We start from the raw sequence: 57671 nt of genomic DNA, 5'->3' as shown, positions 1-57671 counted from the left end.
AGCAATACATCGGTGATGGCAAAAGTGCCCCGGTTGACTACAAGTTCCATATGTTTAATAAGCGCGATGGCAACTTTGAGTATGTGCTTCAGGTCATTTACAACCGCTGTCAGCCTCAGCTCTCAATGAATTTTTATGTGAACAACCTGAGTGAGGCGTTCCATAAAATTCGCGATACCGGGCTGGACGTTTCGACGGTGATGCCATCGTTACAACAGGCCCTGGCGTTAAGCAAAACGCTGGCCAGCGACTTCGACTATGTCCGTGTTGACTGGTATATCCATGATGAACACATTTATTTTGGCGAGCTGACGTTCACGCCAGGCGCAGGCATGGTGACGGGTCTGGATCGCGGGCTGGATAAGATGATGGGTGAAATGTGGATTCAGGATCGTCGCGGAACGCAGAGGCCGGACGTAGAAATACAGGACGTTGCCATTCCTGTTATGTTGAAGAAAATTTGACGCTACACAGCAATATAAAAAACCCCGCTTTGCGGGGTTTTTTATGAGTTTATCAGGGCATTTGCCAGTTAGCGGGCGCTCGACTCATCACGTCGATAAAGACATCTTTAGAGACGCTAAAGAAATGGTGCACGTTTTCCATACTCAACGTGATGCCCATCAAGCCGGTCACGAACCAGCACGACATCCCAACGCCTACGCTGCCACAGAGAAACGCCATGACGTGATGACTGTCCTGGCGGAGACGGGTTTTTAGCGTGCTGGCAAAGAACATCATTATCGCGCTAAGCAATTCCCAGCGCATAACAAGAAAACTGGTGGTTAAAGTCGCCATCAATTTTGACCTCAAAATCGGAGATTACGCCTGACTGTCTGCGAACATCACGTCGGCGGAAAAGTCTGTCAGGTCGGGCTCTTTCGTCGGCAACAAGTGTCATAATGTGATGTGGGTCACACTATATCATCCGATTTCTGATTTTTGTACAAAATTTGTCTGATCTGGCAGCAGAAAAAGAGGGCGCTTACGACAAGGTTGGGGCACTAAATGCGGCGTGCGCCTGGGCAGGCGCACGGAGCGCGTCAGCTAACCGGACAGCATTCTCCCGTTGTCCGCTGGGTAAAGCTGGTCATCGTGTCGCAGCAGTCAAAGCGCATCAAACGCGGACGCTGGATGGCCTGGCGGCGCATCGCGTGGCGATAAGCCGTGGGCGTTTGTGAAAACTGGCGACGAAAAACGCGTGAGAATGTCTGTTGCGAGTCATAGCCATATTGCATCGCAATATCAAACACCGGCCGCTGCGTTTGTCGCAGCGCTTCAGCGGCCAGCGTCAGGCGGCGTTCGCGAATATAGCCACCCAACGTCTGTTTCGTCACGCTACGGAACATACGTTGCAGATGCCATTTCGAATAGCCTGATTTGGCGGCGACTTCGTCAATTGACAGGCTCTTATCCAGGTTTTGGTCAATCCAGTGCGTCAGTGAATGAATGATCTCTTCTTGTATCATGGCCTCATCCTTCTGGTGAATTTCCCCTTAGCGTTCATGCGGAATTGACAGGCTTTCGGCGATAAAACCGGGTCCGCTCGCTGGCGCATGACATCATAAGGGAAGGTGTCGTTCTGATGGGAAAAGAGTATAATTCCTCAAGTTAACTTGAGGTAAAGTGCCAAATGAAAAAAGATCGCAATTACCCAAAACCCGTGCTGACACCGGGCGAAGTGGCGCGCCGAAGCGGCGTCGCCGTTTCTGCACTGCACTTTTATGAAAGCAAAGGGCTGATTTTCAGCACCCGTAATAGCGGAAACCAGCGGCGTTACAGCCGTGATGTGCTGCGACGGGTGGCCATTATTAAAATTGCACAGCGCATTGGTATTCCGCTCGCCAGCGTCAGTGACAGCCTTGAGAACATGCCGGCAGATAAGCGGATGTCTGCTCAGGAATGGGGCAATCTGACGCAGCACTGGCGCGACGAACTGGATAAGCGCATCGAAACGCTGACGCGCCTGCGTAACGATCTGGATGGCTGCATTGGCTGTGGGTGTTTATCAATGCGTGACTGCCCACTGCGCAACCCTGGAGACCTGCTGGGCCAGCAGGGCTCTGGCGCGGTACTGCTCGATCCTGAGCAGGATGGTTCCCTGCATAAGACAAGGTGACGTCTATACTTGCAGCATATTCACTCACAGGGAACCATGATGATCACCGTTCACCATCTTGAACAATCGCGCTCTCACCGGGTGCTGTGGATGCTGGAAGAGCTGGAAGTGCCTTACCAGGTCAAGCGCTACCAGCGCGAACCCACGATGCTGGCGCCGGACGCTTTAAAAAAAGTGCATCCGTTAGGGAAGTCGCCCGTGATCACCGATGGCAATCGCGTGGTGGCCGAGTCCGGTGCCATCCTTGAGTATCTGGAAGAAAGATACGACAGCGAAAAACGGCTGCAGCTCACTGATGAAGAGGCGCAGCTACAGGCGCGTTACTGGCTGCACTATGCGGAAGGTTCACTGATGCCGCTGCTGGTGATGAAGCTGGTTTTTGGCCGCCTTGGCAGCGCGCCGGTACCCTGGTTGCTTCGCCCCGTGGGCGCGGCGCTGGGTAAAGGCGTTCAGAAAGCCTGGCTGGATAAACAACTCAAATTGCACAAGCAGGTCATTGAAGCTCACCTTTCAACACAGCCGTGGTTCGCGGGTCAGCGCTTCAGCATTGCGGATGTGCAGATGAGTTTCCCTATTCTGGCGCTGAGCCAGCGCGCCGGACTGAAAGATGCCCCCGCTACGCAAAAATGGTTAACGACCGTGCAACAGCGCGCGGCCTGGCAGCGCGCTATTCAACAAGGCGGTGAGATTAATCTTTCTGGCTGATGCACGTTGCCCGATGACGCCGCCCGGCGTCATTCTTGCCTGCCTTCTCGTTTTTGACGCCTTATCCTGACGGACAGAATGTTAAATGATGGTATCAAGAGCATTCCTGATGTTATCAACCTGATCTTTATAGTCACCAATCCTCACTCAGCGGTTGAAAAACGGCGGTTAAACGCCGGATAATCTGCCCCCTTTAAACGGGGCAGCGTGACGTCCCGTTCTGTGCGGCGAAGTAAACGTTTGCCTTTTGCCGGCTGCCCGCTGGCGATGACAGGTTTCCAGGGACGTCAGGGCCGTTACCGCACGATCCCACTACAACAATTTTTGAGGCTCAACTATGTCAATTGAATCACGCCCGTCCGGTGGAAAGCTGGATGCCTGGTTCGCCATCTCGGCCCGTGGCAGCAGCGTGCGACAGGAAATTGTCGCCGGGCTGACTACGTTCCTCGCCATGGTTTATTCAGTGATCGTGGTGCCCGGCATGCTCAGTAAGGCGGGATTTTCACCCACGGCGGTGTTCGTTGCGACCTGTCTGGTGGCGAGCGTGGGATCGATCATCATGGGGCTGTGGGCGAATTTACCCATGGCAATTGGCTGTGCTATCTCACTGACGGCGTTTACCGCTTTCAGCCTTGTGCTGGGTCAGCACATTAGCGTACCCGTGGCGCTGGGTGCCGTGTTCCTGATGGGCCTGCTCTTTACCCTGATTTCCACCACCGGGATTCGTGCCTGGATCTTACGCAATCTGCCAATGGGGGTTGCGCACGGAACGGGCGTCGGCATTGGTCTGTTTTTGCTGCTGATTGCGGCAGACAACGTGGGACTGGTCGTCAGAAATCCGGCCTCAGGGTTACCCGTTGCCTTGGGCCAGTTTACGTCGTTCCCCGTCATGATGTCATTGCTGGGGCTGGCCGCCATTTTTGGCCTGGAAAAACGCCGCGTGCCTGGCGGTATTTTACTGACCGTTATCGCGATTTCTGCTCTGGGGCTGGTGTTCGACCCGGCCGTGCGCTGGCAGGGACTGTTTGCCCTGCCCAGCCTGCGTGATGCGCAGGGTGAGTCACAGCTCTTTAGCCTGGACATCATGGGCGCCTTGCAGCCTGCGGTGCTGCCCAGCGTGCTGGCGCTAGTGATGACGGCGGTCTTTGATGCCACCGGCACGATCCGCGCGGTTGCGGGCCAGGCCAATCTGCTGGATAAAGACGGGCAGATCATCAACGGTGGTCGGGCGCTGACCACGGATTCCGTCAGTAGCCTGTTTGCTGGCCTTGTCGGTGCTTCGCCAGCGGCAGTCTACATTGAGTCTGCCGCCGGTACGGCGGCGGGCGGTAAAACCGGCCTGACGGCGATCGTGGTGGGTCTCCTGTTCCTGGTCATTCTGTTCATGTCGCCGATCGCATACCTGGTGCCGGCTTACGCCACCGCGCCAGCGTTGATGTATGTCGGCCTGTTGATGCTGAGCAACGTGGCCAAGATCGATTTCGGTGACTTCGTTGATGCCATGTCCGGCCTGCTCACGGCGGTGATTATCGTTCTGACCTGTAACATCGTTACCGGCATTATGATGGGGTTCGCCACTCTGGTGGTTGGCCGTCTGTTTGCGGGCGAGTGGCGTAAGCTCAACGTGGGCACTGTCGTGATTGCCGCCGCGTTAGTCGCCTTTTATGCCGGAGGCTGGGCGATCTGACTGTCAAACCGGACGTTCAGCGGAGCGTCCGGAATTATCCGCTTTTTGGTCTTTTAAGCACGGCTTGCTTTTCCTGCCCTGGCCAGTTTGTTTTACACTTTTAACTTATAGTTGATTCGAAGATAACAACCGCCTAAGGAAAGCATGGAAATCTTTTTTACTATTTTAATTATGACACTAGTGGTGTCGCTCTCCGGGGTCGCCGCACGTATCTTGCCTTTTCAAATCCCGCTACCGCTGGTGCAGATCGCCGTCGGTGCTCTACTGGCCTGGCCTAACTTCGGCCTGCATGTGGATTTTGATCCGGAACTGTTCCTCGTCTTATTTATTCCGCCGCTGTTATTTGCTGACGGCTGGAAAACGCCGGTTAGCGAGTTTCTGCATTACGGGCGGGAAATTCTTGGCCTGGCGCTGGTGCTGGTGCTGATTACCGTCGTCGGAATTGGCTATCTGATTTACTGGACGGTTCCCGGTATTCCTCTTATCCCTGCTTTCGCCCTGGCGGCAGTGTTATCACCTACCGATGCCGTGGCGCTTTCAGGCATTGTCGGCGAAGGCCGCATTCCTAAGAAAATTATGGGAATACTTCAGGGCGAAGCCTTGATGAACGATGCCTCTGGCCTGGTTTCACTGAAATTTGCCGTCGCGGTGGCGATGGGCACCATGGTGTTTAGTTGGGGCGGTGCCAGCGTCGAATTCCTGAAAGTGGCGGTCGGCGGCTTAATTGCCGGTGTTGCGGTCTGCTGGCTCTACGGTAAGTCACTGCGTGTCCTGAACCGCTGGAGCGGTGGGGACGATGCTGCCACACAGATCGTCCTGCTGCTGCTGCTGCCGTTTGCCTCTTATCTGATTGCAGAACACCTGGGCGTTTCCGGCATTTTAGCCGCCGTCGCGGCCGGGATGACCATCACGCGCTCCGGTATTATCCGTCAGGCCCCGCTGACCATGCGACTGCGCGCCAATAGCGTCTGGCACATGCTGGAGTTTGTGTTTAACGGCATGGTGTTCCTGATGCTGGGCCTGCAATTGCCCTCTATCCTGGAAAATTCCATTCAACAGGCGAACGCGGATCCCAACGTGGATATCTGGATGATCTTTGCAGATATCGCATTGGTCTATGCGGCGTTAATGGTGGTGCGTTTCGGCTGGCTGTGGATCATGCAGCGTTTCAGCAAGCGCCTGTTAAAAAACAAGCCGTTAGTTTTCTCTAGCTATTCTTTGCGCGAACTGCTGATTGCCTCTTTTGCGGGCGTGCGCGGGGCCATCACCCTGGCGGGTGTCCTGTCGATTCCCCTGTTCCTGAGCAACGGCAATCCTTTCCCGGCGCGCTATGAGCTGGTGTTTATCGCAACCGGCGTGATTCTGTTCTCGTTACTGGTTGGCGTCATTGTTCTGCCGGTGCTGCTGCGCGGCGTCGAGACGATGGATAAGAGTGCCCATCGGCACGAACTTCAGCATGCAAGAGCGGTGATGGCCGGTGTGGCTATCGAGAGTCTGCAAAAGATGGAGGCACGGCTCGAAAAGGAAACCGACGAAAATATCGATCCTGAGCTGCTGAAAGAGGTCAGCCTGCGTGTCATCGGCAACCTGCGTCGCCGTGCGGAGGGGAAAAACGACCTTGAGCACGCGCTGTTTGCCGAGAACCTGGAACGTCGCTTCCGTTTGAACGCACTGCGTGCCGAACGTGCCGAAGTGTATCACCTGCGTGCCACCCAGCAGATATCCAACGAAACGATGCAAAAATTGTTGCACGATCTGGACCTGCTGGAAGCGCTTCTGATCGAGAAAGAAGAGTAAACTCCCTGTTGCGCCGCGCCCGCCCGGTCACCTGCGTTCTGCGACGGCCGGGCGGGCTGCTGCACTAGACGGAGAGGCGCGGCGCCTGATCGGGCCAGTGTTCGCGGCAACACGCAATCCACGCCTGCGCGCTGCGTGACAGATAGCTGCCTTCCCGCCAGATCAGCCCCAGATGCCACTGAAGCTCGGATTCCAGCGGCAGCCACAGTAACGACTGTTTATCTAACCGCTGGCATATCGGCTCCGGCAAAATTGCCAGCCCCATCCCGGCCTGCACCATGGCGGCCAGAAAATCCCACTGCCCGCTACGCACGGCAATGGTAGGGGTTATCTCCTGACGCTGAAAAGCTTTCATTAACTGGCGGTTCAGCGAAAACTCTTCATTAAAGATCAGCAAAGGATGCGGAGCCAAATCGCGCAGGCTGAGCTGGGTGCGTTGCAGCCAGGGTTCCTGACGGGGCAGTAAGACACATAACGGATGCTGCATCAGCGATAAGGTTTCGAGGGGCAACTCGGCATCAACCGGGAGCGCCGTCAGGGCAATATCCAGCGTGCCTGCCAGCACCGCCTCCTGAACCGTTAAGCCGCCAAACTCAGCAATGCTGAGTTCCACGCCCGGATACCGGCGACGAAACGCCGAAACCGATCCGGCGATCTGCATGCCGACCATTGGGGGAATACCGAGCCGCAGCTTGCCGGTTTTCAACTGATTGATATCGCCTATCTCTGCCTCAAGCTGATGGAACTCCTGCAAAATAGCCAGTCCGCGTTGATAAACGGCTTGTCCGCTGTCCGTGAGATGCAGGCGACGTCCATCGCGAAGCAGTAGCGCGCAGTCCAGCTCCTCTTCCAGCTGACGCACCATTTTGCTGATCGTCGGCTGCGTCACAAACAGCTTTTGCGCGGCCCGGGTAAAACTCTGCTGACGTACCACTTCGGTAAAGTAACGCAACGCACGAACGTCCATAACTATTCCTTTCTGGCATGATTTTAATAATTTTAATTCATTTTTTTCACAATACCTCGTGATTCTATACTGAGCGCATTAACGATATGGGAGAAAAATGATGGCCCTGGCATTGCCGCGCCTTAACCTCGACAGGCTGCAACGGCTCAGCTTACCGCTACAGCTGGCGCTGTTTATCTCGGTATTCGTCGCCAGCGAGCAGCTGGTGAACTGGCTGCATCTGCCGCTGCCGGCCAACATTGTCGGCATGCTGCTGATGTTAATGCTGATTGCGCTACGCGTTTTACCGCTGCGCTGGGTGAAAGTCGGTGCCAGCTGGCTGCTGGCAGAGATGCTGCTGTTTTTTATCCCGGCAGTGGTGGCGGTGGTGAATTACGCTGATCTGTTGCAGATTGATGGATGGCGGATTTTTGTGGTGATTGCGGTCAGTACGCTACTGGTGCTGGCAACGACCGCCCTGGTGGTGGATCGCCTGTACCGCTTCGAGGTCGCGCGGGCCGCGCGTAAGCAGGGCGGCGACGATGCGTAATCTGTTTATCAGCCTGATGTGTGCGGCCGTCACGCTATTGATTTATTACCTGAATAAACGGCTGTATCGCCGCTGGCCAACACTGTTACTGATGCCGCTGATCATGACGCCGCTCATTCTGGTGGCGCTGCTGCTGCTGACCCATATCAGCTGGCAAAACTATATTGCGGAAAGCCACTGGCTACTGTGGCTGTTGGGCCCCGCGACGCTGGCCTTTGCGGTGCCGGTCTATGAAAATCTGGCGGTGATTAAACGCCACTGGTTATCGCTGAGTGCCGGTGTGTTAACCGCCACAACAGTCTCGGTATGCAGTTCCGTCTGGCTGGCGCGCTTACTGAATTTACCGGAAACTATTCAGCGAAGTCTGGCCGTGCGCTCCATTACTACGCCCTTTGCGCTGGCGGCGGCCAAACCCATGGGTGCGCAGCCCGATCTGGTGGCGCTGTTTGTGGTTGTGACAGGCGTATTTGGCATGGCGGTAGGGGATGTGCTGTTCCTGCGCATCGCCATCAAACAGGGCGTGGCGAAAGGGGCCGGATTCGGTGCCGCTTCGCACGGTGCCGGTACGGCACGCGCTTATCAACTGGGGCAGCAGGAAGGCGTGGTATCTAGCCTGGTGATGATGCTGTCTGGTGTAGTAACCGTCATACTGGCACCGTTCATCGGGCACCTGATGTGGGCACACTGAGCCCGGTGATGACAGGCCTGAATGCGCCTGTCATCCGCTCTTTTCCGCTTAACTTACAGCGCGTTGTCCGTTTTGGCACAAAATGACATCTCTTTTTACGTAAAGCTTTCCAAATTTAGTTGTCACCTCGTTTCAGACTGCTACCCTTGATGCGGAATTATTTGACCCATCATGGAGAGAATCATGTTTAAGCAACTTGTTACCGGAAGCGCTCTGAGCTTCATTATGCTGAGCGGCGCCGCGCAGGCCATCGAGGGCAGCGTCGATGTTGGCGAGCACAGCACCAACCTGAATGTCGGTTTGGGCACGACCTCACCAGGCCTGTTCCTGAACGGCAACTGGTTGCGTAGCGATCATGACGGCAGCACTTACGGCGCTGGCCTGGGCTACAACGTCGATTTCGGCGATCTGCGACTGGCGCCAACCGCAAAGGCGATTTTTACCCATCCTGAAGACGGGAAAGACGGATTTGCGGTGGCGCTGGGCGGCAGCGCGCAGTACAACTTCAACAGCATGTGGGGCCTGTACGGCCAGTATTATTATGCGCCGGAAGGCCTTACCGATCATCTTGACAGCTACCAGGAAGCGAGCGGCGGTGTGAGCTTTACGCCAGTCTCTCTGCTTAACCTGCGCGTGGGTTATCAGTATATCGAGCTGAATAATAAAGGCGGTCGTAAAGACAACGTCCTGGTCGATGGTCCATACGTGGGTGCATCACTGCGCTTCTGATAGTGGCCTGAGAAAAAGGGCAGGGACCTCGCGGACCCTGCCCTTTTTTTATGCCCGGGAAAAGGGATTAGTGCGCTTTGCCTTGCTCAATACCGGCACCGGTCTGGGAGCGAATAAACTGCGCCCGGAAGCGTGAACGCTCTTCTGCGCCCTGTTGCGAATGATCGGTTACCGAAAACAGCCAGGTGCCCACAAAGGCGATAGTAATAGAGAACAGGGCCGGATATTCATACGGATAGATCGGCGAAGCATGGCCCAACACCTGAACCCAGACGGTAGGGCCAAGAATCATCAGCACCACGGCGGTGATCAGCCCTAACCAGCCGCCGACCATCGCGCCGCGGGTGGTGAGTTTAGACCAGTACATGGAAAGCAGGATAATCGGAAAGTTACAGCTGGCCGCAATCGAGAACGCCAGGCCGACCATAAACGCGATGTTCTGTTTTTCAAACAGAATACCCAGGGCTATCGCCACAACACCGAGCACCAGCACCGTAATTTTCGACACTCGCAGCTCGTCGCGCTCGCTGGCCTGGCCCTTACGGTAAACGCTGGCATACAAATCGTGAGAGACCGCCGAAGCGCCCGCCAGCGTCAAGCCAGCCACCACGGCCAGAATCGTGGCGAATGCCACGGCTGAAATAAAGCCCAGGAAGGTGCTGCCGCCAACCGCATTCGCCAGGTGTACCGCCGCCATATTGGTGCCGCCGATTAACGCGCCGGAGGCATCTTTAAAGGCCGGGTTGGCACCGACCAGCAGTATGGCGCCGAAACCGATAATAAAGGTCAGAAAGTAGAAGTACCCCATAAAACCGGTGGCCCAAAATACGCTTTTACGTGCCTCTTTGGCGTCGGCAACGGTAAAGAAGCGCATCAGAATATGCGGCAATCCCGCCGTACCAAACATCAGCCCCAGCCCCAGCGACAGGGCAGAAATGGGATCTTTAACCAGCCCGCCGGGCTGCATAATGGCCGCGCCTTTCGGGTGGACAGCCATCGCTTCGGTGAACAGCGTATTAAAGCTAAATCCGGTGCTTTTCATTACCATAATGGCCATGAATGAGGCACCAAACAGCAACAGAACGGCTTTGATGATCTGAACCCAGGTCGTCGCCAGCATGCCGCCGAACAGCACGTACATCACCATCAGGATCCCCACCAGGATAACGGCGATATGATAATTGAGGCCGAACAGAAGCTGGATCAGTTTACCTGCCCCAACCATCTGAGCAATCAGATAGAGCGCAACCACCACCAGTGAACCGCAGGCTGACAGGGTGCGTATGGGTTTTTGCTTCAGGCGATACGAGGCAACATCGGCAAAGGTATAGCGCCCCAGATTACGCAGCCGTTCTGCAATCAGAAACAGAATCATCGGCCAGCCGACCAGAAAGCCCAGCGAATAGATTAAGCCGTCATAGCCCGAGGTATACACCAGCGCCGAAATACCCAGAAAAGAGGCGGCGGACATGAAGTCGCCTGCCATGGCCAGCCCATTCTGAAAGCCGGTGATATTTCCGCCTGCGGTGTAGTAATCGCTACGCGAACGCGTTCGCTTCGACGCCCAGTAAGTGATACTCAAGGTGGCGCCGACGAAAATCACAAACATGACGATCGCCTGATAGTTAACAGCCTGTTTCTGTACCGCGCCCGTAATGGCATCGGCGGCCAGAGCAGAAAATGGCAGCAGCGCTGCCAGCATCCACAGCATAAGACGTATCATGGTTTTACCTCGCTGAGGATAGCCTTCGTCAGACGATCAAACTCGCCGTTTGCGCGCCAGACGTACACGCCGGTTAGGACAAAGGAGATGACGATCAGCCCCACGCCGAGCGGAATGCCGCGTGTCACATTGGTGCCGGCATGAAGAGGCGTGCCCAGCCAGCCAGGGGCAAAAGCAATAAGCAGAATAAAGCCGACATACAGCACCAGCATAATTAACGACAGCAGCAGGGCAAAGGACTGGCGCTTGTGTACCAATTCCTGAAAGCGAGGATTACGTTCAATTTGTTGGTAGATCCTTTCCTGTTCGGGCAGGGCATCATTCATCACATTATCTCCAGAAGCATGCAGGCGTGGACCTCACGCAAAAGCGTGAATGAGTTATATTTTTGTGACTACAGAAACACACTACGTAGGGAAGTGGTGGCGGAAAGCCTGATGCTTTCCGCCGGGTTGTTACGGCATGGTGATGGACTGTTTCTCTTCAAGCAGTTTCTCAACGACGCCAGGATCGGCCAGCGTTGACGTATCGCCTAAATTACTGGTATCACCCGCGGCGATTTTCCGCAGGATACGGCGCATGATTTTACCGGAGCGGGTTTTTGGCAGAGAGTCGGTCCAGTGCAGCACATCGGGCGTGGCGATCGGGCCAATTTCTTTGCGTACCCAGTTACGCACGTCGGTGTAAAGCTCTGGTGAGGGCTCCTCGCCGTGATTCAGGGTGATATAGGCGTAAATCGCCTGGCCCTTAATGCTGTGCGGGATCCCCACCACAGCGGCTTCGGCAATTTTAGGGTGGGAAACCAGGGCCGATTCGATTTCTGCCGTGCCCAGACGGTGCCCTGACACATTCAGCACATCATCCACGCGGCCGGTGATCCAGTAATAACCGTCCTCATCCCGTCGCGCGCCGTCACCGCTAAAGTAGGCATTTTTGAAGGTAGAGAAATAGGTTTGTTCGAAACGGTCGTGATCCCCGAACAGCGTTCGGGCCTGGCCAGGCCAGGAGTCAGTGATAACCAGGTTACCTTCGCAGGCTCCTTCCTGAGGATGCCCCTCATTATCGACCAGCGCGGGCTGTACGCCAAAGAAAGGCGTGGTCGCAGAACCGGCCTTAAGCCGCGTTGCGCCGGGTAGCGGGGTGATCATAAACCCCCCGGTTTCGGTCTGCCACCAGGTATCCACTATTGGACACTGGCTGTTGCCGATTTTTTTGTGATACCACTCCCAGGCTTCCGGATTAATCGGCTCACCGACCGAACCCATAATACGCAGGCTGCTACGGTCGGTGCCTTCAATCGCCTTGTCCCCTTCGGCCATCAGCGCGCGGATAGCCGTGGGCGCGGTGTAGAGCAGGGTGACTTTATGCTTATCCACCACCTGCGCCATGCGGGCGGACGTCGGCCAGTTGGGCACGCCTTCAAACATCAGCGTCGTGGCACCGCAGGCCAGCGGGCCATACAGCAGATAGCTGTGGCCGGTAACCCAGCCTACGTCAGCCGTACACCAGTAGATATCGTCCTGATGGTAGTCAAAAACAAACTTAAAGGTGGTCGCAGCGTAAACCAGATAGCCGCCGGTCGTATGCAGCACGCCTTTCGGCTTGCCGGTTGAACCTGAGGTATACAGGATAAACAGCGGATCTTCTGCCTGCATTTCTGCCGCAGAGTGGTTGGTACTGGCGTTCTGCATCAGCTCGTGCCAGTGCCTGTCACGTCCTTCAACCCAACCGACGTCTTTGCCGGTACGTTGAAAGACCACGACGTTTTTCACGCTGTTTACGTTGGGATTTTTTAACGCATCATCCACATTTTTTTTCAGTGGGATCGTACGCCCCGCGCGCACGCCTTCATCGGCTGTCACAATTAAGGCTGCACTGGAGTCGATCACACGACCTGCCACCGCTTCCGGTGAAAAGCCGCCAAAAATAACCGAATGCACGGCGCCAATGCGCGCGCAGGCCAGCATGGCGACCGCGGCTTCCGGCACCATTGGCATATAAATCGCGACGACATCGCCTTTTTTAACCCCGAGCAGCTCCAGCACGTTGGCAAAGCGACAGACATCGGCGTGAAGCTGACGAAAGGTTATTGTTTTGCTTTCGTTGGCATCATCACCTTCCCAGATGATGGCAGGATGATCGCCCCGGGTTGCCAGGTGACGATCCAGGCAGTTCGCCGCCAGATTGAGCGTGCCGTCCTCATACCAACGAATGGAAATATTGCCAGGCGCAAAAGACGTGTTTTTAACTTTGCTGTAAGGCTTTATCCAGTCAAGGATTTTACCTTGCTCCCCCCAGAATGTTTCTGGATCGGTAACCGATTGCTGGTACATCGCCTGATACTGTTCGGCAGTAATCAGCGCGTTTGCTGCAATATTTTCTGGAACAGGATAGATATGATGTTGGCTCATGGCGAATCTCCTTGAAGATGTTAATCATATGTCAATCAATGGTTAAGTGAAGCCCGACAACCGGTTTTGTTTCTTTTTTGCGCCATAGATCACGCGTTAACCTTGCTGACATAAAAACGTCGTGAATTGGATAAAATCACCCTAACTCCCTGCAAAAAATGGGGATTTAAGTTGCAACATTTTGTGAAGGGCTCTGGTTAAAAAAACAGCGAACGAACCGCGCAGACATTGAGCATTGCCTGAATAGCTATGCGAAAACTTATCGAAGGTTTACTTTTCATAACAGCAGGTTAGGGATTTGCGCCTGTGCCAGCATTTTATGCTTAAGAGATGGTGAAGTTTTAATCGAAGCCTCCAAGGGTTGCATTTACCACAGTGAAAATGGTACTTATCTCGCCCCTGATCATCAGGTATCAACTCAGACCGCGTCTGAAAATGGGTATGGAAATCATCGCATTTCAATGCGGGACGCCGTCTATAAACACCCTCTAATTTACCGGGCTTTTTGCTCACTTCCCTGTGTGTATTGTCTTCTGCACCTTCGCAGTAGAGAGAAACGGGTTTTGACTGAGGAAATTACGCGTTATGAAAGGTTTTAAAATCAGCCTTGCCTGGCAGATTCTGATCGCACTTGTGCTTGGCATCATCGTGGGTGCCGTGTTGCATAATCAGCCAGAAGATCGTGAATGGTTAGTCAATAATATTCTCAGCCCGGCGGGCGATATCTTTATTCATCTGATTAAGATGATTGTCGTGCCCATCGTGATTTCATCCTTGATTGTCGGCATTGCGGGTGTCGGGGATGCGAAAAAGCTGGGACGCATTGGTCTCAAAACCATTTTGTACTTTGAAGTGATTACCACCGTTGCCATTGTTGTTGGTATTACCCTGGCCAACGTGTTTAAGCCCGGCACCGGCATTGATATGTCTACGCTGGCAACGGTGGACATCTCTAAATATGAAGCCACAACCGCTCAGGTGCAGGAAGGCACCCACAGTCTGGTGGCGACCATCCTGTCGCTGATCCCGCAGAACATCTTTGCCTCAATGGCGAAGGGTGAAATGCTGCCGATTATCTTTTTCTCGGTACTTTTTGGGCTGGGACTGTCCGCTCTACCGTCAGAACAGCGCGATCCGCTGGTCAATCTGTTCCGTGGCGTATCAGAAACCATGTTTAAAGTGACGCATATGATTATGCGTTACGCGCCAGTGGGCGTGTTTGCGTTGATCGCCGTGACGATTGCTAACTTTGGCTTCGCGTCGCTGTGGCCGCTCGCGAAGTTGGTGCTGCTGGTATATGTGGCGATCCTCTTCTTTGCCTTTGTGGTGCTGGGAGCGGTCGCGCGTTTCTGCAAGCTACGCATTACGACGCTGATGCGCATTTTAAAAGATGAGCTGATCCTGTCTTACTCAACGTCCAGTTCAGAAACCGTGCTGCCGCGCATCATGGAGAAAATGGAAGCCTATGGCGCGCCCAAAGCGATTACCAGCTTTGTCGTTCCGACCGGCTATTCGTTTAACCTGGATGGATCAACGCTGTATCAGAGCATCGCCGCCATCTTTATTGCTCAGCTGTATGGCATTGATCTGTCGCTGACGGACGAAATTATTCTGGTGCTGACGCTGATGGTCACCTCCAAAGGCATTGCGGGCGTGCCCGGCGTATCCTTTGTTGTGCTGTTGGCAACGCTCGGCAGCGTGGGTATTCCGCTGGAAGGGCTGGCGTTTATTGCGGGCGTGGACCGCATTATGGATATGGCCCGCACCGCGCTCAACGTGGTGGGTAATGCTCTGGCAGTGCTGGTCATTGCGCGCTGGGAAAACCAGTTCGATACAGAACAGGCTAAAGCGTACGAATTACAGTTACGGACGCAAACCGCCAGTTAACAGCGGGTTAGCAAGACAAAGGCTCAACGGTGGTTGGGCCTTTTTTTTACCCCGTTTTTATCACCGCAGAAAAAAACGTGGGCAGAGGATGAATTATTCATTCGTTGTGTTAAAAATATCCAGAATAAATTATTCCTGTGGAGGACGAGTGTGAAAATCGATCTCAGTCAGATGATCACGGAAGGGCGCAATCCGGCCAGCCAGCATATTGATGAAATGAGCACAGAGGCGATGCTGCGGGTCATCAACGAGGAAGACAAAAAAGTCGCTCTGGCCGTGGAGGCGATCGTGCCGGAGATTGCGCGCGCGGTGGAGGCGATCTGCGCGGCGTTCAGCGCAGGGGGACGTCTGATTTACTGCGGTGCCGGGACATCCGGCCGTTTAGGTATTCTTGATGCAAGTGAATGCCCACCAACCTTCGGAACGCCACGTGACCAGGTTATTGGCCTGATTGCTGGGGGCCATCAGGCCATCTTGCAGGCGGTAGAAAACGCAGAAGACAATGTGGAACAGGGCGCTCAGGATCTGAAGGCTATTCACTTTAGCCGCCACGACGTGCTGGTCGGCATCGCTGCCAGTGGACGGACGCCCTACGTATTGGGGGCGCTGGACTATGCCCGGCAGTGCGGTGCCTCCACGATAGCGCTGACCTGTAATCCACACAGCAAAATGGCTCAGGTCGCCGATATCGCCCTGACGCCAGTAGTGGGGCCTGAAGTGGTGACGGGATCATCACGCATGAAAGCCGGAACCGCACAGAAGCTGGTGCTGAATATGCTCACCACCGGAGCGATGATTCGTAGCGGTAAGGTTTACGGCAACCTGATGGTGGATGTTGAAGCCACTAACCAAAAGCTGGTGCAGCGGCAGGTTAACATTGTTATGCAGGCCACTGACTGTGATGAAGCCAGCGCCCGCTCGTCGCTGTCAGCCTGTGGCGGACACTGTAAAACCGCCATCCTCATGGTGTTGGCAGGATTAAATGCCGATGAGGCGATCGCGCTGCTCGCTAAGCACCAGGGCTTTATCCGCAAAGCATTACAGGATTCGGGAGCGCGCTAATGGCAAAAATGACCGATGCACTTCTGCACGATATCGTGCAGGCAGTGGGCGGCGCGGCGAACATCGTCGTATGCGGCAACTGTATGACGCGTTTACGACTGACGCTGAGACACAATCAGGCCGATATTGCCCGGCTGAAACGCCTGCCCGGCGTGCTGGGCGTCATCGACAGCGATGATCAGTTGCAGATAGTGCTCGGTCCTGGTAAGGCACAGACGGCGGCAGAACGGATGCAGGCCATCCTGGCGCAGGCGCAGGGCGATGCCGCGGTATTGCACCAGGTAGCGGCAGAACAGAAACAGCAGATAAAAGCCAGGCAGACTGGCGCGCTGCAGCAGTTCCTGGCACGCTTCGCCACCATTTTTACGCCGCTCATTCCGGGTTTTATTGCCGCAGGTTTACTGCTGGGGTTTGCCACCCTGATTGAGCAAAGCCTGCACCTGAGCACGCCTGGCGGTCATCCAGGCTGGCTGATTCAGGGCGTGGCCTATATGAAAGTGTTCGGCAAAGGGCTGTTTACCTTCCTCAGCATTCTGATTGGCTACAACGCGCAAAAAGCCTTTGGCGGCACGGGCGTAAACGGGGCCATCATCGCCTCGCTGTTTATTCTGGGCTACGTGCCGGATGCCAAAGTCGGCTATTACAGCGGTATGGACAGCTTTTTTGGTCTGGCTATCGATCCGCGCGGTAATATCATCGGGGTGCTGCTGGCGGCCATGTTTGGTGGCTGGCTGGAAAGGCAGCTGCGCACGATCATTCCAGACAATCTGGATATGATTCTCACCTCGCTGCTGACCTTATTGATCACGGGCGCGCTGACATACCTGCTGATTATGCCGGTCGGCGGCGAGCTGTTTAAGGGCATGTCATGGCTCTTTATCCACCTTAATAACAACCCGTTTGGCTGTGCGCTACTGGCCGGACTGTTCCTGATCGCCGTCATGTTTGGCATTCATCAGGGATTTATCCCGGTCTATTTTGCCCTGATGGAAACCCAGGGATTTAACTCACTGTTTCCGATTCTCGCCATGGCGGGTGCCGGTCAGGTCGGTGCCTCGCTGGCGCTCTGGTGCAAAGCGGAAAAGGGCGCGCTGCTGCGTGCCCAGATAAAAGGCGCTATCGTGCCAGGGTTACTGGGCGTGGGGGAACCGCTTATCTACGGAGTAACGCTGCCGCGCCTCAAACCTTTTATTACCGCCTGCTGTGGCGGTGCGGTCGGCGGGTTCTTTATTGGCTTAGTGGCATGGCTGGGGCTGCCGGTAGGCATGAATACCGTATTTGGTCCGTCTGGACTGGTCACGCTGCCGCTGATGACGTCGCATCAGGGGATTTTTGCCGGCATGGCTGTCTATCTGGGGGGATTGATTGTCGCATGGGTTAGCGGCTTTTTACTGACGTGGTGGTTCGGCACCCGCAATGTCGACCTGCGCTGAATTGATAAATAAAACACGAAGAAAGCCTGTTAAGCAGGTCTGTAAAAAAATAAGGATGGGGAATCTGTTGCATCAAAACGTCCCTAACACTGTCTCGGGCTTACCAGTCTGCGTACTCAACCCGCTACGTTCGCAATGAATGATCGCGGTATAAATACCAAAAGCCGCCCTAAAGCGGCTTTTTAAATGCAACAAATTTGCGCGTAGCACTAAAGAGTCATTACGCAAGTGCCGAAAACATAAAAAAAGGTAATCTTTACCTTTTAACACTCACTCATTAACACTTCTGGTGTAAGTCTGACTGGTACGAGCAAGGACTCCTATGCGCAATAACCAACCTGTTTCCCAGCGTGAATATGTCTATGACGATCATGCCACACTGATGTCAACGACCGACCTGAATAGCTATATCACCTATGCCAACGACGCCTTTATTGAGGCCAGTGGTTTTACCTCTGATGAGGTAAAAGGGCAGCCGCACAATATGGTGCGCCATCCGGATATGCCACCAGAAGCCTTTGCAGATATGTGGGCCACCTTAAAACAGGGTGAACCCTGGACCGCGCTGGTTAAAAACCGGCGTAAAAACGGAGACCATTACTGGGTGCGGGCGAATGCCATTCCGGTGGTGCGTGACGGCAAGGTCCAGGGCTATATGTCCGTTCGCACCAAGCCCTCAGCGCAGGAGGTTAAACAGTGTGAAGCGCTGTATCGCGATTTCCGCGAAGGACGCGCAAGGGGCCGCCAGTTTCACAAAGGGCTGATTATACGCAGCGGCTGGCGTCGTCTTGGATCGATATTAAAAACGTTGCCGCTCCGCTGGCGCATTCGCACTGCGTTACTGGCTGTCTTGCCGCTGTCGGTTGCGGGCGTCTGGGCATTGGGCGTTGCGCCACTGGCGCTGGCGGGCTTTACGGGCGGTATGGCCTGCCTGCTGTTGCTGGCCAGCCTGTGGCTCGAACAGCAGATCTCGCGTCCCATCGAGCGCATGTGCAGGCAGGCGCTGCGTGTGGCAACCGGTGCCAGCCATCAGGTTGAGCAGATGGATCGCATCGACGAGGTAGGACTGACGCTACGCGCCATTGGACAGCTGGGGCTGATGTTCCGCTGGTTAGTCGATGATGTCAGTGGCCAGGCCATTAATGTGCTGAGTGCCAGTGATGCGATTGCCCGTAGCAATAATGAACTGAGTCGTCGCACCGAGCAGGCGGCGGCCAACGTACAGCAAACGGCCGCGACCATGAACGAAATGACTGCAACGGTAAAAAGTAATACGCAGACCGCACAGGAAGTGAGTTCGCTCTCTGTTAACACCAGTGAAGCGGCAAGCAAGGGCGGCGAGGTCATGAAGGAGATGATGGGAATGATGGCAGAAATCGCTGACAGCTCACAGCGCATTGCCAGTATCACCAGCGTTATCGACAGCATTGCTTTCCAGACCAACATTTTGGCGCTGAACGCGGCGGTAGAGGCGGCCAGAGCGGGTGAACAGGGGAAAGGGTTCGCCGTGGTGGCCGGTGAGGTGCGGAGCCTGGCACAGCGCAGCGCAAAAGCCGCCAGCGAGATTAAAGCGCTGGTTGAAACCAGCGCCAGCCGGGTCAATTCGGGTAACGAGCATGCGGGTGCCGCAGGCCATACCATGCAGGACATTGTGCAGCAGGTCCAGAACGTGACGTCACTGATCGGCCAAATCAGCGCCGCGACAGCAGAACAGTCCACCGCGTTGAGTGAAGTGAGCACGGCGGTGGAAGATCTGGACGATATTACCCATCAAAACGCCGCCCGCGTTCAGGAAAGCGCAGAAGCCTCAGGGCGCATGACGCATCAGGCTAACCGGCTGGTTGAAGCGATCAGCGTGTTTCGCTAAGACGCGACCGCCTGCGTGCCCGCATAGCCGGCACGCAGCGCACCGGGTGACTGGCCGATTATTCGTTTAAAGGCCCGGCTAAAAGCGGCCAGTGAACCATAGCCCAAATCGAAAGCGACCGTTTCCAGCGCCTCACCATGGTCGGCGATGCGTTTAACCGCCAGTCGCATGCGCAATTCGGTCAGGTAGCGCAGCGGCGTCATACCGGTGGCATGAAGAAAGCGTTCGGCAAATACCGAGCGTGAGCTACCGGCTTCGCGCGCTAAACGTTCTACCGTCCAGTTCTCGCCCGGAGAACGGTGCATGGCGGCAATGGCCTCACTCAGGCGCGGATCGCGCATCGCTTGCACCAGCCCGCTACTTTGCCCACAGCCATTTTCTACCCAGCCACGCACCACCAGGGCCGCAACCACATCCGCCAGACGCGAAAGAATCCCGGCGTGACCCGCGTGTCGGGTACGTGATTCACGCTCCATCGCCTCCAGCATTGGGCGAATCTCCGGGTAGTGTGACAGCAGCGTACTGACCAGCATGACGTCCGGCATCGTGTTGATCAGCGGCTGCATGCCGCCCAGTTCAAATGCCATGCTGGCGCTGAATAACAGGACGCTGTGGTCATCTTCACAGGCATCAGCCGGTGCCGTAATGGCACAGATACTGTCACAGATCGGTTTGCTCGCCATCGCGTCAATGCACTGACAGTCGGCATCCTCACTGGAGAGCAGGCTGTGCGGCTTACCGTGAGGGATCAGCAGGGCATCGCCACTGTTCAGCGTGAAAAGCGCGCCGGATGCGCCACGCACCAGCAGCGTACCGCGCCCGACAAAATGAAACTGGGCCCGTCCCGGAGAATCATTAAAGCGCAGGCCAAAAGGGGCGCTGACGGCAATGCGCTGGTAGTTAACGCCATACAGGCGCATGCCCATTAGCAACTCACTGGTCAACTCATCGTAACGGCTCATCACAGAAATCCAGACGAATTATCAAAAATGACGGTGTAACCATCATAGATCGTCTTGCTCATCCCCTCTATGCTCAGCACTACTTTTTTTTCCGGAGAAGCAACATGAGTCTCAACACTGAAGTGGCTGATGAGGTTTCCATACCCACTCAGCCAGCGTGGGGCGCCGTCTTTGCGATGTCGTTTGGCGTATTTAGCCTGATTACCGCCGAGTTTTTACCTATTAGTTTGCTGACGCCGATAGCGCGCAGCCTGAACGTTTCGGAAGGTCTGGCGGGACAGACAGTGACCGTCACGGCCCTGATTGCGCTTCTCACCAGTCTGACGGTAGGCAGCCTGGTCCGACGCATCGATCGCCGGGTGGTGATGCTGGCCTTCTCATTACTGCTCATCGTTTCCGCATTGATGGTGGCACTGGCCGCCAATCTGACCGTCATTTTGCTGGCGCGCGTCCTGCTGGGGGTGGCCATTGGTGGCTTCTGGACGTTGTCTACCGCTATTACCATGCGGCTGGTGCCCGCCGATCAGGTCCCTCGCGCACTCTCCATCGTGTTTAGTGGTATCTCACTGGCGACCATTATTGCGACCCCGCTGGGCAGTTATCTGGGCGGGCTGGTAGGCTGGCGAGCGATCTTCCTGTTTACGGCGGGCCTGGGCGCGACTTCCCTGCTCTGGCAGTTTTTCACCCTTCCCGCCATGCCTGCCGAAGGCAACGCGCGCAGCGGCGGTGTGCTGGCGTTGTTACGGATAAATGTCATGCGCTGGGGAATGCTGGCGGTGATCATGATGTTTACTGCCCACTTTGCTTTTTTCACCTATCTGCGACCGTTTCTGGAAAGCGTGGCGCGGCTTGACCTCAGCCAGCTGTCTCTGGTGCTGCTGGCATTTGGCATCGCTAACTTTGTGGGTACGTATCTGGCCGGTTATCTGGTGACACGTAGCGTATCACTGACGCTGAGCGGAATGGCCCTGCTGATGGGCGCGACGGCCCTGATGCTGGTGAGTTTTGGCCATACTGGCTGGCTGGTTGCAGGCGGTGTCGCGATCTGGGGCCTGGCGTTTGGTTCGATGCCGACGGGCTGGTCCACGTGGATTTCTCGTGCAGTGCCAGACGATGCTGAATCGGGCGGTGGGTTACTGGTGGCAACCATTCAGTTAGCGATTACGGTGGGCGCGGCGGCGGGAGGCTGGATGTTTGACTTACGCGGTGCAGGCGGCGTTTTCCTTGCCAGTAGCGCGCTGATGCTGGTGGCGGCAGTAACGATCTTTTCCCGCGTCAGGCATCACGGTTAATGAGACTCATGGCAGCGATATATGCTGCCTTTTTATTGCGGTCTGGTTTTTTAACCTTTTGTGTTTTAACAGGGCTAAACGTGCTTTTCAATTTCAGTTTTATTGAACAACTTAAGCAAAACCCTCTGCTTTTTTCTGATCAATATTCGGCCTATTATGTTTTCACACAAGGCAAAACGCCTTAAATAAACTGAAAATGACCGAGGAAATTATCATGAAAACTATCAAAACTTTTGCTGCTGTTATCGCCCTTGCCGTTCTTCCTGTTGCAGGCTTCGCGCAAACTGTGACAGCGACCGGTTCTACTCTGGACAGCACCGAAGCGAAAATTGCTGCGCAGGCGCAAGAAGCTGGTGCTTCCTATAAAATCACCGAAGCTAACACCAATAACGGCGTGCACATGACCGCTGAACTGCTGAAATAATGCTTGAAGTTGTGTGCTGACAGGACGCCTAAGGGCGTCCTGGCGGCGTTTGTGGATGCCCGCCGTTTCATCTTTTCCCTTCCAGGTTCCCCATCAGACTCCTTTGTTATTCGCCACTAAGCCTGTCAGCTGTGCAGACGCTTGCCTGATTTTTGGGCGCGATAACGTGCAGGCTTCTCCGCTGCGGCCGCGATTTCACGCGAAAGACGATTTGCTGCCATTAATAGCCAGGTGCAAGACAGGCTGGCCTCGGACGATCCCTGATGCAGCAAGACGGTAAGACCACGTAAGCCTGGTCGGACGACAGCCGATGGCAAAGTCCATCACGGGCTAAGGGAAGCAGAGCCTGGGCAGAAGGGGAAGACGTAAACCGCATCAGTAACCGGTTTACCGGTCTGCTGCGCTCAGCAAGTCGCCAGGTTCTGCTTGTCAGTCTGGATTGCGTGAAGCGCGGCCAACAATCCTGGCAGGCACCGACTCATGACTCTGGATTCGCGATAATTTGCCTGCGGCATGAGGCTGCCGCAGGCGAAGAGCCTGGTTATGACACGTCTTCAGAGGCGTCACGCATCATCTCACCGTGCGGCACGTCATCCAGAATCTGCTCAAAGCTGCGCAGACGTTTATAGATAGACATCAGCTCAACCAGCGTCGACCATGAGGTGATCAGGTACTGGAACGAGCTGCGGACCTGATCGAAAACGTTGGTTATCTGGTTAAGCAAACCCAGCGTTATCGTTCCGGCGACAATGGACGGGAACAACAGAAACAGTCCAAAGACGTTATCGACCTGAAGATAAAGAATGCGGCTGATGTTGAAGTAGAGATAGTGAAAATACAGACGGAAATAGTTAACCCGCACGTTGTTGAACAGCACTTTTACCGTGGGTGGTGTGGCACGGTCGGCGTTGTCTTCGCCGTAAACCAGCTCTTTACGATAAGCAGCTTCAACCCGTTGATTACGAAATTCGAGACCGGGGAGCTTAATCCCGACCAGCGCCAGCAGACCGGTACCGAACAGCGACCAGAGAACCGCAGCAATCACCAGCGCGTAAGGGAGATTCCCCAGAATCGGAATGTTTTCGACATGATGTGACAGGGCGATCAACACCGGCAGAAACGCCACCAGGGTCATAATGGCCTGGATAAAGTTCACGCCCCAGCTTTCCAGCGTTGTGGCAAAACGCATGGTATCTTCCTGCACACGCTGAGCCGCGCCTTCAACGTGGCGTAAGCGCTGCCAGTGGTGCATATAATAATTGTTCATTGCGGTACGCCAGCGGAATACCCAATGGCTGATGAAAAAAGCATTCATCACGCCAATAACGACCGCAATTAAGGCAATGCCCAAAAAGGCCATCACCTGAGCATAAAATTCGTTGATTTGAACCGAGCCGGCTTTCGTCAGCGCTTTTTGGATCAAATCATAAAAAGGGCCATACCAGGCGTTTACGGCAACGCCAACCTGCACACCAAACCAGGTGACAAAAATAATCAGTGCCGAACCCCATACCGACCAACGTTGCCAAGGATGGTTGTCAGTTAGTCGCCAGGCTATCGCGAAAATTGCCACCATCAGCCAGTAATAGGCATAAAACCACAACTCACCCGGCGCAATAAACCGCATTACCGTCGTGGGCAAGGGCTGCTTGATGGCGGCCTGAAAAGCAGGCCAAAAATGGGCCGGTAAATCGCTGGCAAAGCCAAACCAGCCAAAAATCGCCAGTAAACTCCAAAGGGCGGCCGAGCTGAAAAACAGTCCCGGTCGCGGGAAGAAAGACTTAAACATAGGTACTCCGCTGTTGTGTAATCGCTTTTATAACGTTTAAACGGCTATCTGTCTGTAGCCTGTTGTTTCTGAACATGACATCGACAAAATATATGTTAATGAAATTGTGCTTTTTTGTTTCCTTAAACTAAATGTTTATTGGCAATGGTGTTACACTTATATTCACTGTTACCGGTAACAGTTCGTTGTACCCGAAATCCGCAGATAAAAACCACTACAACGCACTCACTTCTCTTTTTCGTACCGCAGTTGATGCGGTGATGAGGCAATGTCATGTCAGACCAGAAAAAGGGTCATTCACGCAGGGATTTTTTGCTGAAGACCATCACCCTGGCGCCCGCAGTGGCGGTAGGCAGTAGCGCACTTGGTGCATTTTCTGCGCCCGTTCAGGCGGCTGCGCCCGCCGCACCCCAGTCTGCCCGAGATTATCAGCCCACCTGGTTTACCGCCGAGGAATTTGCCTTTATCAAGGCGGCCGTTGCGCGTCTGATTCCTGCTGATGAACGCGGCCCCGGCGCGTTGGAAGCAGGCGTGCCCGAGTTTATCGATCGTCAGATGAATACGCCTTACGCCACCGGAGCGAACTGGTATATGCAGGGGCCTTTCAATCCCGACGTCCCTAAAGAAATGGGCTATCAGCTGCCGCTGGTGCCGCAACAGATCTACCGTCTCGGTCTGGCTGATGCCGATCATTACAGTCAGCAGCAGCACGGTAAGGTGTTTGCCCAACTCGACGCCGGGCAGCAGGACGCATTATTACAGGCCATGGAGAGCGGCAAAGCCGGTTTCCGTCAGCTGCCCGCCAACGTGTTTTTCTCATACTTATTGCAGAACACCCGCGAAGGCTTCTTTAGCGATCCCATCCACGGCGGCAATCAGGGCATGGTGGGCTGGAAGCTCATCAACTTCCCTGGCGCACGCGCCGACTTTATGGACTGGGTAGAGCGCGGTGAACGCTATCCGTTCCCGTCAGTGTCGATTCGTGGAGAGAGAAGCTGAGCATGGCAAATGAATTAAAGAAAGTGGATGCCGTGATTGTCGGCTTTGGCTGGGCGGGCGCCATTATGGCCAAAGAGCTGACCGAAGCAGGTCTGAACGTGCTGGCGCTGGAGCGCGGTCCACATCGTGATACCTATCCGGATGGTTCTTACCCGCAGTCGATTGATGAGCTGACCTACAACGTTCGCAAAAAGCTGTTCCAGGACCTGTCTAAGAGCACCGTCACCATTCGGCACGACGCCTCACAAACGGCCGTGCCTTACCGCCAACTGGCGGCCTTCCTGCCCGGTACCGGTACCGGCGGCGCCGGGCTGCACTGGTCGGGTGTCCATTTCCGGGTTGATCCCGTAGAGCTGAAGCTGCGTAGCCACTATGAGGCGCGCTACGGTAAAAACTTTATTCCTGAAGGCATGACCATTCAGGACTTTGGCGTGGACTACCAGGAGCTGGAGCCGTTTTTTGATAAAGCTGAAAAGGTGTTTGGCACCTCCGGTAGTGCCTGGAGTATTCAGGGCAAGGTCGTCGGCAAAGACAAAGGCGGTAACCCCTTTGCGCCCGATCGCTCTGACAACTTTCCACTGCCCGCGCAAAAGCGTACCTGGTCGGCTCAGCTGTTCGCCCAGGCCGCCGAGTCCGTAGGTTATCACCCTTACGATCTGCCGTCGGCGAACACCTCTGGTCCCTATACCAATACTTACGGCGCCCAGATGGGGCCGTGCAACTTCTGCGGCTACTGCAGCGGCTACGCCTGTTATATGTATTCCAAGGCATCGCCGAATGTGAATATTTTGCCTGCGCTGCGTCAGGAGCCAAAGTTTGAGCTGCGTAACAATTCTTACGTGCTGCGCGTCAACCTCACGGATGATAAGCAGCGTGCGACCGGTGTCACCTATGTCGATGCGCAGGGCCGTGAGCAGGTGCAACCGGCGGATCTGGTCATTCTGTCTGCCTTTCAGTTCCATAACGTCCATTTGATGCTGTTGTCCGGCATCGGTAAACCTTACAACCCGATCACCAACGAAGGTACGGTAGGGCGCAACTTCGCCTATCAAAACCTGTCGACGTTGAAAGCGCTGTTCGATAAAAACACCACCACCAATCCCTTCATCGGTGCAGGCGGTGCAGGCGTCGCCGTGGATGATTTCAATGCCGACAATTTCGATCATGGTCCGCACGGCTTTGTTGGCGGGTCGCCGTTCTGGGTGAACCAGGCGGGCACCAAACCGATCTCGGGGCTCCCCACGCCGACCGGCACGCCAAACTGGGGCAGTCAGTGGAAAGCCGCCGTGGCGGACACCTACACGCACCATCTTTCTATGGATGCTCACGGTGCGCACCAGTCTTACCGCGCTAACTATCTGGACCTGGACCCGAACTACAAAGATGCCTACGGCCAGCCGTTGCTGCGCATGACGTTCGACTGGCAGGACAACGACATTAAGATGGCGCAGTTCATGGTGGGGAAAATGCATAAAATCGCCGAAGCCATGAATCCTAAAATGATCATTGGCGGGGCGAAGAAGCCCGGTACGCATTTTGACACGACCGTGTATCAGACGACCCACATCAGCGGCGGCGCGATTATGGGTGAAGATCCCAATACCAGTGCGGTGAACCGTTATCTGCAAAGCTGGGATGTGCCGAATGTGTTCGTTCCCGGCGCTTCAGCGTTTCCGCAGGGGCTGGGATATAACCCCACCGGCATGGTCGCCGCACTGACCTACTGGTCGGCGAAAGCGATTCGGGAACAGTATCTGAAGAACCCGGGTCCCCTGGTGCAGGCATAAGGAAGATGGTGATGAAAAACGGTATTTTAGCCCTTGTGTTGGGCAGCCTCGCCTTCGCCGCCCTGGCGGATGACAGCTCGGCGGATCGGGTCAAACGCGGTGAATATCTGGCGCGCGCGGGCGACTGTGTAGCCTGCCACAGTAGTGAAGGCGGCAAGCCCTTTGCAGGGGGATTGCCGATGGCCACGCCGATTGGCACGATCTACTCCACCAATATCACGCCGGATAAATCGACCGGTATTGGTGACTACAGCTACGACGACTTTCAGAAAGCCGTGCGGCACGGTATCGCGAAAAACGGCGATACGCTCTATCCCGCTATGCCTTATCCGTCTTATGCCGTGGTCAGCGATGAAGACATGCAGGCGCTGTATGCCTACTTCATGCACGGAGTTGCCCCGGTCAGTCAGGCCAACAAAGAGAGTGATATTCCCTGGCCCCTGTCAATGCGCTGGCCGCTGGCGATCTGGCGCAACCTGTTTGCACCGGATGTAAAGGCGTTCCAGCCTGCAGAGCAGGAGGATGCGACGCTGGCGCGTGGCCGTTACCTGGTAGAAGGTCTGGGCCACTGCGGTGCCTGCCATACGCCGCGTAGTTTTACCCTGCAGGAAAAGGCGTTAACCAATGCCGGGGGAACGGATTATCTGGCGGGCAGCAGTGCGCCGGTTGACGGCTGGACCGCAAGCAATCTGCGCGGAGATAACCGCGATGGTCTGGGCCGCTGGAGTGAAGATGACCTGCGCCAGTTCCTGCGCTATGGGCGTAACGACCACACGGCGGCTTTTGGCGGCATGGTGGACGTTGTCGACCACAGCCTGCAGCACCTGACGGATGAAGACATCACGGCCATCGCCCGCTATCTGAAGTCGCTGGGTGCCAAAGATCCGCATCAGGTGGCGTTTAGCGTGGATGACGCGACGGCCAAAGCCTTATGGAAGGGCGACGACAGTCAGACGGGCGCCGCGACCTATGTGGACAGCTGCGCAGCCTGCCATAAAACCGATGGCAGCGGCTATAAACGCTTCTATCCTGCACTGCGGGGCAATCCTGTGGTGATGGCAGACGATCCGACCTCGCTGATTCACATCGTGCTGGTTGGTGGCGAACTGCGTGGAGTAAAAGGCGCGCCTTCAACCATCACTATGCCGGCATTTGGCTGGCGTCTGAACGATCAGCAGGTCGCAGACGTGGTGAACTTTATTCGTCGCAGCTGGGGCAACAATGCGGCGGATAACGTGACGGCGAAGCAGGTGGCTGCCCTGCGTGAAGAGGTCAAAGATCGTCAGGGCAATGCAGATATCAAGGTGTTAGAAGGGAAGTAGACCTCAGTGTTTCAGCCTTCCCCGCAGGGGGAAGGCTGAATGTTCAGATATGTTCCAGCCTGATACCGCGCGTCTTAGGCCCGAAAACGCCCACCGACAGCATCACCATCAGCATACTCAGCACGATAAACGCGATAACGCCATGCGTGCCGGCGTACTGCAAAATCACACCGATCAAAAGACTGCTGAATGCGGTTGATAACCGGCTGAACGAGTAGCAGAAACCCACTGCCCGTGCGCGGATGTGCGTGGGGAAAATCTCGGTCTGATAGGCATGATAGCTGCAGGTCAGCCAGGCATTCGAGAAGGTGATCAGGAAACCGCAAATAATCAGCAGTACCGGGTTGGTTTGCAGGGCAAACAGCGTACCGAATACCACCGTCATAAGCGAAGAGAGAACGATTTGCCATTTGTTTTCGAGCTGGCTGGTAAAACTGCCACAAATCAGCGATCCAATCGGGTAGGCAAGCGTGATAAAAAACGCATACAGCAGGCTGTGGGTGATCGACGTTCCCTGACCGGACAGCAATGCCGGCAGCCAGTTACCAAAACCATAAAAACCAATCGCCTGAAAGAAGTTCATGACCACCAACATAAGCGTGCGCTTGCGATAGCGGGCTGACCAGATCTCCCGAAAGCGGCTCTTCTCCGGTTTCTTGTCTGAGACGGATGGCTTCGTCAACGGCAGGCCCGGGGCGATGCCGCACCGTTTTTCCATTTTCGCCATCACCTGATGGGCCTCATCGACGCGCCCCTGCTGCACCAGCCAGCGCGCGGACTCTGGCAGGTTTTTGCGCACAAACCAGATCACCAGTGAACAGACCGCACCGGCAATCACCACCCAGCGCCAGCCTTCCAGCCCAAGGATATTTTGCGGCATCAGCCACCACGACATGAGCGCGACGGCAGGCACCGACAGGAACTGGATAAAAAACGAAAAGGCAAAAGCCCGGTTACGCAGGTGAGTGGGCACCCATTCACTCAAATAAGTATCAATGGTGACCAATTCTACGCCCAGCCCAATCCCCACCAGAAAGCGGCACAGGATCACCATCTCCGCGCTGTGCTGAAAAGCCATGAGCAGTGAAAATACGCCGTACCAGGCCAGGGCACAGATAAAGGTCAGTCGACGACCAAAGCGGTCGGCAAGGGGCGTGAGCAGGCTGGCGCCAACAAACAGCCCCAGGAAGGTAGCGGAAGCAAACGCAGCCTGATCGGTAATGCCCAGTATCCCGGCACTGCCCGCGTGAAAGATACCGGCCGCCAGCAAGCCAGTGCTGATATACCCGGTTTCAAACAGATCGTAAAGCTCAAAGAACCCGCCCAGCGCCAGCAGCGAGATAAAGCGCCATAAACCGACAGAAGAAGGTAGCGCATCAATGCGCTCAGCTAAGCTGGTGTTGGCCGACGATGCCGCCGTCGGTGCTATCCCTGTGATGAAGGCTGGTGTCATGTAAGGTGAACCTCATGTCAGGATGATTGCCATTCCCGCTACAGGCCGTGATGTGTTTTGAAAGCGTTGCCCATTCGCGAGCCGTGAAGCAGCAGAATAATCAATTACCTGATTCTTGCCGACAGGAATAGTGATGAATTTTTAGCAACGCATATTGCAGTATTGACTGGGACGGTTTTTAGGGCAGAACGTCAGGCGGCCGAGGTAAAGGCACAAGAGCCGGTCAGGGCACAAAGGCGCGGTCAGCCGTCACCACGATTGGCGGGCCGGTAAAGGCCAGGCACTCACAGGCTGACGCCGCGCCGCACAGAGTCTGTTTCCCGCTCAGGCCTGATCACCCGAGCGGGAATCCGTTTTAGACGCCAGACAGGCGGAAAGCAGAAACGGAGTGGGTCAGGTGCTGAGCCTGCTCTTCCAGCGAAGCAGCCGCGGCGGCCGACTCCTGGACCAGCGCGGCGTTTTGCTGCGTCACACCATCCATCTCAGTGACCGCCTTTTCAATCTGGCTGATACCGTGATGCTGCTCATCGGACGCGGTTGAAATGTGGTCCATCAGCTCGTTCACCCGGCTCACCGAGGAAATAATCGCATTCATCGCCTCGCCCGTGCGGCTGACCTGATCAGAACCCACGCGAATCGTCGCGACCGATTCGGCAATCAGCCCTTCAATTTCTTTCGCCGCCACGGCGCTGCGTTGCGCGAGATTACGCACTTCACCGGCGACAACGGCAAAACCCCGGCCTTGCTCACCGGCGCGCGCCGCTTCGACGGCGGCGTTCAGCGCCAGAATATTGGTTTGAAAAGCAATGCTGTTAATAACGCTGGTAATATCCTCGATCTTCTTCGAACTTTCATTAATTTTGGCCATTGAAACGATAACCTGCTGAGAAACCTTCTCGCCGGTTTCTGCGTTCTGTACCGCTTCGTTAGCCAGACGGCAGGCTTCAAACACGTTGTCCGTGTTCTGTTTAACGGTTGCCCCTAACTGCTCCATGCTGGCCGCCGTTTCCGTTAGCGCCGCAGCTTGCTGCTCGGTACGGGACGCCAGATCGATATTACCGCTGGCAATTTCCTGTGAAGCACAGGACACCGCGTGGGTTGAGTGGCGCACCCGGATAATAATGTCCGTCAGAGACGTCCGCATTTGCTCCATCGAGCTCATCAGTTGCTGAATTTCGCTCTTCGAGCCGATTTTGACCGGCACCGGGTGATCGAGCACGCCTGCCGCAATCTCGCTGCAGTGCGCTTTTGCGTTATTGAGCGGCGATAAGATATAGCGTCTGACAAAGATCAGTATCGCAATGATGATGGCCAGGAATAACAAGCCAAACACGATGAGCAGCGTGATCCCGGATGAAAAGTTGCCCTGGGCGTCAGTATTCAGTTTCTTCGCATAAGCCTCGTGTTGGGCCAGCACCTGATCCAGCACGATTTCATACTGCCGGTCGAGGCGGACTACGTTGGCAATTTGATTTTTAAAGCGCTGCTGATCGCGGGCTTCGGCCGCTTCAATCAAGGGTTGAATTCCCTGATCGCGATAAGCCAGATAGGCCTGACGATAGCGGTCTGCATCGGCCTCTTCACCCGGAATGCGTGGCGCACTCAGATAAGCCTGAAAGGCAGCATCGGCTTTAGCCGCGACGCTTTTCACGCTGTCCAGAGAATAGCCGCCCTGCGGGCCGTCGTTCTCAATTTCTTTCATGTATTCCATCAGCCGTACGCGTAACGTTCGGCTGTGGTTGATAGGATCGATAACTGATAACACTACGCGGATTTCTTTATTAACCGCATTTAACGACGCGTTGCTCCGGGCCAGTAACCAGATGCTGACCGATATGCTGATAAGAAAAAGAATTAACAGGAACGACAAAACCAGTAGTGAAGATTTTTTTAACGACATTACGCAGTCCTGAATAGGGGATTATGGACTGATATATCGGCATCAGGAGGGTAAATATTTAGTGGGAACGTGCTGAAATTAATAAACAATAAGGTGGGTAAAAGCTGAGCGAAATAATGAACCAGATGATTCAATATTATTACCTGATGATCTTTTCTGCCGGTTCGGTTATTTCGCCCTTTACGTTAGATAACCTGGGTTTTAGGGCCAGACAGATTTAACAAAGCCCGAACGACCGGCGCGTGCACAGGAACACTGCTGGCGATAAACAGCACGGCGCAAGAGGTGATGTATCGTAACGCGTTATAAACTGGCCTTTTATTTCATCATTCAACGGTCATGCTTTGTTATTATTGCCATGACAATAATATCTGACAGGAAATCACGCTTTTATTGTTGTCAGGTCTGGTCCTGTTTTATTTGTAAAATCAGCAGAGAAAAGGCTGACCTACGTCAGGTAAATAATCCGAATGATGAATCTTTATCCGGTTATCGTCGTCAACCCTGACCTGTCGTCTACACTTATTACATCGTTATAAGGAAGTCTCTACTCACCGGTATCGAGGTAATAATGCAAGTATGTCCCTATTTGTTTCTCTATGGTCGCTGTGAAGAAGCGATAGAATTCTATTTGCAGGCAACGGGTGGAAAACTGCTGCAAAAAATGACGTTTGGCGATATGCCGGAGCAGGGTGAACAGGTGGGCGATCGGTCCGCTCCGCCGTTGCCCCCTGAGAAAATTATGCATGCGCACCTCCGCATTGGTCAGGGTGAGCTGATGATGAGTGATGGCAATCCCCATCAGCCTCCGGCCTCAGAACACGCGGGCTATGCCGTGAGTCTGGCAACCAATGATGCAGAGCAGGGTAAGGCATGGTTTGAAAAGCTGTCTGCAGGCGGGAAAGTCACTACGCCATGGCAGGAGACGTTCTGGTCTAACGGCTTCGCCATGTTTATCGATAAATTCAATATTCCATGGCGCATCAACGTGGTAAAACCCGACGCGTAATACGCTGCAGTCTGTAAAGACGCGAGGCCTTCCCTATGGGAAGGCCTCAACGTTTGCCGCCACCTCTTTTCGCGGTGCGACAGCAATCAGAAGTTATAGCCAGCGACCAGGTAGTAACCCCAGCCTGTGGACTTGATTTCAGACGCGCTTTCACCAAATCCTAACTCCTGACCCGCTCCCCACTGACCGCCGTTATGAAAATAACGGGCGACGGCCGAGAAGTGCCAGTGATCGTAACCCAGCGACAGGATATGGCTGGAGGCGATTGAATTGCTGGTGCGAATCGGGCCACTCTTTTCGCGTAAGTCTGAACCCCAGTCGAAGTTGGTAAAGCCTACGTAGCCAAGGTTACCGCCCCAAAGAGTGGTGATTGGCACAAAATATTTCACTTTGAAGCGATAGCCATCCCAGCTGTTTTCATTCGCTGCACCGTAGTTTTCCCACTGGTATTTGGCATAGACGTTAAGCGACAGACCGATATCGCTGTGCGTATCGATGTCGGTGCCCAGGCCCATATACCAGGTATTCTGACGGTTGGCGCTGTTGCGGCCCATATCGTAGATATAGTTGTTCGCGAAGTACCACTCTTTAAACGGACCAAAGGCCAGGCTGGTGCCGGTCAGTTTATCAATGGAGAAACGCGGCTCAATTTCCATGAACAGCGGCGAACCGTGGTCGAAAATGCCGTTAGCATTGCTGTTGCCCACGCCAAAGAAGTTCGGCAGATCAACGTAGCCGTAAAAATCAAACCAGTCTTTTTTCGCAAACGCTTCATATTCCAGATAGACGTCATTATTGAACTGCGGTCCGAAGCGAGTATGGTAACTGCCCACCACGTTTACGCTCTGATGCCACCAGTCGGAAACGTACTGGGGAGCATTGTCAGCAGCCTGCACTGCACCGTTTAAGGAACCTGCCAGCAGGGCGCCTGCCATTAACGTTTTAAATTTCATTATATTTTGACCACTGGTTTTTATGCGCAAGACAATCGTTTGCGCGCTGTTTGGAAATCAATCCCAAAGGTTGGGCAGTAATGTACTCAGGCCGCCTGTTTTAGTTAGCGTAGCGTGCCTGTAACAGAGAGATAGAAAATAGCTTTTGGTCACATTTGTCAAAATGTGTTGCATAACAATTCATCAATATTGTGATGTTTGTCACAATATTGTCTCAGGCGAACGGAACCAGGCAACCGTTTACGTTGTCTGGTTCCGAATCAAACAGCGAGGATCAGGGAAAAGTGACGCGGACCTGAAAACCGCAACGCACACCGTGCGGATTCAGGCAATTGGACAGGGCAACGCGGATATGATGTTTGTGTGCCACGCTTCGTACAATAGACAAGCCTAACCCGCTCCCCTGGGCTTTAACATCCGGGGCGCGGGCAAAGCGATCAAACGCGCGTTCAATAAACGACTCCGGCATGCCAGGGCCGTTATCGACGATATCTACCACGGTTTGCCCGTCAACACGGTGCAGCAGGACATCCACCAGGCTGCCTTCAGGCGTATGAAGCATGGCATTGCCAATCAGGTTATCAAACAGGCTTCGCAGCTCCGATCGTCCGGCCTGCAACTGGTAGTGCGTGGTGCCGCTAAAGCCAATGTCGATACCGCGTTTATCTGCCACCACCATGAGCTGCTCAATGCTCTCTTTCAGCACATCTTCCAGCGCGATAGTTTCGAGGCTTGCGACAACCGACTGATCTTCCCAGCGTGACATATTCAGCAATTGGGTCACCAGATGGCGGGTGCGGGTCACGCCCGATTCCAGTTGTGCAAACTGACGGCTGGCCTCGCCAGGCTGAATATGCTGCCGCAGGTTCTCCAACTGCAACGTAACCGCCGTGACCGGCGTCCGCAATTCGTGAGCGGCATCTTCCATAAACTGGCGCTGTGAAGACCAGGCCGCACGAAGTTTATCCAGCAGCGAATTATAGGCGGCGACCAGCGGCTGAATTTCATCAGGCAGGCTTCCCGGTGAAACGCTGTGTGGGTGATGGGCATCCTGCGCGGCAATCTCCCGGGAGGCAACGCGCAAATCCCGGGTGATTTTGCGCACGACCAGCCAGATAACCAGTAATGACAGCGGCATCATTAAAATCAGCGGAATAATCGCCGACAGCGCCCGCCTCACCATCATTTCTTTCATGTAGCTGAGATTGAGCATCACCTGAATGGTCTTTATCTCGCTGCCGGGCTGGCCGGAGCGGGTATAAATTCGCCATTCGCAGTCGTGGCAGCCGCCGATCTGCACATCTTTGTAGCCGTTTTCGGCCTGTAACGGCGCGTGCAACTCAGGCCAGGAGCTGGAGCGTAGCTGACCTTTGGCATCCCATAGCTGAATGACGAAGGCGCTTTTGATCTTGTGCGCTGGCGCAATAAGCGGCATCAGTGGAGGGATTTCGCGATTCACTGACCAGGCATCGGCCAGCTTGGCGAGCTGCTCATCCTTGATGACGCCCACCATTTCACCGTAGCAGCTAAAGAAATACCAGGCCACGCCGCCAATCATCAGCAAATGAATGACCAGTAACGTACTGAGTAATTTATTCCGTAACGATCGCATAAAGATTTTCATATTGCCGGTACTCGCCAACCCAGTCCGCGCACGTTGCGGATCACATCATTATCCAGCTTGCGCCGCATGCCGTGGATTAATACGTCTACTGCATTGCTGCTGACTTCTTCGCCCCAGCCATAGATGCGGTTCTCTAACTGCTCGCGTGACAGGATGGCACCGGGCCGCTCCAGCAGCGCATAGAGCAGGGCATATTCCCGGGCGGTTAACTGCTCACGTTGCCCTTTGTACAGGACTTCGCGCGTCAGCATATCCAGTTGAACATCCCCGCTGCCCAGCACCGAATCGGCGGAACCGTGATGGCGCCGGGTAATCGCACGCATGCGGGCCATGACCTCCTGAAGATCAAAAGGCTTAAGCAGGTAGTCATCCGCACCATAATCCAGGCCCTGTACGCGCTGAGCGACCGTATCGCGGGCGGTAAGGATCAAGACCGGTGTGGCATCCCCGCGCCCGCGTGCCCGTCTCAGCACCTGCAATCCGTCGTCCCGGGGTAAGCCAAGATCAAGCAGGACGCAGCTGTAGCCGCCTTCGCTCCAGGCGTTTTGCGCATACACGCCATCGCGTACCCAGTCAACTGACCAGCCTGCCGCTTCCAGCGCCTGCTGCAAATTCGCGCCGATCATTTCATCATCTTCGACCAACAAAACGCGCATGGATGATGCCCTCCCGAAAAATGGCAACAGTGTAGCGCTGGATTATTAGCGCAGAATTATTGGGGCGCTCAGCCTGCTAAAAGGCCGGGGCGCGCCGGATGCCTGTACCTAAAGAGGCGATTTTACCGCTTTGCTAATTCTGCGCTAATTTTTCGCTAATTAAGGGATAAATTTAACGCGCTACAGTGTGTTCCCTGCACATCTGCTTTAACCAGGAGAACACCATGAATCAGCGCGAGTTTATTCGTAGTTTGCTGGAATGGATAGAAAGCAATTTAGGACACGATCTGCATCTGGACGAAGTTGCTCGCCGCGCGGGCTATTCCCGTTGGCACCTGCAACGGTTATTTCGCCAGCATACCGGCTTCTCACTGGCCGAGTATATCCGTCAGCGCCGTCTGACCGAGTCGGCCCTGACGCTGCTTAACAGCAACGAAGCGATTTTACAGGTGGCAATGAGCTATGGGTTTGATACCCAACAGGCCTACACACGAACGTTTAAAAACTATTTTATGGTCACGCCGGGTCAACTGCGCCGTCAGCGCCGGGTAGAGCCAGATCGTTTATTATTCCCTTATGCCATGGCAAGTTAGTCTCTGTATGGACATTCCCATCCGCGAACTTGTGGGAATGTCCATGCATCGTCAGGGCTGCCTCGCGTCCTTTTTCCTGCTCCCACGCTGTCCGCTTTCCTTCCGTTGCTTTATTCTGACTGCCTGAGGCACGGCGTCGTGGCTGTGCAATAACCTTCAGCAGGCCGATTTGTCCCAGGAATCCGATGACTAACAGCGATAACCTGATCGCCATGATGTTGTTTGCGCGCGTGGTGGAACTCAAAAGCTTTACGGAAGCCGCACGCGTACTCGGCGTGTCAAAGTCCCATATCAGCCGGGAAATTGCCGGGCTGGAACAGCGGCTGGGCATTCGGCTGCTCCAGCGTACGACTCGCCGGATGACGCTGACGGAACTCGGCCAGGCTTACTATCCCTTTTGCGTGCGTATGCTGGACGAAATGCACCGGGCCGAAGATTTTGTGCAGCAGGCTCACCAAAATCCTGCCGGTAATGTCCGCTTACAGGCGCCCGTCACCTATGGCTGCCAGTGCATCGTGCCGCTGCTGAATCGGTTTCTGCGCGGTCATCTGCACATCAATGTCGATCTCAGCCTTACGGATAACAACGATGAGACCCTTGGCGACGGGGTAGACATCGCGATAGTTATTCGTGCTCATGCGCCCCGCCAGGGCAACTTTCGTGTTTTGAGCGACATCCACTGGGGCCTGTACGCCGCGCCTGACTACCTGGCGCAGCATCCTGCCATTTCGCATCCGCGCCTGTTACCCCGCCATGATCTCTTGATGTTTCACGGTCCGGCGCACACGGCGGCACTGCCTTTTCGTCGCGATAAACTGCGTCTGGCGGTAGACGTGCGTAGCCGCTTTCGGGCCAATAACAGTATGGCGCTGCTGAACGCTGCACTGGCGGGCAACGGCATCGCCTATCTGCCTTCCTATATGGTGCAGGAGGCGCTGACGCAGGGGCAAATTGTCCAGGTGCTGCCGGAGTGGCAGATGGATCGCTTACAGAGCTATCTGCTGAGGCATCAGGACATCGCATCGGCCTCTCCCATCAACCTGCTGTGCGATACGCTGATCGACCAACTGGGTGCGCGCTGATTGTTGCAGTACAGCAACAAAACAGGCCAGTCAGCAAATATCGCGCGCCGACTGTTGTTGTCTCGTCACCATTGTTAGCCTGAGTCCCTAAACACGATGGGGATATCGCATGGAAATCACGTCTGAGGCACCTGTATTCCACCACTGGAAACGTAACTTATGGGTTTGCGTCTTTGGCTCGTTTACGACCCTGGTCGCCATGACCTTGCTGCTGCCTTTTTTACCCTTGTATGTTCAACAGCTGGGCGTACAGCACCCGGCGGCCATTGCGCGCTGGTCCGGCGTGGCCTATGGCGCAACCTTTCTCAGCGCCGCGTTAACCGCGCCGCTGTGGGGCAGGCTGGGCGATCGCTACGGCCGTAAGCTGATGCTGATCCGGGCGAGCCTGGGAATGGCCCTCGCCATGGCACTGATCGGCATGGCAACCGCTGTGTGGCAGCTGGTGGCGCTACGTTTACTGGCGGGATTACTCGGGGGCTATTCTTCCGGCTCCACCATTCTGATTGCTGCGCAAACCCCTAAAGCGCATACCGGATGGGCGTTAGGCGTGCTGGCATCCGGCATGATGGCCGGTAATGTTATAGGCCCCTTACTGGGCGGTGTACTCCCGCCGCTGATCGGCATTCGGGCTACGTTCTGGCTGACGGGGGCGGTCATTTTTGTGGCATTCCTGGCGACCACCTTTTTGCTGAAGGAGCCAGCCGTGGCGCGCAAGAAGGTGGAGAGCGTTTGTCCTCAGCCGGGCGAGGCTGCTGCTCCCTTTGACCGGGCGATAGTCAGGCTGATGTGGTTAACGGCCATGCTGCTGGTGTTTGCCAATATGTCGATAGAGCCTGTCATCACGCTGTATATCGGCCAGTTTTTACATCAGGAGCATGCCATCACCCTGATGTCCGGCCTGGTGATGGCCGCGGCCGCGCTGGGCAGTATTCTTTCAGCACCCTTTGTCGGCAAGCTGGCCGACCGCGTGGGGCACTGGCGGGTCCTGAGCGCTGGCCTGTTTGGCTGCGCGCTGTTACTGATCCCTCAGGCTTTTATTACCGATGCCTGGCAGCTGCTGCCGTTACGTTTCCTGATGGGCATGTCGCTGGGCGGTCTGATGCCCTGCATTACCGCCATTATCCGTCACCACGTTCCCGCCGTGCAGGTGGGGCGCATGCTCGGCTATTCGACGTCGGCGCAGTATATCGGCCAGGTCAGTGGTCCCCTTTTTGGTGGGGTGATTGGTGGCGCGTGGGGAATGCGGCCAGTATTTCTGGCCACCTGCATGGTCATGGGGCTGTGCGCCTGGTTAAGCTGGCGCTCCCCACGCGCAAAAGCACAGGGCAGATAGCTGGCATAAAAAAAGGCGGACCGGAGTCCGCCTCTGTTCAGGTGTTAATTACTTCTGGTCGGGCAGCGCATAGGCAATCACGTAATCGCCCAGCTTGGTGCCGAATGAACCATGGCCACCGGCAGCAATCACAACGTATTGCTTGCCGTTAACTTCATAGGTCATTGGCGTTGCCTGACCACCGGCTGGCAGGCGCGCCTGCCACAAGAGTTCACCGGTGTCGGTGCTGAAAGCGCGCAGGTAGTTATCAGCCGTTGCGCCAATAAAGAACACTTTGCCTGCGGTGGCAACCGGTCCGCCCAGCATTGGCATACCCATTTTAAAGGGCAGCGGTACAGGTGAGCTGTCACGAACGGTACCAATACGTTGTTTCCACACCACTTCGTTGGTTTTCAGGTCAACAGCAGAAACATAACCCCATGCAGGTTGTTTACACGGCAGACCAAAAGGTGACAGGAACGGATTCAGTTCAACGCCATATGGCACACCGTACTGCGGCTGAATACCGGTTTCAGTACCTGAACCGCCCGTTGCGCCTTTTGGTGGCTCTTCCGGATTACCCGGACCGCGTGGGATCAGCTTAGACACGAACGGCAGCGCCATTGGGTTAGCAATCGCAATCTGACGATGCGGATCAACGGAAATGCCGCCCCATTCAAACATGCCCAGGTTGCCCGGGAAGACCAGGGTGCCCTGCTCAGAAGGTGGCGTAAATGGACCTTCGTAGCGCAGACGTTTGAAAATCACGCGGCACACCAGCTGGTCATACATCGTCGCGCCCCACATGTCCTTATCCGTCAGGTTCTGTTTCGGACGGAAGGTCAGTTCAGAGTAAGGCTGTGTAGCTGAGACATGGTCGCCCTTAGCTGCGCCCTGCGGAACAGGGGTTTCCGGGGCCGGAACCACAGTTTTACCTGTGCGGCGATCCAGAACAAAGATGTTCCCGGTTTTGGCAGGGGCATAGATCACCGGCACGGTATTACCGTCTTTATCGGTAATATCCGCCAGCGTCGGCTGCGAAGGCAGGTCCATATCCCACAGATCGTGATGCACAGTCTGATATGACCACACCAGCTTACCGGTCGTCGCGTTCAGCGCCAGCACGCTGCTGGCATAACGTTCCTGCTCAGGTGTGCGGTTGCCGCCCCAGATATCCGGCGTGGTCACCCCCATTGGCAGGTAAACGATATCCAGCTTCGGATCGTAAACCGCAGGTGCCCACGAGTTAGGGGAGTTCATGGTGAACGTGTGTTCATCTGCCGGAATCGCGTTAGGATCTTTCGCGCCCGGATCGAACACCCACAACAGTTTACCGGTGTTCACATCAAAGCCACGGATGGCGCCTGAAGGTTCACGGGTTGAAAAGTTATCGGTTACTGCGCCAGCCATCACAATGGTGGTGTCAGTAATCACCGGTGGCGAGGTTGGCTCATACATGCCTGGCGTTGTGACCGGCTGCTTGTGCTGCAGATCCAGCTCACCGTTGTTACCAAAGGCCGGGCAGCGTTCACCGGTTTCCGCATCCAGCGCGAACAAACGCCCGTCATTGACTGGCAGGTAGATACGACGCGAGCACAGCGCAGGCTGGGTATTGGACGCATCCTTCGCTGCAGGGAATTCGTGGTATGACACACCACGACAGGTCACGTGCTGGAAGGTTGGGTTGGTTTTCAGGCCGGGATCAAACTTCCACTTTTGCTTGCCGGTGGCCGCATCCAGAGCAAATAAAATCTGATGTGGCGTGCAAAGATACAGCGTGTCGCGAATCTTGATTGGCGTCACTTCATCGGTAATTTCGCCCGGATCGCTTGGGCGTTTCATATCACCGGTCTGGAATTGCCAGGCAACCTGCAGTTCTTTCACATTGTCGTGGTTGATCTGCTTGAGCGGCGAGAAGCGCGTCCCTTGCTGATCGCGCGCATAGGCCGGCCAGTCGCCATCAGCAATATTGCTCAACGGCTGTGCCTGAGGCGCATTATCCGCTGTTGCCGGTAATGCACCGTTAACCACTTGCGGATCATTAAAGACGGAATAGGTTAACACCGCTGCACTGGCAACCAGCGCTACGCCCATGGCACCCAGTGCGCCTTTACCCGGCTGGTATAAGCCGCGATAGACAAAGGGCAACACCAGCCAGACGCCAAAGATCACCAGTACGTCGGTACGCGGTGCCAGTGCCCAGAAGTCGGTGCCGACTTCCCAAACGCCCCAGGCCAGCGTAGCCAGCAGTAAGAGCGCATAGACAACCAGGGCAGCGCTGTTACGTCGCCACAGCAGGAAAGCGGTAAGCAGCATGGCTGCACCGCCGATGATGTAGTACCAGGAACCACCGATCGTGGCCAGCCAGATACCACCAATTAACATGAACGCACCCGTTAGCACGGCGAACAGCACCGTTAAAAAACGGACCACGCTAAAGGATGAGGAGTTTTTCCCCATAATGTTGACCTCATTTCGTTGCCAGAAAACTCAGGAAAACAATCAGATAGATTGTTGTCAGTCATAAAGTACAAAAGATGAAAGGCATTCTTATTTCGCTCTTCCCTGAAGCGTGATGATCCATATCTGTTAAATGTTATAGCAAAATTGGTATGAGTTTTGATTTTTTTGGCTTAAAGCTCTTAACAACGCATCTAAGGCAATACTTTAGACGGTGTTAATGGGGCTTGCCGATATGATTCAATAGTGCCAGGAGATAAGAAAGGTTAAAGCGTAAAGGGAATGAGATCGCCAGACGCGCGTTGTAATTGCCAGCCGCTAATGTTAAGTGCCGCGAGTTTCTCTGCTGATAACGTCGGTTCGTAACCGCGCACGATAATCTCGGCGCCTTTCCCTTTTAATGACTCAAGAAAAAAAGGAAATGTAAATTTCCGATAGTTGTCATTAAAGAATGAATAACTTAAGACAATGGCGGAAAAAGGAAAGGATTCGACTAAATGCCAGTCTGCGCCAGGCGGTGCGAAATCAAAAAGCCAGAAACGATAAGCGTTAATTAATTCCAGTAATTTTTCCTGATGGGCCCTGAGGTTGCGATAATTAATACCAATACGCACCCGCGCATCCTGCAGGTGTAAATAACGTTCGGGATGCTGAATCCATTCTTTTAACTGTGCATCACACAGGGGGATAATGATTAATGCTTCTTCAGTTGCAAGATGGTTGTGCAATGAAATAATGTTGTCATCGTTAAGTATCCTTTTCGTCGGTTGTGTGCAGTCCGAATTCGGGAGGTGGTAACAAATACCGGCCACCTGACTCGTGACGTGATGAATAGGCTCAGTAATATAAGGGTTATATCCGCTATTTTTCATTATCTCATCGAAACTATTTAACGTTTGCTGTGAATTTTATTTTTTGCATAACGAGAGGGAAGTACGGCGATTAATATACGCGATTCTCCTGGCAACACACGTTTTTTATATATTAATCAGCACTTTTTTGTTATCCGTTATTTAAATTTATATGCACTCTAATGATAACGTTAAATGGTCTTTTCTGGCGTGACTACTCGTCGAAAGCGTTAATTCACCCTGCACGTTGTTTTGTAAAACGCGTAATAAACGTCATCTGATTATCAGCAGAAAGTGTCGTTCTGATGTCACAACGGCCGCTTCGTTTACTGCTTTATCTTATCCTGAGTTAAGTTATCAGCAGAGCAGGCGGTTTTTTTTAATAATCATCCGCACAGGTCAATCCTCATGGAAAACGCAGGCGGAAACGCCTGATGCCGCGCGACGCTTGCCCGCAGGGCAGGAGAAGTACAGGTGTGGAGGAATAAAAAAACCGGCCTGAGGCCGGTTTAAGTAGGGTACCAGTCGTCGAGCTATGTTTAACCTGATGGGCTCGGGGGAGTGAGCTATCAGGAGGGAACTAGTGCGTTCCCGTTTTTCCCAGGTTGGCGTCAAAACGTGTCCAGCTTTCGGTCAGATCGATGACGCTGCGGGTTTTGCGCGCTTCATCAATCTTAATGGCCGTCAGGCCGGCTTCCAGTGCGTCAACAACAGAAACTTTTAGCGGCGTTCCCTGCTTGACGTGCTTAACGATCTCTTCCGCCATTAAGGCATCGGCACCGTAATGACCGTCATAGGCGTTGCCGCTGTAGGCGGTTTCCACTTCTTTTTCGCCGGTGCGTGCGTTGTGCACGCGAAAATAGTTACGGACAAAATCGCCTTCAGCCATGCCGTCAGTGCCTATCACGCAGAACCGGCGGAATTCGTCCGGGACGTTGAGGTTAGCGTGAAAAGACAGCGTTGCGCCGCTGGCGTACTCAATCAGGGCGGTCTGGTAATCGACAATATCGGCATCGCTGCTAAACACCGCGTCGGTACTCGACCAGCCGCTGGGCTTAGTGTGATAAATCTCAGACTGCTCGGTGATCGCACCTTGTGGTGCATGCTGAGGCGTGAACGACTTGCGTCCGCCAAAGCTGGCTACCCGAAGGGGGCGCTCCTGCATTAATCCCTGGTAGAGATCGATGTCGTGACAGCATTTTTCCAGAATATAAGGACCGGCATACTTTTCGAGCCTGCGCCAGTCGCGCTGGAAGAACGCGCCATGATAAGGCTTGATATGTTCTGTCGCTTCAATAGAGGTGATTTCACCCAGGCGACGATCGTCACGTGCTGCCAGCAGATCGTGATAGAGCGGCGAGTAACGCAGCACCAGCCCTACCAGAATACGGTCTTCGCCATACTGCTGAACCAGTTTTGCCATCGCCATCGTTTGTTCTTCGTTAATCACGACAGGCTTTTCAGTAAACACAGTATAGCCTGCTGCCAGCGCCTGTGTGACATGCTCAAGATGCATAAAGTTAGGCGAGCCCACCAGCAGCAAATCAAAACCACCCTGTTGCAGCAGCGCCTCAACGGAATCGAACGCCTTGCCGGGATCGATGCCGAAACTGTGCAGATTCGGCAAACCGGCCGGTGCTGGATCGTAATAACCTACCAGCGAAAATTCGGTATCAGCCTTGTGAAACTCTTTAACGACATGAGAAAGACGAAAGCCGAGACCAATAATGCCTACTTTCATGGTAAACCCCTGATCCTGAATTCTGACAACGGTGAGTACGCCGCTGACGGGACGCAATGATGGAAAGACTGGCTACCAACTTATTACGACAGAAAAACTAATGTCAATAACGCGTTGTGTGATTTGCATACGTATTTTTAGGTATTTTATTGATTTTAAATAATAAATAGTTATTGTTTTTTGCCTATATTTATTTGTTATTGCGATTTAAGTTTTTTTCACCTATCGTTCGCAGATTACAGAATCGAGATGCGTTTACGGCGGGAGGAAGCGCGTGCAATCACACTATCTCCTTGGTATTGATGGCGGCGGTACGCAGTGTCGTGCGCGGTTGACCGACGCGAATGGCAACGTGCTGGCTCAGGCGGTGGGCGGCCCTGCCAACGTCTGGTCACAGTTTGATGCGGCTCTGAACTGCGTTGAGCAGCTCATGGCAGCCGTGCTGTCTCAGGCAGGGCTGACGCCAAAGGCGCTGGCGCAGACCTCGCTGGTGGCAGGATTAGCCGGTGCGAATGTGGCCTCGGTTAAGGCGCGCCTGACGCAATGGCAGCCTGCCTGCGCGACCGTGCAGGTGGTCAGCGATGTTGAGATCGCCTGCGCCGGCGCCCATGCGGCGGCACCCGGTGCGGTTTTTATTATTGGCACCGGTAGCCAGGGCGCAGCCTGGGATGGCGAGCGGTTTACGCTGCTGGGCGGCTGGGGATTCGCGCTGTCCGATCACGGCTCCGGCGCTGAGCTGGGGCGACGCGCGCTGCGGCTGGCATTACTGGCCCATGAAGCCATCGTTGACAGCACAGACTTTACCCACGGCCTGATGGCACAGTTTAACCACAGCCCGGAAACCATGTTGATGTGGACGCGAGAAGCTATGCCCGCCGACTGGGCGCGCGTGGTGCCTGATATTTTTGCCGCCGCGCACGCGGACGATCGTCATGCCGTGGATCTCCTGCAGCAGACTGCAAGCGATATTGGCTTAATGGTCAGCCGTCTCTCTACCATCAGTCAGGGATGCGTCGCCCTCATGGGCGGGCTGGCCACACCGATTCAGCCCTGGCTGAGCGCGGAGAGTCAGGCCCGGCTGGTCGCTGCACAACACGATGCTCTGGACGGGGCATTAATGATGGCCCGGGCAAATCTGAGGACGCTATGATTGCTCCAAACGTTACCGCGCGCATTCTTAGACTGATCGTGGAACATGCGCCTGTCAGCCAGTCTGACCTCAAGGTCCGAAGCGGACTCAGCATGTCTACCGTCTCCCAGGCGACCAACCGACTGCTGGCGCAGGGCATCGTGCAGGAACTGGGGCTGCGCCGCGTATCAATGGGGCGGCCTAAAACCTTGCTGGGGCTGAATCCCGATCGCGCCAGCGTCATTGGCATTCAGCTTAACGCCGAACGTAACCTGATCGTAATGACCGACCTCAGCGGCAATCTGCTGGGGGAACAGCAGATGCCTTCCGGCGCCATCACGCCACGACAGCTGGGCGATGCGCTGGCTAAATTTCTACGCGGCGTGGAAGAAAAACAGGTTGGCGCGATTGGCCTGGCCTTATCCGGTTTAGTCGATGCCGAAAACGGCTACTGTATTCGTTCGAAAGTGCTCGACTGGGAGAATGTCCCTATCGCGCAGATGCTGGAAACACGCTTTTCCCTGCCGGTATTTATCGAAAACGATGCCAATGCGATGGCGATGGCCACCCTGGTGTTTGGCCAACTGGGCAACGCGCAGTCAGCGGTTATTGCGACTTACGGTAAAGGCATTGGCGCAGGCATTATTCTTAACCGCCGGCTGTATCGCGGGCGACATGGCAAAGCGGGCGAGATCGGTAACGGCCTGGTCGGCGATGGCTCGCTGCGTCTGCTCGAGGATGTGGCCTCGTCCCGGGCAATCCTGCAACGTGTCCAGCAGGATGAAGCGGGCGGTCCGCTAACGTTGCAGGCGCTCGATCAGCGGCCCACGGCCGAGGTGCTGAGCGCACTGGAAGAGGCGGGACGTGAACTGGGGATTTCCCTGGCCAATCTGTCGGTGGCGTACGATCCTGACGTCGTGTTCCTGGCGATGGAACCGCACATGGCTTCACGTATTCTGCTGGACCACATTACCCAGAGTTTTCAGGCCTATCGTCTGAAGCTGACGCCACAGATGACACCGCTGCAGTTTCTGACAGAATCAAACCGCATGTGGGCGCTGGGCGCGGCAGGCTTTGCCGTGAATATGCTGCTCGATCTGCTGGCTGCCCAGGCGGATGAAGAACCCGTGACCTGACGGCGCCGCAGCGCCATCCTGTTTAACGCAGACGCTGCCCCTGCTCATCAAACAGCAGGCAGTGGTCTGCCGATAAACCCAGCCTGACCTCCACGCCTAAATCACGCCGTTGCGCCTCGCGCGCCTCAACAACCAGCATCTGTTCAATGCCTAAATCAAGGTAAAGATAATTGGTGTGGCCGAGCATTTCGGCAAAGGAGAGCGTGCCGCTGAACTGACGTTCGGCTGGCGTTTCCGCGGCGGGCTGCATGTGCTCGGGACGAATGCCCAGGGTGACGCGCTTGCCCTCGCGGCAGGGCGCCGCAATCTTTAGCACCAGCTGCGTTATCTTCAAATCCGGCACGCGTAACTGCACCTCACCCTGACCCGTGGCGGTGACTTCGGCTTGGAGGAAATTCATCTTCGGCGAGCCGATAAAACCGGCCACAAACAGGTTGTCTGGGTCGCTGTATAACGCTAACGGCGCGCCAACCTGTTCAATCCGTCCTTTGCGCAGCACCACGATACGATCGGCAAGCGTCATCGCCTCTGACTGATCGTGGGTCACATAAATCATGGTGTTGCCCAGCGAGGCGTGCAGGCGGGCAATCTCGATGCGCATTTGCAGACGCAGCTCGGCATCCAGGTTGGAGAGCGGCTCATCAAACAGGAAGATGCGCGGATGGCGAATAATGGCGCGGCCAATGGCCACGCGCTGACGCTGGCCCCCGGAAAGCGCCCGTGGCAGGCGATCCAGCAGTTCGGTCAGGTGCAAGCGCGCGGCGGTTTGTTCAATTGCCTGGGCTATCTCGGCTTTCGGCTTTTTCATCACCTCAAGCGGATAGGCCAGATTACCGCGCACCGTCATGTTGGGATAAAGCGCATAAGACTGAAACACCATGGCGATGCCGCGTTCGGTTGCGGGCTGACGGGTCATGTCTTTATCGTCAATCAGCAATGTGCCGTCAGTAATTTCTTCCAGCCCGGCGATCATCCGTAGCAGGGTAGATTTACCGCAGCCGGATGGCCCAACGAACACCACAAATTCGCCGCTGTTTACTCTGAGATCGACGCCGTGAATCACATCGATATGGTCATAGGACTTCTTAACGTTCTGTAAGCGCAGGCTGGTCATAAACTCTCTCACTTAAAGTAACTGGCCCATATATATGGCGTTGCTGCGCAGGATGTGGCTGAATCCCATGCGTTCATAGAACGCGCACACCTGTTCATTTTGCAGGCTGACGCCAAGGTGAACGCCTTTCACACCGGCCTGGCGTAGCGCAGCCAGTTCCTGTGCAATCATTCTGCGGCCCCAGCCGCCTTGCTGCACCGGCGGCAGCAGATTGATATGTAAATGCGCGGGCCACTGTGTCACCAGCTGCGCATCGGCACGTTCAGGCTGACGGATGCTGTCGAGAATTTTGCTGTCATAGGGGGCGCTGGCCGTGCGGTCACGGTATTTTTCCTGAAGCTGAGGCCACCAGTGCTGCTCAAGCTGCGCTTCAAAGGCACGGGTATCGGGCGTAGCGACAACATAGCCCATCACTTCGCCTTCCAGGTCCAGCACAAAGGCAAAATCCGGTGCAAAGCGGGCGTAGGGCACCGCAAAGCGCTGTCCGGGATACTCGGGATCGGAATAGTGGTTACGGGCATCCTTACCGGCATTGGCGGTTTCCAGACAGATGCGGTAAAGCGCTGAATAGTCCGACTCGGTGGCCGGACGAATGACACCTTGATTCGCCATCGTCATCTCTCACAGGTCAGTAGTTGAACAACCTCACGGTAATGAAAGCTGACTTAGTTTTCAAGATGGAATAATTGCCCCACTATCCTGAACTCGCCTCCGCTCGGATCTTATTAGCTGACCAGGCCAGTCCCTGTGGGCTTCTGTCGCAGGCGGTGAACCGGCTGGCGGCAATCGTCAGAGGAAATAAAAAGTTAAAAATGTGAGCGTCATATGATTTTCATATTTTTTATCAGCAAGTTATTACGCCATTTTGAGGCTGGTTTATCGTGCTGGCCGGCGGCGAACGGACACCGATAACGCGCCAGATTTGTACGGATTTCTCTCCGCTTATGCTGAGCGTTGCCCTGTCAGCGTGTTTTTTTGCGCAGGCTCACAACCTGGCAATTCCCACGGTGGGATGTTTGACTTTATTTTTTTATTAAAGTAACTATGAGTGAGAAGGTGATTTATGCGGCGACAGTCTGCGGGATTGCAGACCCTGTGAAGAAAGGATGCCCATCCTGTATTGGAGAAAGTGAGCATGATGTCTGATTCCTCAGTTCGTTCGTTCCGTTTTCGCACTTCGGTTCGTAGCCTGTTGGCGGCGGGCTTGCTGATGGGCAGCGTTGCGCATGCCGACAGCACCGTTACCCTGAATGAATGGGATATCTACAGTTATCCTCAGCAAACGGCGGCCGTCGATGAAGGTATTAAAGACTTTTCCCAGCAAAACCCCGGTATCGTTATCAACCGGTCCGTGCACTCCTTTGAAGACACGCGCATTCCTCTTAAGTTGGCCCTGACCGCAGGTGAAGGTCCGCAGATTGCCCAGGTGAATCAGGGCGGCGGCGATATGGGATCGCTGGTCAAAGACAAACTGCTGCTGCCGCTGGATAGCTATGCGGCCGAATACGGCTGGACCCAAAAATTCCCGGACTCCATTCTCAAGCGTAACCGCTGGTCTGACAGCGGCCAGTTTGGCAGCGGCAAGCTGTACGGCGTGGCCAGCCTCGGTGAAATGGTTGGCCTCTATTACAACAAGGCGCTGCTGGATAAGGCCGGTATTGCGGTACCGAAAACCCTGAGCGAGCTTGACGCCGCAATGGCAAAACTCAAGCAGCAGGGCACGCCGCCAATGATGCTGGGTTTATTAGACGGCAACATGGGGCAGCAGTTACTCAGTACGCTGTGGGAAGCGCAAATTGAAAGCAGCGACCGCAAAAAACTGGATGATTTGATTTACGACGTGGGCGGCACGTTCAAAGATGACAAGCTGAAAAAAGCGGCCACCATGATGAAAGGCTGGGCGGACAAAGGTTATCTGTTCCCGGGCTATCAGGGCATTGGTCATGATGATGCCGCCACGTTATTCCAGAACGGTCAGTCTGCGTTCCTGGTGAGCGGAACCTGGTATCTGGGCCAGTTTAAAGACAACAAAGATATTCACTTCGCCGGTATGCCAGCCGGTGACGGCGTGAAGCAGCCGTTGATGGTCGGCGGAACCGATTTGGCCTTCTCGATGACCAGCATGGCGAAAACCAAAGCCCAGCAGGATGCCGCCGCCAAATTTATTAACTATATGGTGTCGGACAGCATGGCAAACCGCTGGCTGAACGTTGGCTTCCTGCCGGCCAGTACCAATAAAGACGCAAAAATCCCGGCGGATAATCCGCTGTTAGGCGAAGCCTGGCAGGTGTGGCTGAACCTGAATGCCTACGACGGTCTGGGCCATTATGTCGACTGGGCAACCCCGACCATGAACGCCGAACTGAATCAAAACGTTCAGCTGCTGCTGGCGGGCCGACAGACGGCTGAGCAGATGGTGATTAACTTCGATAACAACTATCAGCGTTACATGAAAACCCTGAAACACTAAGCCGGTTGCCCGGCAGCGAACCTGCCGGGCCTGAATGTCGCTCTGACTACGACGAGTACGGTTATGTTGAATCAAAGCAGTTGGCGTAATTTTCTCTATCTTCTTCCCGCAGTCCTGGTTTATGGCCTGTTTCTGCTGTTACCGCTGCTCGCGTCGTTGGGAATCAGCTTTACCGAGTGGGATGGCACCTCGCGGCCAGTTTTCGCGGGCATCAGTAACTACCTGCGTATGTTCAGCGATCCGGTCTTCTGGATTGCCCTTGGCAATAACGCCATTCTGATGCTGTTTTATACTCTCCTGCCGATTGGCGTGGGGCTGCTGCTGTGCAGCTTTCTGTATGAAACCCGAAACAACACCGAGCGCAGCGTACTGCGCATCCTGTTCTTTCTGCCTTATATCATGCCGATGGCGGTTCTCGGCGTAGTGTGGCGCTGGCTGTACAACCCGGCCTTTGGCCCCATCGATCAGGTCCTGCGCGCCATCGGATTGCCGCAGTTGGCGATGTCCTGGCTCGGGGATTTTACCTGGGCTCTGCCGGCCGTCGGCATGGTCGCCACCTGGTACTTTTTTGGTTTCTGTCTGGTGCTGTTTATGGCGGGACTGCAGAGAATGGATCCGTCCCTGCTTGAAGCGGCGGACCTGGATGGCTCCTCGCGCCGCCAGAAGTTTATGCGCATTACGCTGCCGGGACTGCGTCCGGAGCTGCGCATCGCGCTGTTGCTGACGGTCATCGCCAGTCTGAAGGCGTTCGATTTGGTGTACGTAATGACGCAGGGCGGCCCTGGCACCTCCACCATGGTGACCAATATCTTTATGTACAAGCAGGGCTTTGATCTGCATTACTTCGGCTATGCCTCATCGGTTGCCGTATTCAGTATGGTCATTGTGTTAGGGCTTAACTACCTGATCCATCTGGCATTGAAGGAACGTTACTGATGAAAAGCACACCGATCATTTCTCGTGCGCTGATCTGGATTGTGGCGCTGATGACCATCATGCCGTTTTTAATGGCGTTGATGACCTCGTTTAAAACGCAGATGGAGCTGTTTCAGGGCGTGTTTCATTTACCCGCCTCACTGAATGTCAAAAACTACATCACCGCCTGGCAGCAGGGACACTTTAACGTTTACTTTATGAACTCGGTGCTGGTGGTGTTTCCGGTGGTGCTGAGCAGTATTTTACTGGGTATTCTGGCCGGATTTGGCTTTGCCTTACTGAAAATTCCGGGCAAGAAAGTGGTGGCGGCCATGCTGGCGCTGGGCATGGTGCTGCCGAGTGAAGCCTTTATTATTCCGCTCTATCATGAACTGCACTGGATGGGGCTGACCAACACCTATCTGGCCCTGATTCTGCCGCAGGTTGCGCTGTCGCTGCCGTTTACTACCCTGATGATTGCCAGCGCTTTCCAGCAGGTGCCTAAAGAGTTAGTCGAGGCGGCGGTGATGGATGGCGCGCCTCGCATTAAAATCCTGTGGGGGATTTTAGTTCCGGCCATCTGGCCCACGATCTCCACGCTGGCCCTGCTGTTGTTTATCTGGACGTGGAACGAATTCCTTATTCCGTTGATTTTGGTCAACAAAGATGAGCTGCGAACCTTGCCCATTGGCATGATGTTTTTCCAGAATAAGAACACCATTGATATCCCGGTGCTGATGGCTGGCGCGATGATCGTTATCATGCCGCTTATCGTGGTTTTCCTGTTTTTCCAGCGCAAGTTTATCAGCGGCGTAACGGAAGGTGCGGTGAAGTAAGCGCACCGGTTCATCTCTCATTCACTAAGGCCGGACGATGCATCTTTCCCTTGGCGATTTTCATCCCGTCGCAGACGGCGAAACCCCTGATACACGCATCCTGCAACAGGCGATTGACCAGATTGCGGCGGCGGGCGGCGGGCGACTTACGCTGCCGCCGGGGCGTTATCGCAGCGGCTGCCTGAACCTTCCTTCCGATTTTGAGCTGCACCTTGAAGCCGGCGCAGTGCTGGTTGCCAGCCGACAACTGGCGGACTACCAACAGTGGAAAGCGCTGAGCTGTGCCGAGAAATCGCATAACGTCCTGCTGTATGCGCTGGGGCAGCGTAACCTGACAATTACTGGTCAGGGCCATATTGAGGGAGACGCCGAAGCGTGGTTTGCGGCGGAGCCTGACGAACAGGGCTACCGGGTCCCAAAAGCAGACAGGCCACGCATGATCGTGTTTGAGGATTGCGAGCAGGTCAGGTTGCAGGACATCAGCCTGATCCGCGCACCGATGTGGACGGTGCACCTTGTCAGCTGCCGCCATGTGCATATCGAACGTCTGACCATTGATAACGCCATGACGCTGCCCAACACCGACGCACTGGACATTGACAGCTGCGAGGCGGTTTTTATCAGCAACAGCTATTTCAGCGCGGCAGATGATGCGATTTGCATCAAAACCACCTTCAAGCCCGCTGGCCTGCGTCGTCCGGCGCGACGAATCGCGGTGAGCAACTGCCTGCTGCGCAGCGACAGCTGCGCCTTGAAGATCGGCACTGAAACCTGGGACGATATTGAAGACATTACTGTTTCAGGCTGCACCCTGTTTGATTCCAACCGCGGCATCGGCATTGTGTCACGGGATGGTGGGGCGATACGGCGCGTCCTCTTCAGCACGATCGCCTTTAGCTGCCATCATGTTGCCGCCTGCCACTGGGGCAAAGCCGATCCCATTTTTATCTCCGTACGGACCCGTGATCCGGCGGTGCTGCCGGGGATCGTGGAGCAAGTCCAGTTCAGTCAGCTCAGCGGTGTGGCAGAGGGCGCGATCAACCTGCATGCTGCCCAGCCAGGCTGGATCCGTGATATTTCACTCAATCAACTCCATCTGCGGCAAACTGTCGCGCAGGGCGTGCAGGGGCAGTACGATGTGCGGCCGCCCTGTAATCCCGATTCCCCCACCGGGATGGGGCTGGATAATGCTTACCGGCTGGATAAAACCACTGGCGAGGCTTACGGCGTTGAGCGCTATCCCGGTGGGCTGCCGGGACTGTTTGCGCGCGGCGTTGAGAACCTGCAATTGAACAACCTGACGATTCAGCGGCCTGAGCCGCTGCCGTCAGGCTGGCATCCGGACAGCGTTGTACTGCTGGCAGACTAAGTTACAGCGCCGCCGCGATAGCGGCACCCAACTGCTGCGTATCCGCGCTGCCGCCCAGGTCGCGGGTTAAATGTTCACCGGCGGCCAGGGTACGCTCAATGGCGTTCAGCACGGCATCACCGGCTTCCTTGTAGCCGAGATGCTCCAGCATCATGGCACCACACCAAATCTGGCCGATCGGGTTGGCGATATTTTTACCGGCGATATCGGGCGCCGAGCCGTGCACCGGTTCAAACAAGCTGGGGAATTTGCCTTCCGGATTGATATTGGCAGACGGCGCGATGCCAATGGTGCCGGTGCAGGCAGGGCCGAGATCCGACAGGATATCGCCAAACAAATTGCTGGCAACCACCACATCAAACCAGTCGGGATGCAACACAAAATTGGCGGTAAGAATATCAATATGATATTTATCCACCTTGATCTCGGGATAGTGCTCACCCATCGCCTGAACGCGGTTATCCCAGTAGGGCATGGTAATCGCGATACCGTTTGATTTAGTGGCAGAGGTCAGGTGTTTTTTGGGCCGACGCTGGGCCAGTTCGAAGGCAAACTTCAGAATGCGATCGACGCCCACGCGGGTCATGACCGTTTCCTGAATGACCACCTCCCGCTCGGTGCCGGGGAACATGGTGCCGCCCACGCTGGAATACTCGCCTTCGGTGTTTTCCCGCACCACGTAGAAATCGATATCGCCCGGCTTACGGTTGGCTAACGGTGCTTTCACGCCGGGCATCAGGCGTACCGGACGCAGGTTCACGTACTGATCAAACTCACGGCGAAACTGCAACAGCGATCCCCAGAGCGAAACATGATCCGGCACCACATCAGGCCAGCCAACCGCGCCAAAATAAATCGCATCGAACGTTTTAAGCTCAGCAAACCAGTCGTCCGGCAGCATTTTGCCATGCTGTTGCCAGTATTCTGCGCTGGCATAATCGAACCACTCCCAGCGCAATGGAATGTTGAACTTCTCTGCCGCCACGTTCATCACGCGCACGCCTTCTGGCATCACTTCTTTGCCAATGCCGTCGCCGGGAATCACGGCAATACGATGGATCTTCTCTGTCACTGGGCACCTCTGAGGTTGGTAGGGTGAGTCGGTCAGGTTTCCGTATGCTGTCTTGATGCAGCTTGATTTATCACCGGGCGTTAGCGCAGTATAACTCTCCACCTGAGGTAAACAATTGGCCTTAAAGTTAATCCCATGTTGAATCAAAGTAGAGAATCTCGGACGTCAAGTGACGATCTGGCGTTTTTCCTGCGCGTGGCGTCATTGGGCAGCCTGACGGCGGCCGCGCGGGCGCTGGGGCTTTCTCTGGCGGCCGTCAGTAAACGCCTGAGCCTGCTGGAGCAGCGGCTGGGGGTTCAGTTACTGCGCCGCACCACGCGCAAGCTGGAACTGACGCCCGAAGGCCGTCGATATCTGGAAGGGGCTCGTCCGTTGCTGGAGCAGTTGGTGGCGCTGGAAGACGCGGTGAGCGGGGAAACGGCCGAGCTGCGCGGCACGCTGAATATTAATGCCTCGTTTGGTTTTGGCCGCCGCCATATCGCGCCCTGCGTGTCTGCCTTTGCTGCCCTGCATCCTCATCTGGCGCTTTCCCTGCAGCTCAGCAGTCAGCCGCTGAATTTTCTTGATGCCCATGTGGACATCGACATTCGCGTCGGCGAACCGCCAGACTCACGGCTGGTCGCCCGGAAACTGGTGCACAACCCGCGTGTACTTTGCTGCTCGCCTGCCTACGCCGCCAAACACGGGTTGCCGGACAGCATCCGGGCGCTGGCGCAGCATAACTGCATTTTACTGAGGCAGCATGACAGCGATTTCGCCCTGTGGCGTTTTGTCGGCGATGCGGAGAGCCTGAGTCAGAAAGTCCGCGGGAACCTGGTCACGAACGATGGCGAGGTGGCGATGCGCATGGCGCTGGATGGTCATGGCATCCTGCTGCGCTCCTGGTGGGATGCAAAACACAGCATTGCAGCCGGGGAGCTGCGGCATGTGTTGCCCGAATGGCGGTCACCGGACGGCGATATCTTCGCAGTCTGGCAGGCGCAGCGACAGCAGCCCTCGCGCCTCATGGCGTTTGTGACCTTTCTACAGGAAAGGCTTCAAAGCGATAGCGCGCTAACTCATCTGTGATGTCCCACGCAACTTTTCTGTAAATCATTATCACTATTAAAGTATTTTCCGGCAGCGTCGATACCGATCTCATGTGTCTGCGCCCGTTGCGTAGATCGACTGTGAGCACGCCTCTGGTCTGAGGCGCGGTTTAACCTCTGGTGGATGCCTGGCGATGAATACAGATTTAACACGCTCCGGGGATGGCGTTTCCCCTCAACGTATTGCAAAACAGGCAGACAGGCTGATTGTCATGCTGTGTTGGATCATGGTGGTGATTTCAGCCATCGTCGGAAGCCTGTACCAGTCAACCTGGCTGGCGATAACAGTCGGCACCGGGCTGGCACTGGTCGCCACGCTGGTGGGATGGCTGGCAAACGGCACGCTATTTTCGCGCTTATGGCTGGCCTTCACGCTCATCGGCTTTGCGGGTTTGCTGATTCAACTGGGCCAGGGCGAGACCGAGTTCCACTTTTCGGTGTTTGTCTTGCTGTCGGTATTGCTGGTCTATCGCGACAGCCGACCCTTGCTGGTGGCCGCCGCGACAGGCGCCGTTCATCATCTCCTGTTTAACTATCTGCAGGAACACGATCTGTTTGGCATCGTGGTCTTTCACCATCCCGGTCTGGATATGGTGCTTTTCCACGCGCTGTTTGTGGTGGTACAGACCGCGATGCTGGTGCTTATCGCCCGGCAGATGGCCGCCGATCTCCGCGCTTCAAGTGAGGTCGCGCAACTGGCTGCCCGCATCAACCGTGAACCAGGTTGCCTGACGCTGTCGGTGGAAAATCAACAGAGTGAAACGCCATTCGCCAAAACCTTTAGCCAGACGCTGAGCACGATGCGCGGTACGTTGAACCAGGTCAGCCACGGCGTCGCTGAACTGCTGCAGGAGGCCGACAGCATGCTGTCGCGTAACGCCGCCCTGTCGCAGCGCACCGATGAACAGGCTCAGGCGCTGGAGGTGGCGACCACCGCGATGTCACAAATCAGCGTTGCCGCCAGTCAGGCGAAGGATAAGGCGCAAACGGCCTGCGATCTGGCTCATGAAACCCGCCAGGTAGCGAATAAAGGTCAACAGAATATTCAGCGGGCGATGGCCTCCATGGCGCAGATTAACGTGGAGTCTGGCCGGGTTAAAACCATTCTTGAACTGATTGACGGCATTGCGTTCCAGACGACGATTTTGTCCCTGAATGCCTCAGTAGAAGCCGCCCGCGCGGGTCAGGAAGGCCGGGGTTTTGCCGTGGTGGCCAACGAAGTGCGCAGCCTGGCATTGCGGTGTGAAAATGCCGCCCGTGAGATTCGCCAGCTCATGGATGTGTCCAGTTCCAGCGCCGAGCAGGGCACCGCGCAGGTTGATCAGGCCGCCCAGACCATGCAGGCGATTCACGTCAGTATCGACAGCCTGTCACAGCTGGTGAACGAGCTGTCGGAGATGAGCGTGCAGCAAAATCAGAGCATCGAACAGATTCAGCACAGCATTAACAGTATTGATGACAGCGTGAATCATAACGTCAAACACGTGACCGAAACGCTACAGGTGGCGCAGCACCAGCGTCAGCAGGCCAGCACGCTACAACAGGCTATCTCACTGTTTCGTTTTAGCTAGGCGAGGCAGGCAGAATCCGTTATGAGGCGGTTCTGGCGGAGAAAACACGGGCGTTATTGCCCGGGTCGCGAGGATACCGTATCAGCGGCGTCGATGGGCGCGAGTGCCCCGCAGGCCAGATGGACTGCGGGGCAATGGCGGGCATGCCCGCAAAGCGATTAATCGACGCCTTTTACCAACAGTACGCGATAAGTCGCGCCCTTCAGGCGGTGCTGTTTCGCCTCCTGATATTCCGGGCTGTCATACCAGGCATGGGCGGCGTCGGTGCTCGGAAATTCAATAATCACCACACCTTCCGCCTCGGGGCCTTCCAGGGTTTCCAGATCGCCGTAAAAGGCTAATGGCTTGATGGGATGGTTGCCATGGGCTTTGCCGGCTTTATCGGCGTAAGTCACCATTTCATCCTGATCCAGGGTGTTGTCACGAATAAATACGACGTAAGCGCTCAACGTTTTTCTCCTCAGGCTTGCTTGTCTTGGGTTTGCGTATCAAAGTCCGATGCGTCATGGCGCTCGCGCAGCTGATCGGCGGGTTCGCCCATCACACGGTTCACCTTGCGGCCGCGCATAACGGCCGGACGCAGGGCGATCTCTTCGGCCCAGCGCACCACATTTTTGTAGGACTGAAGATCGAGGAATTCTGCAGCATTGTACTGGTTATACAGCACCATGCTGCCGTACCACGGCCAGGTGGCGATATCGGCGATGGTGTAATCGTCACCCGCCAGATAACGGTTATCGGCAAGCTGACGGTCCAGCACGTCAAACTGACGTTTGGCTTCCAGTGAGAAGCGGTTGATGGCGTATTCAATCTTTTCTGGCGCGTAATGATAGAAGTGACCAAAGCCGCCGCCAAGGTAAGGGGCAGAGCCTTGCAGCCAGAACAGCCAGTTCAGCGTTTCGGTGCGTTTGGCCGGATCTTTCGGCAGGAAATAACCGTATTTTTCCGCCAGATAGAGCAGGATGTTACCGGATTCAAATACGCGAATCGGTGGTGTGGCTGAATGATCGCACAGTGCCGGAATTTTGGAGTTGGGGTTGATCTCAACAAAACCGCTGCTGAACTGATCGCCTTCACCAATATTGATTAACCAGGCATCGTACTCTGCATCGTTCACGTTCAGCGCCAGCAACTCTTCCAGCAGAATAGTGACTTTCT

Annotated in this window: 50 protein-coding genes (2 of these 50 running past the window's edge); 29 read left to right on the top strand and 21 right to left on the bottom strand. The window is 55.1% G+C overall.

All coding sequences use genetic code 11. The features are described from left to right. Positions 1-464, top strand: partial view of an ATP-grasp fold amidoligase family protein gene (locus tag ACPXSQ_RS17120; protein ID WP_022622123.1) — the 3' portion only. It extends 487 nt beyond the left edge of the window; only the last 464 of its 951 coding nucleotides appear in the window; its start codon lies beyond the left edge, outside the window; its stop codon occupies positions 462-464. A 52-nt stretch (positions 465-516) separates the two neighbouring features. On the opposite strand, the gene ACPXSQ_RS17115 is transcribed toward ACPXSQ_RS17120, so the two are convergent. After that, positions 517-798 carry a YjcB family protein gene (locus ACPXSQ_RS17115; protein ID WP_014606931.1) on the bottom strand — a complete coding sequence of 94 codons (282 nt, stop codon included), beginning with the start codon at positions 796-798 and terminating at the stop codon, positions 517-519. A 245-nt stretch (positions 799-1043) separates the two neighbouring features. Continuing rightward, positions 1044-1469, bottom strand: a complete 426-nt coding sequence (soxS, locus tag ACPXSQ_RS17110; RefSeq protein WP_282844796.1) for a superoxide response transcriptional regulator SoxS — start codon at positions 1467-1469, stop codon at positions 1044-1046. Between the two features lie 164 nt (positions 1470-1633). Here soxS and soxR point away from each other — a divergent pair, with 164 nt between their 5' ends. The 4 genes from soxR (at position 1634) to ACPXSQ_RS17090 (ending at position 6308) form a co-directional block, all read left to right on the top strand. After that, positions 1634-2119 carry a redox-sensitive transcriptional activator SoxR gene (gene soxR, locus ACPXSQ_RS17105; RefSeq protein WP_013024182.1) on the top strand — a complete coding sequence of 162 codons (486 nt, stop codon included), beginning with the start codon at positions 1634-1636 and terminating at the stop codon, positions 2117-2119. A 39-nt stretch (positions 2120-2158) separates the two neighbouring features. Then, complete coding sequence (locus ACPXSQ_RS17100) at positions 2159-2824, top strand: glutathione S-transferase family protein (protein WP_026020990.1); 666 nt, start codon at positions 2159-2161, stop codon at positions 2822-2824. Positions 2825-3161: 337 nt separating this feature from the next. After that, on the top strand, positions 3162-4511 hold the full coding sequence (locus ACPXSQ_RS17095; protein WP_013024184.1) for an NCS2 family permease: 1350 nt from the start codon (positions 3162-3164) through the stop codon (positions 4509-4511). Positions 4512-4655: 144 nt separating this feature from the next. Beyond that, the gene (locus ACPXSQ_RS17090) at positions 4656-6308 is read left to right on the top strand and encodes a Na+/H+ antiporter (RefSeq protein WP_013024185.1); all 1653 of its coding nucleotides are present in this window, start codon (positions 4656-4658) and stop codon (positions 6306-6308) included. A 64-nt stretch (positions 6309-6372) separates the two neighbouring features. On the opposite strand, the gene ACPXSQ_RS17085 is transcribed toward ACPXSQ_RS17090, so the two are convergent. Beyond that, on the bottom strand, positions 6373-7275 hold the full coding sequence (locus ACPXSQ_RS17085; protein ID WP_013024186.1) for a LysR family transcriptional regulator: 903 nt from the start codon (positions 7273-7275) through the stop codon (positions 6373-6375). 97 nt (positions 7276-7372) lie between these two features. Between ACPXSQ_RS17085 and ACPXSQ_RS17080 the strand changes: the two genes are divergently transcribed. The 3 genes from ACPXSQ_RS17080 to ACPXSQ_RS17070 all read left to right on the top strand — a co-directional run bounded on the left by ACPXSQ_RS17080 (position 7373) and on the right by ACPXSQ_RS17070 (position 9221). Next, a complete protein-coding gene (locus ACPXSQ_RS17080) occupies positions 7373-7804 on the top strand; it encodes a CidA/LrgA family protein (protein WP_015701251.1) in 432 nt (143 codons plus the stop codon). After that, a complete protein-coding gene (locus ACPXSQ_RS17075) occupies positions 7797-8492 on the top strand; it encodes an LrgB family protein (protein ID WP_019105652.1) in 696 nt (231 codons plus the stop codon). Before ACPXSQ_RS17080 ends, ACPXSQ_RS17075 begins: the two co-directional genes overlap by 8 nt. Before the next feature lie 183 nt (positions 8493-8675). Beyond that, entirely contained in the window at positions 8676-9221 is a 546-nt protein-coding gene (locus ACPXSQ_RS17070; protein WP_014606929.1) for a YfaZ family outer membrane protein, read from the top strand. 67 nt (positions 9222-9288) lie between these two features. Here ACPXSQ_RS17070 and actP read toward each other — a convergent pair whose 3' ends face one another. The 3 genes from actP to acs form a co-directional block, all read right to left on the bottom strand. Beyond that, positions 9289-10944: a cation/acetate symporter ActP gene (gene actP, locus ACPXSQ_RS17065; RefSeq protein WP_013024190.1), complete on the bottom strand. Its 1656-nt coding sequence runs from the start codon at positions 10942-10944 to the stop codon at positions 9289-9291. After that, positions 10941-11270 carry a DUF485 domain-containing protein gene (locus tag ACPXSQ_RS17060; RefSeq protein ID WP_014606928.1) on the bottom strand — a complete coding sequence of 110 codons (330 nt, stop codon included), beginning with the start codon at positions 11268-11270 and terminating at the stop codon, positions 10941-10943. Before ACPXSQ_RS17060 ends, actP begins: the two co-directional genes overlap by 4 nt. A 129-nt stretch (positions 11271-11399) precedes the next feature. After that, the gene (gene acs, locus ACPXSQ_RS17055; protein WP_014595075.1) at positions 11400-13355 is read right to left on the bottom strand and encodes an acetate--CoA ligase; all 1956 of its coding nucleotides are present in this window, start codon (positions 13353-13355) and stop codon (positions 11400-11402) included. 585 nt (positions 13356-13940) lie between these two features. Between acs and gltP the strand changes: the two genes are divergently transcribed. From gltP to ACPXSQ_RS17035, 4 genes are all read left to right on the top strand, one after another. Beyond that, positions 13941-15242, top strand: coding sequence for a glutamate/aspartate:proton symporter GltP (gene gltP, locus ACPXSQ_RS17050; protein WP_014595076.1), 1302 nt, complete (start codon positions 13941-13943; stop codon positions 15240-15242). 150 nt (positions 15243-15392) lie between these two features. Next, a complete protein-coding gene (gene murQ, locus ACPXSQ_RS17045; RefSeq protein WP_105087765.1) occupies positions 15393-16304 on the top strand; it encodes an N-acetylmuramic acid 6-phosphate etherase in 912 nt (303 codons plus the stop codon). Continuing rightward, positions 16304-17737 (top strand): PTS N-acetylmuramic acid transporter subunit IIBC, encoded by a 1434-nt coding sequence (gene murP, locus ACPXSQ_RS17040; RefSeq protein ID WP_072137747.1) that lies wholly within the window; start codon positions 16304-16306, stop codon positions 17735-17737. The genes murQ and murP overlap by 1 nt, the downstream gene beginning before the upstream one ends. Positions 17738-18059: 322 nt before the next feature. Then, on the top strand, positions 18060-19604 hold the full coding sequence (locus ACPXSQ_RS17035; protein ID WP_013024196.1) for a methyl-accepting chemotaxis protein: 1545 nt from the start codon (positions 18060-18062) through the stop codon (positions 19602-19604). Here ACPXSQ_RS17035 and ACPXSQ_RS17030 read toward each other — a convergent pair. Then, on the bottom strand, positions 19601-20566 hold the full coding sequence (locus ACPXSQ_RS17030; protein WP_014606924.1) for an AraC family transcriptional regulator: 966 nt from the start codon (positions 20564-20566) through the stop codon (positions 19601-19603). The genes ACPXSQ_RS17035 and ACPXSQ_RS17030 overlap by 4 nt on opposite strands. A 104-nt stretch (positions 20567-20670) precedes the next feature. Between ACPXSQ_RS17030 and ACPXSQ_RS17025 the strand changes: the two genes are divergently transcribed. After that, positions 20671-21858 (top strand): MFS transporter, encoded by a 1188-nt coding sequence (locus ACPXSQ_RS17025; protein ID WP_013024197.1) that lies wholly within the window; start codon positions 20671-20673, stop codon positions 21856-21858. A 214-nt stretch (positions 21859-22072) separates the two neighbouring features. Continuing rightward, positions 22073-22282 carry a DUF1471 domain-containing protein gene (locus tag ACPXSQ_RS17020; protein WP_014606922.1) on the top strand — a complete coding sequence of 70 codons (210 nt, stop codon included), beginning with the start codon at positions 22073-22075 and terminating at the stop codon, positions 22280-22282. A 541-nt stretch (positions 22283-22823) separates the two neighbouring features. Here ACPXSQ_RS17020 and sbmA read toward each other — a convergent pair. Then, a complete protein-coding gene (gene sbmA, locus ACPXSQ_RS17015; protein WP_014595081.1) occupies positions 22824-24071 on the bottom strand; it encodes a peptide antibiotic transporter SbmA in 1248 nt (415 codons plus the stop codon). Positions 24072-24344: 273 nt separating this feature from the next. Between sbmA and ACPXSQ_RS17010 the strand changes: the two genes are divergently transcribed. The 3 genes from ACPXSQ_RS17010 to ACPXSQ_RS17000 are packed head-to-tail and all read left to right on the top strand — an operon-like array spanning position 24345 to position 28179. Then, complete coding sequence (locus ACPXSQ_RS17010) at positions 24345-25070, top strand: gluconate 2-dehydrogenase subunit 3 family protein (RefSeq protein ID WP_029570871.1); 726 nt, start codon at positions 24345-24347, stop codon at positions 25068-25070. A gap of 2 nt (positions 25071-25072) precedes the next feature. Then, a complete protein-coding gene (locus ACPXSQ_RS17005; protein ID WP_042677508.1) occupies positions 25073-26857 on the top strand; it encodes a GMC family oxidoreductase in 1785 nt (594 codons plus the stop codon). An 11-nt stretch (positions 26858-26868) separates the two neighbouring features. Further along, positions 26869-28179, top strand: a complete 1311-nt coding sequence (locus tag ACPXSQ_RS17000; protein WP_064372961.1) for a c-type cytochrome — start codon at positions 26869-26871, stop codon at positions 28177-28179. Positions 28180-28222: 43 nt separating this feature from the next. Here ACPXSQ_RS17000 and ACPXSQ_RS16995 read toward each other — a convergent pair whose 3' ends face one another. Further along, positions 28223-29632 carry an MFS transporter gene (locus ACPXSQ_RS16995; protein ID WP_013024203.1) on the bottom strand — a complete coding sequence of 470 codons (1410 nt, stop codon included), beginning with the start codon at positions 29630-29632 and terminating at the stop codon, positions 28223-28225. A gap of 355 nt (positions 29633-29987) precedes the next feature. After that, positions 29988-31532 (bottom strand): methyl-accepting chemotaxis protein, encoded by a 1545-nt coding sequence (locus ACPXSQ_RS16990; RefSeq protein ID WP_014595085.1) that lies wholly within the window; start codon positions 31530-31532, stop codon positions 29988-29990. A gap of 571 nt (positions 31533-32103) precedes the next feature. On the opposite strand from ACPXSQ_RS16990, the gene yjdN reads away from it, so the two are divergent. Next, positions 32104-32541: a VOC family metalloprotein YjdN gene (yjdN, locus tag ACPXSQ_RS16985; protein ID WP_013024205.1), complete on the top strand. Its 438-nt coding sequence runs from the start codon at positions 32104-32106 to the stop codon at positions 32539-32541. A gap of 86 nt (positions 32542-32627) precedes the next feature. Here yjdN and ACPXSQ_RS16980 read toward each other — a convergent pair whose 3' ends face one another. From ACPXSQ_RS16980 to ACPXSQ_RS16970, 3 genes are all read right to left on the bottom strand, one after another. Beyond that, complete coding sequence (locus ACPXSQ_RS16980; RefSeq protein WP_014595086.1) at positions 32628-33494, bottom strand: nucleoside-specific channel-forming protein Tsx; 867 nt, start codon at positions 33492-33494, stop codon at positions 32628-32630. A 274-nt stretch (positions 33495-33768) separates the two neighbouring features. Continuing rightward, entirely contained in the window at positions 33769-35118 is a 1350-nt protein-coding gene (locus ACPXSQ_RS16975; RefSeq protein ID WP_026020989.1) for a sensor histidine kinase, read from the bottom strand. Continuing rightward, positions 35115-35774, bottom strand: coding sequence for a response regulator (locus ACPXSQ_RS16970; RefSeq protein ID WP_014595088.1), 660 nt, complete (start codon positions 35772-35774; stop codon positions 35115-35117). Before ACPXSQ_RS16970 ends, ACPXSQ_RS16975 begins: the two co-directional genes overlap by 4 nt. A gap of 224 nt (positions 35775-35998) precedes the next feature. Between ACPXSQ_RS16970 and ACPXSQ_RS16965 the strand changes: the two genes are divergently transcribed. The 3 genes from ACPXSQ_RS16965 (at position 35999) to ACPXSQ_RS16955 (ending at position 38782) form a co-directional block, all read left to right on the top strand. Further along, the gene (locus ACPXSQ_RS16965) at positions 35999-36367 is read left to right on the top strand and encodes a helix-turn-helix domain-containing protein (protein ID WP_014606915.1); all 369 of its coding nucleotides are present in this window, start codon (positions 35999-36001) and stop codon (positions 36365-36367) included. Positions 36368-36552: 185 nt separating this feature from the next. Beyond that, entirely contained in the window at positions 36553-37449 is an 897-nt protein-coding gene (locus tag ACPXSQ_RS16960; protein WP_014595089.1) for a LysR family transcriptional regulator, read from the top strand. Between the two features lie 109 nt (positions 37450-37558). After that, a complete protein-coding gene (locus tag ACPXSQ_RS16955) occupies positions 37559-38782 on the top strand; it encodes an MFS transporter (RefSeq protein WP_014595090.1) in 1224 nt (407 codons plus the stop codon). Positions 38783-38830: 48 nt separating this feature from the next. On the opposite strand, the gene ACPXSQ_RS16950 is transcribed toward ACPXSQ_RS16955, so the two are convergent. The 3 genes from ACPXSQ_RS16950 to ACPXSQ_RS16940 all read right to left on the bottom strand — a co-directional run bounded on the left by ACPXSQ_RS16950 (position 38831) and on the right by ACPXSQ_RS16940 (position 43813). Further along, on the bottom strand, positions 38831-41221 hold the full coding sequence (locus ACPXSQ_RS16950) for a glucose/quinate/shikimate family membrane-bound PQQ-dependent dehydrogenase (RefSeq protein ID WP_014595091.1): 2391 nt from the start codon (positions 41219-41221) through the stop codon (positions 38831-38833). A 266-nt stretch (positions 41222-41487) separates the two neighbouring features. After that, positions 41488-42093, bottom strand: a complete 606-nt coding sequence (locus ACPXSQ_RS16945) for a hypothetical protein (RefSeq protein WP_029569374.1) — start codon at positions 42091-42093, stop codon at positions 41488-41490. A gap of 559 nt (positions 42094-42652) precedes the next feature. Beyond that, positions 42653-43813 (bottom strand): Gfo/Idh/MocA family protein, encoded by a 1161-nt coding sequence (locus tag ACPXSQ_RS16940; RefSeq protein ID WP_014595093.1) that lies wholly within the window; start codon positions 43811-43813, stop codon positions 42653-42655. Between the two features lie 274 nt (positions 43814-44087). On the opposite strand from ACPXSQ_RS16940, the gene ACPXSQ_RS16935 reads away from it, so the two are divergent. Next, positions 44088-44963, top strand: a complete 876-nt coding sequence (locus ACPXSQ_RS16935) for a BadF/BadG/BcrA/BcrD ATPase family protein (protein WP_013024215.1) — start codon at positions 44088-44090, stop codon at positions 44961-44963. Next, the gene (locus ACPXSQ_RS16930; protein WP_013024216.1) at positions 44960-46078 is read left to right on the top strand and encodes an ROK family transcriptional regulator; all 1119 of its coding nucleotides are present in this window, start codon (positions 44960-44962) and stop codon (positions 46076-46078) included. Before ACPXSQ_RS16935 ends, ACPXSQ_RS16930 begins: the two co-directional genes overlap by 4 nt. A 22-nt stretch (positions 46079-46100) precedes the next feature. Here the strand turns inward: ACPXSQ_RS16930 and ACPXSQ_RS16925 are convergent, their stop codons facing one another. Beyond that, positions 46101-47192 carry an ABC transporter ATP-binding protein gene (locus ACPXSQ_RS16925; RefSeq protein ID WP_426144168.1) on the bottom strand — a complete coding sequence of 364 codons (1092 nt, stop codon included), beginning with the start codon at positions 47190-47192 and terminating at the stop codon, positions 46101-46103. Between the two features lie 12 nt (positions 47193-47204). Then, a complete protein-coding gene (locus tag ACPXSQ_RS16920; protein WP_028715939.1) occupies positions 47205-47804 on the bottom strand; it encodes a GNAT family N-acetyltransferase in 600 nt (199 codons plus the stop codon). Between the two features lie 526 nt (positions 47805-48330). On the opposite strand from ACPXSQ_RS16920, the gene ACPXSQ_RS16915 reads away from it, so the two are divergent. From ACPXSQ_RS16915 to ACPXSQ_RS16900, 4 genes are all read left to right on the top strand, one after another. After that, positions 48331-49662: an extracellular solute-binding protein gene (locus ACPXSQ_RS16915; RefSeq protein WP_033766291.1), complete on the top strand. Its 1332-nt coding sequence runs from the start codon at positions 48331-48333 to the stop codon at positions 49660-49662. Between the two features lie 63 nt (positions 49663-49725). Next, complete coding sequence (locus ACPXSQ_RS16910) at positions 49726-50598, top strand: carbohydrate ABC transporter permease (RefSeq protein WP_013024220.1); 873 nt, start codon at positions 49726-49728, stop codon at positions 50596-50598. Further along, a complete protein-coding gene (locus tag ACPXSQ_RS16905) occupies positions 50598-51413 on the top strand; it encodes a carbohydrate ABC transporter permease (protein ID WP_014595099.1) in 816 nt (271 codons plus the stop codon). The genes ACPXSQ_RS16910 and ACPXSQ_RS16905 overlap by 1 nt, the downstream gene beginning before the upstream one ends. 37 nt (positions 51414-51450) lie before the next feature. After that, on the top strand, positions 51451-52782 hold the full coding sequence (locus ACPXSQ_RS16900) for a glycoside hydrolase family 28 protein (protein WP_028715941.1): 1332 nt from the start codon (positions 51451-51453) through the stop codon (positions 52780-52782). Between the two features lies 1 nt (position 52783). On the opposite strand, the gene ACPXSQ_RS16895 is transcribed toward ACPXSQ_RS16900, so the two are convergent. Then, on the bottom strand, positions 52784-53854 hold the full coding sequence (locus ACPXSQ_RS16895; RefSeq protein WP_014606905.1) for a tartrate dehydrogenase: 1071 nt from the start codon (positions 53852-53854) through the stop codon (positions 52784-52786). Between the two features lie 135 nt (positions 53855-53989). Between ACPXSQ_RS16895 and ACPXSQ_RS16890 the strand changes: the two genes are divergently transcribed. Together ACPXSQ_RS16890 and ACPXSQ_RS16885 are read left to right on the top strand one after the other, a co-directional pair. After that, positions 53990-54922, top strand: a complete 933-nt coding sequence (locus tag ACPXSQ_RS16890) for a LysR family transcriptional regulator (RefSeq protein WP_013024226.1) — start codon at positions 53990-53992, stop codon at positions 54920-54922. Positions 54923-55076: 154 nt separating this feature from the next. Then, positions 55077-56513 carry a methyl-accepting chemotaxis protein gene (locus tag ACPXSQ_RS16885; RefSeq protein ID WP_013024227.1) on the top strand — a complete coding sequence of 479 codons (1437 nt, stop codon included), beginning with the start codon at positions 55077-55079 and terminating at the stop codon, positions 56511-56513. A 158-nt stretch (positions 56514-56671) separates the two neighbouring features. Here the strand turns inward: ACPXSQ_RS16885 and ACPXSQ_RS16880 are convergent, their stop codons facing one another. Together ACPXSQ_RS16880 and yghU are read right to left on the bottom strand one after the other, a co-directional pair. Continuing rightward, complete coding sequence (locus ACPXSQ_RS16880) at positions 56672-56962, bottom strand: DUF1330 domain-containing protein (protein ID WP_013024228.1); 291 nt, start codon at positions 56960-56962, stop codon at positions 56672-56674. An 11-nt stretch (positions 56963-56973) separates the two neighbouring features. After that, positions 56974-57671 carry the 3' portion of a glutathione-dependent disulfide-bond oxidoreductase gene (gene yghU / locus ACPXSQ_RS16875; RefSeq protein ID WP_013024229.1) on the bottom strand. The gene runs 166 nt beyond the window's last position, so 698 of the gene's 864 nt are visible here — the last part of the coding sequence; its start codon lies off the right edge, out of view; the stop codon is at positions 56974-56976.

Origin of the sequence: Pantoea sp. EEL5, assembly GCF_049892805.1 — a bacterium.
In the GTDB taxonomy this organism is placed as follows: Bacteria; Pseudomonadota; Gammaproteobacteria; order Enterobacterales; family Enterobacteriaceae; genus Pantoea; species Pantoea ananatis.
The sequence above is the reverse complement of the archived record's forward strand: the minus strand, read 5'-3'. Positions and strand labels throughout refer to the sequence as shown.

Bases quoted from the DNA above. Each gene is read 5' to 3' on its own strand.
- ACPXSQ_RS17115 (WP_014606931.1), bottom strand. From the start codon at position 798: ATGGCGACTTTAACCACCAGTTTTCTTGTTATGCGCTGGGAATTGCTT.
- soxS (WP_282844796.1), bottom strand. From the start codon at position 1,469: ATGATACAAGAAGAGATCATTCATTCACTGACGCACTGGATTGACCAA.
- soxR (WP_013024182.1), top strand. From the start codon at position 1,634: ATGAAAAAAGATCGCAATTACCCAAAACCCGTGCTGACACCGGGCGAA.
- ACPXSQ_RS17100 (WP_026020990.1), top strand. From the start codon at position 2,159: ATGATCACCGTTCACCATCTTGAACAATCGCGCTCTCACCGGGTGCTG.
- ACPXSQ_RS17095 (WP_013024184.1), top strand. From the start codon at position 3,162: ATGTCAATTGAATCACGCCCGTCCGGTGGAAAGCTGGATGCCTGGTTC.
- ACPXSQ_RS17090 (WP_013024185.1), top strand. From the start codon at position 4,656: ATGGAAATCTTTTTTACTATTTTAATTATGACACTAGTGGTGTCGCTC.
- ACPXSQ_RS17085 (WP_013024186.1), bottom strand. From the start codon at position 7,275: ATGGACGTTCGTGCGTTGCGTTACTTTACCGAAGTGGTACGTCAGCAG.
- ACPXSQ_RS17080 (WP_015701251.1), top strand. From the start codon at position 7,373: ATGATGGCCCTGGCATTGCCGCGCCTTAACCTCGACAGGCTGCAACGG.
- ACPXSQ_RS17075 (WP_019105652.1), top strand. From the start codon at position 7,797: ATGCGTAATCTGTTTATCAGCCTGATGTGTGCGGCCGTCACGCTATTG.
- ACPXSQ_RS17070 (WP_014606929.1), top strand. From the start codon at position 8,676: ATGTTTAAGCAACTTGTTACCGGAAGCGCTCTGAGCTTCATTATGCTG.
- actP (WP_013024190.1), bottom strand. From the start codon at position 10,944: ATGATACGTCTTATGCTGTGGATGCTGGCAGCGCTGCTGCCATTTTCT.
- ACPXSQ_RS17060 (WP_014606928.1), bottom strand. From the start codon at position 11,270: ATGAATGATGCCCTGCCCGAACAGGAAAGGATCTACCAACAAATTGAA.
- acs (WP_014595075.1), bottom strand. From the start codon at position 13,355: ATGAGCCAACATCATATCTATCCTGTTCCAGAAAATATTGCAGCAAAC.
- gltP (WP_014595076.1), top strand. From the start codon at position 13,941: ATGAAAGGTTTTAAAATCAGCCTTGCCTGGCAGATTCTGATCGCACTT.
- murP (WP_072137747.1), top strand. From the start codon at position 16,304: ATGGCAAAAATGACCGATGCACTTCTGCACGATATCGTGCAGGCAGTG.
- ACPXSQ_RS17035 (WP_013024196.1), top strand. From the start codon at position 18,060: ATGCGCAATAACCAACCTGTTTCCCAGCGTGAATATGTCTATGACGAT.
- ACPXSQ_RS17030 (WP_014606924.1), bottom strand. From the start codon at position 20,566: ATGAGCCGTTACGATGAGTTGACCAGTGAGTTGCTAATGGGCATGCGC.
- ACPXSQ_RS17025 (WP_013024197.1), top strand. From the start codon at position 20,671: ATGAGTCTCAACACTGAAGTGGCTGATGAGGTTTCCATACCCACTCAG.
- ACPXSQ_RS17020 (WP_014606922.1), top strand. From the start codon at position 22,073: ATGAAAACTATCAAAACTTTTGCTGCTGTTATCGCCCTTGCCGTTCTT.
- sbmA (WP_014595081.1), bottom strand. From the start codon at position 24,071: ATGTTTAAGTCTTTCTTCCCGCGACCGGGACTGTTTTTCAGCTCGGCC.
- ACPXSQ_RS17010 (WP_029570871.1), top strand. From the start codon at position 24,345: ATGTCAGACCAGAAAAAGGGTCATTCACGCAGGGATTTTTTGCTGAAG.
- ACPXSQ_RS17005 (WP_042677508.1), top strand. From the start codon at position 25,073: ATGGCAAATGAATTAAAGAAAGTGGATGCCGTGATTGTCGGCTTTGGC.
- ACPXSQ_RS17000 (WP_064372961.1), top strand. From the start codon at position 26,869: ATGAAAAACGGTATTTTAGCCCTTGTGTTGGGCAGCCTCGCCTTCGCC.
- ACPXSQ_RS16995 (WP_013024203.1), bottom strand. From the start codon at position 29,632: ATGACACCAGCCTTCATCACAGGGATAGCACCGACGGCGGCATCGTCG.
- ACPXSQ_RS16990 (WP_014595085.1), bottom strand. From the start codon at position 31,532: ATGTCGTTAAAAAAATCTTCACTACTGGTTTTGTCGTTCCTGTTAATT.
- yjdN (WP_013024205.1), top strand. From the start codon at position 32,104: ATGCAAGTATGTCCCTATTTGTTTCTCTATGGTCGCTGTGAAGAAGCG.
- ACPXSQ_RS16980 (WP_014595086.1), bottom strand. From the start codon at position 33,494: ATGAAATTTAAAACGTTAATGGCAGGCGCCCTGCTGGCAGGTTCCTTA.
- ACPXSQ_RS16975 (WP_026020989.1), bottom strand. From the start codon at position 35,118: ATGAAAATCTTTATGCGATCGTTACGGAATAAATTACTCAGTACGTTA.
- ACPXSQ_RS16970 (WP_014595088.1), bottom strand. From the start codon at position 35,774: ATGCGCGTTTTGTTGGTCGAAGATGATGAAATGATCGGCGCGAATTTG.
- ACPXSQ_RS16965 (WP_014606915.1), top strand. From the start codon at position 35,999: ATGAATCAGCGCGAGTTTATTCGTAGTTTGCTGGAATGGATAGAAAGC.
- ACPXSQ_RS16960 (WP_014595089.1), top strand. From the start codon at position 36,553: ATGACTAACAGCGATAACCTGATCGCCATGATGTTGTTTGCGCGCGTG.
- ACPXSQ_RS16955 (WP_014595090.1), top strand. From the start codon at position 37,559: ATGGAAATCACGTCTGAGGCACCTGTATTCCACCACTGGAAACGTAAC.
- ACPXSQ_RS16950 (WP_014595091.1), bottom strand. From the start codon at position 41,221: ATGGGGAAAAACTCCTCATCCTTTAGCGTGGTCCGTTTTTTAACGGTG.
- ACPXSQ_RS16945 (WP_029569374.1), bottom strand. From the start codon at position 42,093: ATGAAAAATAGCGGATATAACCCTTATATTACTGAGCCTATTCATCAC.
- ACPXSQ_RS16940 (WP_014595093.1), bottom strand. From the start codon at position 43,813: ATGAAAGTAGGCATTATTGGTCTCGGCTTTCGTCTTTCTCATGTCGTT.
- ACPXSQ_RS16930 (WP_013024216.1), top strand. From the start codon at position 44,960: ATGATTGCTCCAAACGTTACCGCGCGCATTCTTAGACTGATCGTGGAA.
- ACPXSQ_RS16925 (WP_426144168.1), bottom strand. From the start codon at position 47,192: ATGACCAGCCTGCGCTTACAGAACGTTAAGAAGTCCTATGACCATATC.
- ACPXSQ_RS16920 (WP_028715939.1), bottom strand. From the start codon at position 47,804: ATGGCGAATCAAGGTGTCATTCGTCCGGCCACCGAGTCGGACTATTCA.
- ACPXSQ_RS16915 (WP_033766291.1), top strand. From the start codon at position 48,331: ATGTCTGATTCCTCAGTTCGTTCGTTCCGTTTTCGCACTTCGGTTCGT.
- ACPXSQ_RS16910 (WP_013024220.1), top strand. From the start codon at position 49,726: ATGTTGAATCAAAGCAGTTGGCGTAATTTTCTCTATCTTCTTCCCGCA.
- ACPXSQ_RS16905 (WP_014595099.1), top strand. From the start codon at position 50,598: ATGAAAAGCACACCGATCATTTCTCGTGCGCTGATCTGGATTGTGGCG.
- ACPXSQ_RS16900 (WP_028715941.1), top strand. From the start codon at position 51,451: ATGCATCTTTCCCTTGGCGATTTTCATCCCGTCGCAGACGGCGAAACC.
- ACPXSQ_RS16890 (WP_013024226.1), top strand. From the start codon at position 53,990: ATGTTGAATCAAAGTAGAGAATCTCGGACGTCAAGTGACGATCTGGCG.
- ACPXSQ_RS16885 (WP_013024227.1), top strand. From the start codon at position 55,077: ATGAATACAGATTTAACACGCTCCGGGGATGGCGTTTCCCCTCAACGT.